The organism is uncultured Dietzia sp., assembly GCF_937873725.1.
Lineage (GTDB): Bacteria > Actinomycetota > Actinomycetes > Mycobacteriales > Mycobacteriaceae > Dietzia.
This window is the reverse complement of record NZ_CALMYY010000063.1, coordinates 1-41,605: the sequence shown is the minus strand read 5'-3', so window position 1 is coordinate 41,605 and position 41,605 is coordinate 1. Positions and strand designations below refer to the sequence as shown.

Genomic DNA, 41,605 nt, shown 5'->3' with positions numbered 1-41,605 from the left:
GGTAGGGCACAGTGGCGGGCAGGAGAAAGTTAACCGAATGTCCGCCATACAGGCCGGGCGGGATCTCAAAAGGCGCCAAGATCACGTAAGCTTGGCCCAAACGCGGACGCCGCCTCCGGCGGTCCGGTGCCTCCCCGGCATCGCGGCCGGCGCCCGCTACTACCTCCCCCTGGCCCGCGCGCTCGCCGCGGAGGGCGTGGACGTGGCGATCACCGAGCTGCGCGGCCAGGGCGAGAGCACCCACCGGATCGGCCGCGGCGGGGTCGCCGGGTACCACGAGAGCGCCGCCGAGGACGTCCCGTTGGCCCTGGACGCCATGCGCCGGGCCCTCGGCGACCGGCGCGTGATCCTGCTCGGCCACAGCATGGGCGCCCAGATCGGCGTCTACCACCTGGCGCGCCGCGACCCGCGCGTCGCAGGGCTGGTCGCGGTGGCAGCCCAGTCGCCGTTCCACCGCGGTTTCCCGCGGCCGGTGGGTCGCAAGCTGCGGTTCGGCTCGGTGGTGCTGCCGGTCGTGGGACGGCTGGCCGGTCACGTCCCGGGTGGGTTCTTCGGCGCCGAGGGCCGGCTCCCGGCCGACCGGGTGCGCGACTGGTCCCGGCTCGCGGCCACCGGCGTCATGCAACCGGCGCGCGCGGACCTGGACTACCTGGCAGGCCTGACCCGCGTCGAGGTCCCCGTGCTGTCGGTGGTGATCGCGCACGACCCACTGGCGCCCGAGAGCGCCGCGCGCGGACTGCTGGCCATGCTCCCCGGTGCCAGGACGAGCCTGGAGGTGGAGCCGGTGCCGCTCGGCCACAACACGTGGGCGCGCACGCCCGCCGCGGTGGTCGCCCGGGTGCTCGCGTGGATGGACCGCGAGGTGCCCGTCAGTCCGTCCCGGGACGACGACGAGGGAGACGACGCCGGAAGAACTCGTAGGTGAGGACCGCCTTCCGGGCCTCCTGCGAGTTGTCGGCCGCGCCGGCGTGGCCACCCTCCGTGTTCTCGTAGTACGCCACCTCGTGGCCGGCGGCCTCCAGGGCGGCCGTCATCTTGCGGGCGTGGCCCGGGTGCACGCGGTCGTCCCGGGTGGAGGTGGTCATGAGGACCGGCGGATAGCGGACCTCCGTGGCCGGGCGGACGTGCTGGTAGGGCGAGTAGTGCCCCAGGAAGTCCTCCCAGTCCGCCGAGTCCGGGTCGCCGTACTCGGCCATCCACGACGCTCCCGCCAGCAGCAGGTGGTACCGCTTCATGTCCAGCAGCGGCACCGCGATCGCCAGCGCCCCGAAGAGCTCCGGGTAGCGGGTGAGCATGACGCCCATGAGCAGCCCGCCGTTGGATCCGCCCGTGGCGCCCAGCTGGTCCCGCGTGGTGACCCCGGTGTCGACGAGCGCGCGGGCGACGGCCGCGAAGTCCTCGAAGGCGCGGGGCCGGTTCTCGCGGACCGCCGCCCGGTGCCAGCCGGGCCCGTACTCGCCGCCGCCGCGGATGCCGGCCACCACGTACACGCCGCCGTCCTCGAGCCACAGCGCGCCGCGCAGGGCGGCGTAGGCGGGCCGCATGGAGACCTCGAACCCGCCGTAGCCGTAGAGGATCGTGGGCCGCGGGCCCGGCCCGCCGGGTCCGCGCATCACGGTGTACGGCACCTCGGTGCCGTCGTCGCTGACCGCCGTGTGCCGGGTGACCTCGATCCCGGTGGCGTCGAAGCGGTGCGGGGTCGAGCCGAGGGTCTGGTTGGAGCCGTCGGCGCGGAGCAGGACCAGGGAGGGCGGGACGACCGGGCCGGAGACGGCGAGCACGGCATCGTCGGGGTGGGGGCGCTCGGCGGCCGGGCCCGCACCGGCGACGCCCGCCCACGCGAGTCGATCGCAGGACAGCACGTCCACCGAGACGTGCTCGGGCAGGCCCCTCACGGGCAGCGGCTCCCACGGACCGTCGGCGGTGTCGGGGATCGCGAACGCCTCGAGGCGCGACTCCGTGTCGTCGAGGATCGTCAACAGGAGCCGGCCCCGACCCCATGTCACGTCCTCGACGGTGGTGGACGGGGTGGGCGCGAACAGGACCGCCGGCTCGGGGAGCCGGCCGGCGTCGGCGTCGACCGCGGCCCACGGGACCACGAGCACCGAGCCGCCCGGGTAGGTCCGCCCCGCGGCGCCGAGGTCGGTCCGGGGGCGCAGCAGCAGCCAGTCGCCGCAGGAGTCCACCCGGCAGTCCTCGGGAACGGGCAGCCTGAACGGGGCGTCGACCGTGGGGTCGGCGCCGAGGGGCCAGGACCACTCCTCGGAGGTGTGGAAGTCGGGCGCCCGGCTGGCGGTGACGCGCCCGGTGACAGGGTCGTGGGAGGCGCCCACGGCGACGTCGTCCGTCCGGCCGGAGAAGAGCTCGGGGGCGTCCACCGGATCGGTGCCCCGGCGCCACAGGCGGACCACGCGGGCGTACCCGGACTCGGTCGCGTCGGAGCCGTCGGGATCCAGGGGGGCGGCCAGCAGGACCGTGTCGCGGTCGACCCAGGACACCGAGCACTTGGCCTCCGCCAACCGGAATCCCCCCTCGGCCCGGGGGACGAAGCGCCGGGAGGCCAGGTCGAACTCGCGGATCTCCACGGCGTCCGCGCCCCCACGGGACAGCCGGATCAGCACGCGGTCGTCCGACGGGCGCCGGACAACGGTGCCCGAGTAGACCCAGTTCACGTCCTCCTCGGCGGCGAGGGCGTCCACGTCCAGGAGCGTCTCCCAGGCCGGGTGGTCCACGGCGGGGGCGCCCTGTGCGAGCACCGACCACGGCACCCGGCGCCACAGCCCGCGGGGATGCTCGGCGTCCCGCCACAGGGTGTAGGCGTGGCGGCCCCGCAGGACGGGCCAGGCGATGCGGTCCGTGGCGTCGAGGATCTCCAGGGCGCGGGCGGTCGCGGCGTCGGCGGCCGGCCCGGACGCGAGGTCCGCCACCGTCCGGTCGCTGCGCTCGCGGACCCATGAGAGGGCCTCGGGGGAGTCCACGGACTCCAGGTGGAGGTGGGGGTCGACGTCGGCGGGGGCTGTCATGCCCTCGATGATGCCGTGATCGACGCGACACGTCCGCAGCGGCACCTCTCACGCTCAGGGTCTTGTTACCGGACCGCGTGGTCAGTATCATCAACCGGGCGTCCGGGTCGGTTGACCCGGCCATTCTCGACTAGGTCGGGGATGCACTCGATAAACGGAGATACACATGGCTTCTCTCGAAGAGATCCTCGCCGGCGGTTCCAGCGAGTCCAGCTCCCTCAGCGGCGGCAGTTCCACCACCACCATCACGGATCAGATCGCCGAGGCGATCGGTGGTCTCGTGACCACCGCCCTCAAGTCGGTCCTGGGCAACCTGTCCTGATCCGCCACTGACGCGGTCGACGTCGCCGCCCCCTCCACGCGGAAGGGGGCGGCGATGCTCATTTCGGGTGCGATTCCCGGGTGCATCCCGTGCCGGAGCCGCCCGTTGCGCATACCCTGTGTGTCGTGGCTGACTCTCATTACGACCTCATCGTCCTCGGCGCGGGCCCCGGTGGCTACGTCGCCGCCATCCGCGCCTCGCAGCTCGGCCTCAAGGTGGCCGTCGTCGAGGAGAAGTACTGGGGCGGAGTCTGCCTCAACGTGGGGTGCATCCCCTCCAAGGCCCTGCTGCGCAACGCCGAGTTGGCCAACACCGTGCTGCGCGACGCCAAGACCTTCGGCATCTCCGGCGACGTCTCCTTCGACTACGGCGTCGCCCACGACCGCAGCCGCAAGGTCTCGGCCCAGATCGTCAAGGGCGTCCACTTCCTCATGAAGAAGAACAAGATCACGGAGATCGACGGGTTCGGCACCTTCACCGACGCCAAGACGATCGAGGTGGGCGGCACGGCGTACACGTTCGACAACTGCATCATCGCGACCGGATCCGTGGTCAAGTCGCTGCCCGGGATCGAGTTGAGCGAGAACGTGGTGAGCTACGAGGAGCAGATCCTCTCCCGCGAGCTGCCGGACTCGGTCGTGATCGTGGGGGCCGGCGCGATCGGCATGGAGTTCGCGTACGTCATGGCCAACTACGGCGTCGAGGTCACGATCGTCGAGTACATGGACCGTCTCCTGCCGAACGAGGACGAGGAGGTCTCCAAGGAGATCGCCAAGCACTACAAGAAGCTCGGGGTGAAGCTCCTCACCGGCCACAAGACCACCGCGATCACCGACAAGGGTGACTCCGTGGAGGTCCGGGTGGAGAAGAACGGTGACGAGGGGTCCACGCAGACCCTCACCGTGGACAAGGTGCTCATGGCCGTGGGATTCGCCCCCCGCGTCGAGGGCTTCGGGCTGGAGAACACGGGCGTCGAGCTCACCGATCGCGGCGCCATCGCGATCGACGACACCATGCGGACCAACGTCCCGGGGATCTACGCGCTCGGCGACGTCACCGCCAAGCTGCAGCTGGCCCACGTGGCCGAGGCCCAGGGCGTGGTGGCCGCCGAGACCATGGCGGGTGCCGAGACCCAGACGCTGGGCGACTACCGGATGATGCCGCGTGCCACCTTCTGCCAGCCCCAGGTGGCGTCGTTCGGGCTGACCGAGGCCCAGGCCCGCGACGAGGGTTACGACGTCAAGGTGGGCAAGTTCCCGTTCTCGGCCAACGGGAAGGCCCAGGGGCTGGGGCACGCCGTCGGGTTCGTCAAGGTCGTGGCGGACGGTACGCACGGCGAACTGCTGGGGGCGCACCTCATCGGCCCGGACGTGTCCGAGCTGCTGCCCGAGCTGACCCTCGCGCAGATGTGGGACCTCACCGCGGAGGACGTGGCCCGCAACGTGCACACGCACCCGACCCTGTCCGAGGCGATGAAGGAGGCCCTCGAGGGCGTCGGCGGCCACATGATCAACCTCTAGCGGGATCGCCCTCCGGGGCCCCGACGCCAGAACGCCCCCGGAGCCGGCTCCGGGGGCGTTCTCGCGTGGTCTCGAGCGGGTTACTTCGCGGCGATGATCTTGTTCATCTGCGCCTCGTAGATCTTGTCGAGAGCGGCGTTCGCGGCGGGCAGGACGGGGTCGGCCGCCGCATCGTTGCCGGTGGCCATGTACTCGATGCTGGAGGTGACGCCGCGGGCGAACCCGTGGATGACGATCGCCCGGCTGATGGTCCTGCTGCCGTCGGGCTGGTTGACCAGGAAGTCGCTGGTCACCCGGAAACCCTCGGCGCCCTCGACGGCCGGGGCGTCGGCGACGGTCATGACCAGCTCCACCTCGGGGTTGCTGGCGCTCTTCGAGGTGGTGCAGGCCTCGTAGAGCGAGCGGTCGAGGAACTCGTCCAGCTTCTTCTTGACCAGCCCGATGCCGAACTGGTGCTGCGTCTCGTCCGTCTCGGACTGCTTGTACAGCACCGCCGCGGTGACACCCTCGGTGAGCGCGAAGTTGGAGACGGTCTCCAGGCGGGAGACCTTGTCGCACGCCGGGTTCTCCATGAGCTGACGGCCCTGATCGGCGATCAGCTTGTCGATCGGCTCCCGGAGGACGTCCGGCCCGATCACCCGCACGACGCCCGATCCCGGGGTCTCGCCCTCGCCCAGGATGAGGTCGTTCACCGGTGCCTGCGGCGTGGACTCGTCGACGGCCGCGCTCGTGGTCTGGCCGGGGTCAGCGGAGGCGTCATCGGATTCCGACGAACAGGCGGTGAGCGAGGCCGCCGTCGCCAGAGCCAGGCCGGCGATGGCCACACGGCGGGGGGTGCGGGTACGGAGTCTCATCTCTCTCCTTCTGGTCATGGTCCCTAACATAATGCCACCGCACACCACGGATCTGCGCATCCCGCCCACCCCGGGGCGTCCCGCGGTCGTGGCCGGTACGCGCGCGCGGAGTGTGAGGTGTCCCATAGGAGGGTGGTCCGGGGCGGCCAGATGCGGTGGGTGAGTCTAGCCTTGGTGCGTCATCGGCAAGACAGAGAACGGCCCGGCGCCCGGAAGCAGGACACGACATGGACCATGACGGTGTGGACGCCGTGCTCTTCGACCTCGACGGGGTGATCACCCCGACGGCGGAGAAGCACATGCAGGCGTGGAACCGGATGTTCTCCGCCTACTTCGCCGACCGCGGGATCGACCCCTACTCGGACGAGGACTACTTCCGCTACATCGACGGCAAGCCCCGTGTGGAGGGCATCGCGTCGATGCTCGCCGCGCGCGGGATCGCCCTGCCGGAGGGGGACGACGACGACCCGGCCGACGCGGACACCATCCACGGGCTGGGAATGCGCAAGAACGTGATCTTCCGTGAGCTGCTCGACGAGGGGATCGAGGCCTACCCGGGGTCGGTGGCCTACCTCGACGCCCTCGACGCCGCCGGCATCGCCTCCTGCGTGGTCTCCAGCTCCAAGAACGCCACCGCGGTCCTCGAGGCCGCGGGGCTGCGGGACCGCTTCGAGGTGGTGGTCGACGGGCTGGTCGCCGCCGCCGAGGGCATCCCCGGCAAGCCCCGGCCCGACACCTACCTGCGGGGCGCCGAGCTGCTCGGGGTGCCCGCGGCCCGGTGCGTGGTGATCGAGGACGCCGTCTCCGGCGTGCAGGCCGGTGCCGCCGGCGGGTTCGCCCGGGTGGTGGGCGTGGACCGCGGGGCCGGGCGCGAGGTCCTGCTCGACGAGGGCGCCGACCTCGTCGTCGTCGATCTCTCCGAGCTCATCCCCGGACCGACGGCGACGGGGTCATGAGCCCCGTCACCCCCGGGCGCGGCCCGGTCCACGACACCGTCGGCGAGTCCGTCCCCGGCAACATCCGCACGACCTACGGCGTCAACCTGCGCAGCCACCTCGAGGTCCCGGAGATCAACCGCTCCACGCACCCCGTGGACCCGTGGCGCTGGGTCGAGACCAGCCCCAAGGCCTCCCCGCTCGGGGTGTCCGAGACGCAGTTCTCCGTGGCCAACGGCTACCTGGGGATGCGCGGCAACCCCGAGGAGGGCCGGGACTCCCGCACCCACGGGACCTACGTTAACGGGTTCCACGAGACGTGGCCCATCCAGCACGCCGAGGACGCGTTCGGGCTCGCCCGCGAGGGGCAGACGATGGTCGACGCCCCCGACACCAAGACGATCCGCGTGTACGTGGACGACGAGCCGCTGCGCGTGACCGCCGCCGACCTCGAGCGCTACGAGCGCAGCATCGACTTCCGCGACGGCATCCTGCGCCGCGAGCTGGTGTGGCGGACGCCCGCCGGCAAGAAGGTCGTCATCCGCACCACCCGCATGGTGTCGATGGTGGAGAAGCACCTCGCGGTGATGACCTACGAGATCGAGCTCCCCGACGAGCCGGCACCCGTGGTGATCTCCTCGCAGGTGCTCAACCGGCAGGACGGCGAGGACGAGTACCACTCCGCCGACGCCGGGACGGCAGAGGGCTTCGACCCCCGCCGGTCGGACGGCCTCGAGCACCGGGTGCTCGAGTCGCAGCACTGCGAGGGCCAGCGCGGCTACCAGGTGCACGGGTATCGCTGCGCCAACTCGGGGATGACCATCGGCGTGGCCGTGGACCACCGCGTCGAGACGGAAGACAACGTGGACATGAACACGGTCGTCGACGAGGACGGATCGCGCGTGATCTACCACGCGCACGTGACTCCGGGTCGCGTGTTCCGGCTCACCAAGATGGCGGCCTACCACACGTCCGCGCAGGTCCCGGCCCACGAGCTGGTGGAACGCTGCGCGCGGACCCTCATGCGGGCCCGCGACCGCGGGGTGCAGGACCTGCACCGCACGCAGCGCGACTGGTACGACCACTTCTGGCACCGCGCCGACGTCGAGGTGGAGGGGCCCGCGGAGACCCAGCAGGCCATCCGCTTCAACCTCTTCCAGCTGGCGCAGGCCTCGGCGCGGGCGGAGACGTGCGGGATCGCCGCCAAGGGCGTCACCGGCAGCGGCTACTCCGGCCACTACTTCTGGGACACCGAGACCTACGTCCTGCCGTTCCTCACCTACACGCTGCCGCAGTTCGCGCGCAACGCCCTGCGGTTCCGCTACTCGATGCTGGACAAGGCCCGCGAGCGCGCCCGCTTCCTGTCCGTGAAGGGCGCGCTCTACCCGTGGCGCACCATCAACGGCGAGGAGGCCTCGGCCTACTACGAGGCCGGCACCGCTCAGTACCACATCAACGCGGACATCGCGCACGCCATGGTCAAGTACGTCTGGGCGACCGACGACCAGGAGTTCATGGTCCGCGAGGGCGTGGACGTGCTGGTGGAGACCGCCCGCATGTGGGTCTCGCTCGGGTTCTTCGCCGTCGACGGCCGGTTCCACATCCACGGGGTGACCGGCCCCGACGAGTACACGACCGTCGTGGACAACAACCTCTTCACCAACGCCATGGCCCGGTTCAACCTGGTGGCCGCGGCGATCGCGTGCAAGCGCATCGCCGAGCTGGGCGACGGTCGGTGGGAGGGGATCTGCCGGCGCCTGAAGATCGACAACAGCGAGATCGCCGAATGGAAACGCGCCGCCAAGAACATGGTGATCACCTACGACGAGGCGCTGGGTGTGCACCCGCAGGACCAGGACTTCCTGGCCAAGGAGGTCTGGGACCAGGATCTGGCCGAGCCCCGGCGGCCGCTGCTGCTGCACTTCCACCCGTTGGTGATCTACCGCCACCAGGTGCTCAAGCAGGCCGACGTGGTGTTGGCGATGTTCCTGCGCGGCGACGAGTTCACCGAGGACCAGAAGCGGGCCAACTTCGAGTACTACGACCCGCTCACCACCGGCGACTCCACGCTCTCGGCCGTGGTCCAGTCGATCATCGCCGCCGAGATCGGCTACTGCGAGGAGGCGTTCGAGCATTTCTCCAAGGCGCTCGTGGTGGACCTGGCGGACGTGCACGGCAACGCCGCGGACGGGATCCACGTGGCCTCCGCCGGTGGTGTCTGGTCGGCGCTGGTCAGCGGGTTCGGCGGCATGCGCGACTACCGGGGGGACATCTCCTTCGACCCGCGGGTGCCGGCCGAGTGGGACGCGCTGACGTTCCGGCTGACCGTCCGCGGCACGCACGTGCGGGTCCGCGTAACGCACGAGGAGATCACGCTGGTCAACCTCAACGGCGCGGACTTCGACTGCACCGTGCAGGGGCAGCCGGTCCTGGTGCCGGCGGGGGAGACGGTGACGTTGGGGTTGGACGAGCGGGCCCGCGCCTGCCGGCCGTGCCTGGAGCGCCCGGCACTGCAGGTCTGATCCGCCGCCGCCGCCGCCGCCGGCTTACGCTGCCCCTTCGGCTTGTGCTGGGCCCGCCGCCCCCGGCTTACGCTGCCCCTTCGGCTTGTGCTGGGGGAATGCACGCCTGGGCCGGGCTTGCGATGGCGGACGGGACCACAGAGGCAGCGTGAGTCGAGGGCGCAGCGCAACCGGGCGGGCGGCCGCCGACGCTGGCCCGGCCGCCGCCGACTCATGCTGCCCCTCTGTCGGCGGTGAGGCGGTAGGCAGCCTCGACCTGCCGCAGGATCTCGTCGCGCTGGAGACGGAAGATCCTGCGGTCCACCACGATCACGATCCAGCCGGCGGCCTGCAACCGATTCCGACGGTGTCGGTCCTTGGACTGCTGGACCGGGTCGTCATGATGGGGCCCGTCGTATTCGACCGCGATCTTCCGATCCGGGTCCGCGAGGTCCAGGCGGTATCCGAGTTCGCGAACCGCGACCTGAGGGATGAAGTCCGTGTAGCCGGCCGCGCGGAGGAACAGCCTCGTCTCGGTCTCTCGCGGTGACTCCGACCGGGGATCCGAGTCGGCCAGGACCCGCCGGGCGCGCGCAACGCCCCACGTGCCGGCGAGCGAGTCGACGGTCTCCTGCATCCGTTCCCGGGTGAAGCCCCTCCGGTACAACTCCTCGAGCGCGAGGACTCCGTCCACGTGGTCGTTGAATCGGGCGAGGTCGAAGGCCGTCCACGCAGGGCTCGTGACCCGAACGCCGCGGACCCTCGTCACCCATCGGTCCGGCACCGTGTATCGCCTGATCCGGAGACCCGCTCGCGCCCGACCGTGAGGGCCGACGCACAGTTCCGGGATCGCCTCGCCGGGTGCGGTGACCCCGTGGAGGGCAGCCGCCGACCACCCGGTGAGCACCGCGCCGGGGTAGAGGCGGAAGTAGGCGACAGACAGGGTCTCGAGGGTGAGCTCGGTGCTGGCGGGGAGCCCCAGTTCGTCGGCGGTCTTGACGAAGTCGCGGTCCCGCCGCCGCCTGGGGGTGGGGGCGATCTCGCGGCTCAGTCGGGCCCGGGGGGGAACGGGGTGACGTACCTGAGGGCCGGTGCGGGTCATGCCCGAGATGATGCCGAGCGTCCATCGTCGTTCGGCCTCCGACCGAGGCCCTCCGGGGCATCCCTGTGGAGGGGTGGGGGCCTGTGGAAATCGCCGGATGCCCCCGTGGCCGCGACGCCGCACCCCGCGGGATGCGCTGGCTCTCTGACCTGCGCTGGCCGAATGGTCCCGTCGGCCAGCGCACCCCCGGGACAGGCGAGCATTCTCGCAGCACAAGCCGGAGGGGCAGCGTAAGTCGGGGCGGGTGCGGGCGGGTGCGGGCGGGTGCGGGCGGGGGTCAGCGCTGTTGGTCGGGCTGGATGCGCAGGGTGTGGATCGACGTGGCCAGCCCGTCGTACTGGGTCACCAGTTGGACCAGGGCGACGAGCTGGGCCGCGGTCAGGTGCGTCGCCAACCCCGCCCACGTGTCGTCGGCGACGTCCCTGGTCCGCACCAGCTCGTCGACCGCGCGCAGCACGGCCCCGAGCCGATCGGTCCACCCCGCGTCGGCGGGGTCGTGGAGGGTGCGGGCGATCTCGTCGTGGTCGAGCCCCACCCGCGCGCCGATCCGCTCGTGGTGGGCCCGCTCGTACGCGCTGCCCCGCAGGTGGGCCACGCGCAGGATCACCAGCTCGGTGGTCCGGCGGTCCAGGACGCCGAAGGGCATCATCATCCCGGAGTAGGCCAGCCAGGCGGGGAACAGCCGGCGGGCGTGGCCGAGGGTGGCGAACAGGTGCACGTCGCGGCTGCCCGTGACGCGGGCGCCGACGCGGTTGACGGCCCACCCCACGGGGCCGAGCTCGCGGAACCCGCCGGGGCGGATGCGGGGTCGGGACGGGCTCCGGCCGGCCGTGGCGGTGGCGCCGTCGGTGGCGCCGGCGGCGGAGATGTCGGTGGCACCGGCGGGATCGCTGGCGCTGCTGTGCGGCTGGCTCATGGCCGTCAGGGTAGGGCAGCGGCGCCCGAGGGGGAGCCGGGTCCGTCGAGGAGGTACGGCGACAGGGCCGAGCGGTGGGCGTCCACCTTGAGCGCCCGGTGCAGCGGCGGGAAGGCCCGCTGCGGACAGGCCGGGCGCTCGCACATCCGGCAGCCCGAGCCGATCTTGGTGGCGGCGTCCGAGTCGTCAAGGTCCAGCCCCTGGGCGTAGACGGTGCGGTGGGCGTGGCGGGCGTCGCAGCCCAGGCCGATCGCGAACGTCTTGCGGGGCTGGCCGAACCGCATGGGCCGGGTGGTGACGGTGCGCGAGACCCACAGGTGCCGGTGCCCGTCGGGCATCTCCGCGACCTGACGCATGATCTTCCCCGGGAAGGAGAAGGTCTCGTAGATGTTCCACAGCGGGCAGGTGCCGCCGGAGGTGGTGAAGTGGAAGCCGGACGCCGACTGGCGTTTGGACATGTTCCCGGCCCGGTCCACGCGGACGAAGCTGAACGGCACCCCCGAGGCACCCGGCCGCTGCAGCGTGGACAGGCGGTGGCACACGGTCTCGTACCCGGTCGCGTGGAACGTCATGAGCCGCTCGACGTCGTACCGGAAGTCCTCCGCGGTGTCGAGGAAGCGCTGGTAGGGCATGAGGACGGCGGCCGCGAAGTAGTTGGCCAGGCCGCGCTGCGCCAGGGTGAGGGCGGCGGGGGAGCTGAAGGCGCCGTCGGCCACGAGCTCGTCGAGCAGGGCCCGGTGCTCGAGGAAGGCCAGCTCCGAGGCCACCCGGAAGGCCTGCTGGCCGCTGGTGAGGTGCGCCGACAGGTCGAGCCGACGGTCCCGGGCCGAGTAGCGGTGCCACAGCCCGTCGGGCAGGTCCACCCGGCGCACCACGCGGACCCCGTGGGTCTCGGCGAGGCGGTTCTCGAGCTCGGCCCGGACGTCACCGCGGTTCATGCGGATGCGCGTGGTGAGTTCCTCGGCGGCCACGTCGAGGGAATCGATGTAGTTCTGGCGCTGGTAGAAGTAGTCGCGCACCTCCTCGTGCGGCATGGCGAGGGCGGAACGGTCCACCTCGGCGGACAGCGCGTTGCGGCTCTCGGTGAGCGCGGCCAGCAGGTCGGCGGAGTTGCGGTACCGCTGGTGGAGGACGGCAAAGGCCCGCGCGAGCGAGGGGTGCGCGCGGACCAGGTCGACCACGTCCGAGGCGGGGATGCCCCCGGACACCTGCGGGTCGGACAGCGCCTCGCTCAGCTCGGCGATGAGGCGGGTGTCGGAGTCCGAGGCGAAGAAGGTGGAGTCGACGCCGTAGACCTCCGAGAGTGTGGTGAGGACACGGGAGGTCACCGGGCGGGTGTCGCGTTCGAGTTGGTTGAGATACGACGACGACAAGCCGAGCGACTGCGCGAAGGCGGCCTGGGTCAGGCCCTTCTCCTCGCGCAGCCGACGCAGTCGCGCACCCATTTGTGAGGCCGTCATCAGCTTTCCCCTCCGGTTGGTGGTCCGCCCCACATTCTTCGCAAAGTTTGCAAGCAAGGCAAGGAAACTCGCCATATTCGCACTACCCGCAGGTAGACGCGGTGCGGTGCGTGTGGCAGTCTTGGGAAGTACAGGATGCCGCGCTCGCAATTGTGCGAAGTCGGCACCGTTCCCGAGACAGAAAAGAGACGCGATGTCGAACGTCGGCAAGGCACGTACCGCTGCAGAGATCCAGCAGGACTGGGACACCAACCCCCGCTGGAAGGGCATCACCCGCAACTACACGGCCGAGCAGGTCGCGGAGCTGCAGGGCACCGTCGTCGAGGAGCACACCCTCGCCCGTCGCGGCGCGGAGATCCTCTGGGACAAGGTCAACAACAAGGACTTCGTCAACTCGCTCGGCGCGCTCACCGGCAACCAGGCCGTGCAGCAGATCCGTGCCGGCCTCGAGGCCGTGTACCTCTCCGGCTGGCAGGTCGCCGGCGACGCCAACCTCTCGGGCCACACCTACCCGGACCAGTCGCTGTACCCGGCCAACTCGGTCCCGACCGTCGTTCGCCGCATCAACAACGCCCTGCTGCGTGCCGACGAGATCGCCCGCATCGAGGGTGACACCTCGGTCGAGAACTGGCTCGCCCCGATCGTCGCGGACGCCGAGGCCGGTTTCGGTGGCGCCCTCAACGCGTACGAGCTGCAGAAGGCCATGATCGCCGCCGGCGCCGCCGGTGTGCACTGGGAGGACCAGCTCGCGTCGGAGAAGAAGTGCGGCCACCTCGGTGGCAAGGTGCTCATCCCGACCAGCCAGCACATCCGCACCCTGACCTCGGCCCGTCTCGCCTCCGACGTCGCGAACGTCCCGTCGGTCATCATCGCGCGCACCGACGCCGAGGCCGCCACGCTCATCACCTCCGATGTCGACGAGCGCGACCGCCCGTTCATCACCGGTGAGCGCACCGCCGAGGGCTTCTACAACGTCCGCAACGGCATCGAGCCCTGCATCGAGCGCGCCAAGGCCTACGCCCCGTACGCCGACCTCATCTGGATGGAGACCGGCACCCCGGATCTCGAGTACGCCAAGAAGTTCGCCGAGTCGGTCAAGTCCGAGTTCCCGGACCAGCTCCTGGCCTACAACTGCTCGCCCTCCTTCAACTGGAAGGCGAACCTGGACGACGCGACGATCGCCAAGTTCCAGAAGGAGCTCGGCGCGATGGGCTTCAAGTTCCAGTTCATCACCCTGGCCGGCTTCCACTCCCTCAACTACGGCATGTTCGACCTGGCCTACGGCTACGCCCGCAACCAGATGTCGGCGTTCGTGGAGCTGCAGGAGCGCGAGTTCAAGGCCGCCGAGGAGCGTGGCTTCACCGCCGTCAAGCACCAGCGCGAGGTCGGCGCCGGCTACTTCGACCGCATCGCCACCACGGTCGACCCCAACACGTCCACCGCGGCGCTGAAGGGCTCCACCGAAGAGGGTCAGTTCCACTGATCCCCTGGTCGGCCTGCGCGTAGGCCGACCGGCACCGTGGCGTGAGCACACCGGGGGCCGCGGCCGTCTTCTTGGAGGCGGCCCGGCCCCCGGTCGTCTCTGGCGCCCCCCGGGCCCCGCGCCCGGCCCGAACCCCATCCGGCCCCGAAGGACGTGTCGCACATGCCCACCACCCGCGAGGCAGCCCGGGACCCGGGGCGGATCACTCGCGTCGGGGTGGTGGGCGCCGGCCAGATGGGGTCCGGGATCGCCGAGGTGTGTGCGCGCGCCCACGTGGACGTCCTGGTGTGGGAATCCACCCGGGAGCTCGCCGCCGCCGGCCGCGCCCGCATCCTCGGCTCGCTCGACCGGGGGGTCTCCTCCGGCAAGATCACCGGTCGCGAACGCGAGCAGGCGTCGCTCCGCCTGCGGTTCACCACCGACCTCGGGGACTTCGCCGACCGCCAGCTGGTGGTCGAGGCGATCGTCGAGGACGAGGCGGCCAAGACGGCCGTGTTCCGCGAACTCGACGAGGTGGTCACCGACCCCGACGCCGTCCTGGCCTCCAACACCTCCTCCATCCCGATCATGAAGCTCGGCACGTGCACCGCGCGGCCGGAGCGCGTGATCGGCATGCATTTCTTCAACCCCGTCCCCGTGCTCCCCCTGGTCGAGCTGGTGAGCACGCTGGAGACCGGCGCGGGCATCCGGGAGCGCGCCGAGAGGTTTGCCGAGCAGGTCCTGGGCAAGCAGGTCGTCCACTCCGCGGACCGCGCGGGCGCGGTGGTCAACGCCCTCCTCGTGCCGTACCTGCTCTCGGCCGTCCGGATGGCCGAGTCCGGATTCGCCACCCCGGAGGACATCGACAAGGCCATGGTGCTCGGCTGCGCCCACCCGATGGGTCCGCTGGCCCTGGCCGACCTCGTGGGGCTGGACACCGTCATGGCGATCGCCGACTCGATGTACACCGAGTTCCGGGAGCCGCTGTACGCCCCGCCCCCGCTCCTCAGGCGCATGGTCGAGGCGGGCCGGCTGGGCAAGAAGACGGGCCACGGTTTCCACCGCTACGACGCGACCCGGGCCCCCGCGCACGCGTCGCGCTGAGACCGTGTCGTCGTCGTCGTCGTTCCCGCCGCCGGCCCCCGGCGCCACGGCGACGCGCCCCCGCCCCGCCGCCGACGCGGCGCACCTCGACCCCGCCCGCGCCTCCAGCGTCCTGGGGTATCCGCGGATCGGCCCGCGCCGCGAGCTCAAGCGCGCGCTGGAGCGGTACTGGCACGGCGACGGCACCCGGTCCGAGCTCCTGGCCACCGGCCGCCGGATCCGGGAGTCGACCTGGCACGAGCTCCGCGCCGGGGGGCTCACGCAGATCCCGGGCAACACCTTCTCCTTCTACGACCACGTCCTGGACGACGCCCTGCTGATGGGCGCGGTCCCGCACCGGTTCCGGGAGCTGGTCGAGGGGCTGGGCCCGCTCGACACGCAGTTCGCGCTGGCCCGCGGCCGGGCGGACGTGTCGCCGCTGGAGCTGGTCGCCCTCCAGGGGACCCCGTACCACTACCGGCAGCCCGAGTTCGAGGCCACCTCCACGCTGGGGCTGCAGCCGGGGGAGTTGCTGGCCGAGATCGCGCGGGGCCGGGAGCTGGGGTTCGAGCTCCGGCCCGTCCTCACCGGCCCGCTGTCGCTGCTGCTGCTCGCCAAGGCCGCCCCCACCGCCGAGCCCGGCTTCCGCCCGATCGCGCTGCTCGACCGACTGCTGGACCAGTACGAGGCGCTGCTCGGGGTGCTCGCGGACGCGGGCGTGACGTGCGTGCAGTTCGACGAGCCGTGCATGACCATGGAGCGCTCGCCCGGGGAGATCGACCGGCTCCGCCACGCCTACGACAGGCTCTCCGCGGTGCGCGACAGGCCCCGGATCCTGGTGACGGGGGAGTACGGGGACCTGGCCGGCGCCCTTCCGGCGCTCGCGGCGACGGGCATCGAGGCGATCGGGCTGGACCTGGTGCACGGGCGGCGGATCGTAGCCGACCTCGCCGCGGTCCCGGGCCTGACCGGTAAGCGCCTCTACGCCGGCGTGGTGGACGGCCAGAACGTGTGGCGCACGGACCCGTTCGCCACGCTCGACTACCTGCGCGAGCTCAAGACCGTGTTCGGCGACCTGGTGGTCTCGACCTCGTGCACGCTGCTCCACGTCCCCTACGACGTCCTGGCGGAGACGGCCCTGCCCGCCGGGCTCGCCGGCACGCTGGCGTTCGCCCGGCAGAAGGTGTCGGAGGTGGCGTCGCTGGCCGTGGCGCTGGTCGACGGTCCGCCGCCGGACTGGCGGCCGGTGCCGGTGCCGCCCGCCGCGCGCCGGGACGACGGGCGCGCCAGGACCGCGGGGGTCCACGACGACGACAGGGTCCGCCTCCCCTACCCCGAGCGGGCCGCCCTGCAGGCCGACAGGCTCGGCCTCCCGACGCTGCCCACCGCGACCCTCGGCTCGTTCCCGCAGACGGTGCAGATCCGGCGCGCTCGCCGTGACCTGGCCGAGGGCAGGATCGACTACGAGCGCTACTGCGAGTACCTGCGGGCGGAGATCGCCTCGGTGATCCGCCTGCAGGAGGACATCGGCCTGGACGTGCTGGTGCACGGCGAGGTCGAGCGCAACGACATGGTCCAGTACTTCGCGGAACTGCTGGACGGGTTCGCCGCCACCCGCCACGGGTGGGTGCAGTCCTACGGTTCCCGCTGCGTGCGGCCCCCGATCCTCCACGGGGACGTGGCGCGGCCCGCGCCCATGACGGTGGAGTGGACGGGGTACGCGCAGACGCTCACCGACCGGCCGGTCAAGGGGATGGTGACGGGCCCGGTGACCATGCTGGCCCGGTCCTTCTGCCGCACGGACCTCTCGCTCCCCGAGGTGGCCACGCAGCTCGCGCTGGTGATCCGGGACGAGGTGGCGGACCTGGAGGCGGCGGGGCTGGCGATCGTCCAGATCGACGAGCCCGCCCTCCGGGAACTGCTGCCCCGGCGCGGCGCCGACCGCACGGCCTACCTCGAGTGGGCGGTGGCCACGTTCCGGCTCGCCTCTGCCGGGGCCCGGCCGGACACCCAGATCCACACCCACCTGAGCTACTCGTCCCTGCGGGAGATGAGGGAGGCGATCGAGGGGCTCGACGCGGACGTCACGGCGATCGTCGCCACGCGGTCGATCGACTGGGTCCTGGACGCGCTCACCGACAACACGCTCACCCGGCAGGTGGCCCCGGGCGTCTACGAGTCGAGGTCGGGATTCGTGCCGGACATCGATCTCCTGCACGAGCGCCTGCTCAAGGGGGTGGCCGCGGTGGGGGTCGACAGGCTCTGGGCGGTGCCGGACGGCGGGCTCAAGACCCGCTACACCTGGCAGTTGGAGCCGGCGCTGCGCAATCTCGTCACCGCGGCCCGACGAATCCGCCGGTCGGTTGCCCGGGACGGGTGAGGTTCTAATAGGATCAGGGGTATTCAAGTCCCGGGCCCTGCGGCGCGGGATCGGTAGTAGACGAAAGAGGACGACATCATGGCCGGTCAGACCCTCGCGCACACTGGTGCCGCCATCGTCGAGGAGTACTACCCGGAGTACGCGACCACGGAGTCGCCGGTGTACCCGCTGTACTCGGATCTGGTCTACATCGGGTCCGCCGTCCTCCTGCTGAGCATGAGCATGCTGGGCCTGCCCATCACCGCGCTCGGCTACTACATGGACGGCATGGGCGTCTCGCTCGGACTGACCGTGGCCGCCATCGTGGCCAACGTCGTGGTCTTCCTGGTGGGGCTCGGACTGTGCATGGCCGGGTTCCGTCGGCACGGCCGCGAGGACGCACACTGACGCTCGACCCGGTCGCCGCGGCGGGCGGTCCCGCGCTCAAGGCGGGGGACCCGGACACCGACGCGGAGCGCAGGTCCGCCCTCCGGCGGATGAAGATGGTCGCGACGGGCTTTCTCGTCGTGGCCGGCCTAGTCTACCTGTTCGCCGAGTACTCGCTGAACAACGGTGCCGGGGCGTGGGCGGGGTACGTCCGCGCGGCCTCGGAGGCCGGGATGGTCGGCGGACTGGCCGACTGGTTTGCGGTCACCGCGCTGTTCCGTCACCCCCTGGGGATCCCGATCCCGCACACCGCCCTCATCCGGAAGAAGAAGGACCAGCTGGGGACCTCGCTGGGCGGGTTCGTGGGCGAGAACTTCCTCGATCCCGCGATGGTGAGCGAGAAGGTCCGGAGCGCGCGCATCCCCGAGCGGGCCGGGCAGTGGCTGCAGGATCCCGGGCACCGCGAGCTGGCGTCCGACCAGGCGGCCAAGGCCATCCGGTCCGTGCTCGCGGTGCTGCGCGACGAGGACGCCGTGGCGATCATCGAGCGCACGATCGTCGCGCGGATCGCCGAGCCCGAGTGGGGCCCCCCGGCCGGTCGGATCCTCGCGGAACTCCTCGACGAGGGGCGGCACCTGCCGCTGCTGGACCTCATGGCCGACCGGGCGCACGAGTGGGTCGAGGCCAACCCGGTCACCATCGACCGCTGGGTCCGCGAGAAGGCCCCCACCTGGGCGCCGCAGTTCGTCAACGAGCTCCTGTCCGACCGCGCCTACCGGGAGCTGCGCGAGTGGACCTGGCAGATCAAGGTGGACAAGCAGCACGCCGTCCGGCTGGCCCTGATCGGGTTCGCCGAGGACTTCGCCCGCGACCTCCAGCACGACCCCTCGACCATGGCCAAGCTCGAGGTGTTCAAGCGCGAGGTCATGAGCCGGGGGGAGGTCAGGCGGGCCGCCGGGTCGGCGTGGGTGGCGGCCAAGCGGATGATCGTCGAGGCGACCGAGGACTCGTCGTCGACCCTCCGGGTCAAGATCGACGACCTGCTGCGCCGCCTGTCCGAGATGCTGGTGGGGGACGAGAAGGTCCGGGCGCGGCTCGACGACTACACGACCCGCACCGCCGCGTACGTGGCCGAGAACTACGCCGGCGAGGTCACCTCGATCATCTCGGAGACCGTCGAGCGGTGGGACGCCGACGAGGCCTCCGACAAGATCGAGTTGCTCGCGGGCAAGGACCTGCAGTTCATCCGCATCAACGGCACGGTCGTCGGCGCCCTCGCCGGGCTGGTCATCCACCTGGTCTCCGAGGCCGTCTTCTGACCCTCCCGGGTGTGACGAGCCGGTGTGACGAACCACACCGGTCCGGGACGCAGATAGCGCTTGCTGCAGCAAGCGCTGGTTGCTAGCGTTGTGTGTAGACGATGAAGGACGGCGAGAGGAGGTGGACTCCATGGCCGAGACACGTGGCCGAGGCAGTGACAAGACGGAGTCCACCGCCACGCACGTGGTCGAACCGACCGCTGCGACTCTCGCGCGGAGGACCAAGCCGACCGGCGAGGTTCCCCGTCATGACGACGGCGCCCTCCCGGGTGACCTCGACAAGCGCCCGTCCGAGTCGCAGGACGTCGGGTCGTTCATCCGCGCACAGCGGGAGGCGGCCGAGGTGTCCATCCGGCAGCTCGCCGAGCGTGCCGGCGTCTCGAACCCGTACCTGAGCCAGATCGAACGCGGGCTGCGCAAGCCGTCCGCCGAGGTCCTGGGTCAGATCGCACGAGGTCTGAGGTTGTCCGCGGAGGTGCTCTACGCCCGAGCGGGGATTCTCGAGCTGAAGCAGGGGAGCCCCGTCAGGGATGCCATCCTGACGTCCCCGGACCTCACCGAGCGGCAGAGGGAGGTGCTCGTGGAGATCTACGAGTCGTTCCGAACCAACAACGCAACGGCAGCCGACCAGGTCGTCGACGTGCCCTGAGCGCGTCCGACGGCGGCCCCCCGGGGCCACGCGACACCACCACTGAACACCCGCAACTGATCAAAGGAGTCGACATGACCGACAAGAAGCCCACCGCCAAGAAGGCCCCCGCCAAGGCCGCCGCCAAGGCGCCGACCAAGGCCCAGGCCGCCAAGAAGGTGTCCAGCTCGGCCAAGACCGCGCCGCGCAAGTCCACCGCCAACGATCCGGTCTTCGAGGGCCCGCTGGGCCAGGCGCTCGCCGCGGTGCGCACCCCGGTGTACGCCTACGTCGGGATCAACGACCTCGCGGTCCAGGCCGTGTCCGGCCTGGTCGCCGACCTCCGCCGCCGTGCGGAGGAGGCCGTGACCGACGCGCAGACCAAGGTGACCGAGCGGGTGACCGACGTGCAGAACCGCGTCACCGAGCGCGTGTCCGACGTGCAGAACCGCGTCACCGAGGTGCCCGACCGGGTCCAGGCCCTGCCGGCCGAGGTCGAGGAGCTGGTCAACCGGTTCCGCCCGGAGGAGCTGCGTAAGGTCGCCGACGCGTACGTCGAGGTGGCCGCCGGCATCTACGGTGGACTCGCCGCGCGTGGCGAGGACGTCGTGGCCCGCCTGCGCGAGGAGAACCCGCAGCTCGAGGCCGGCCTCGCCCGCGTCAACGAGCAGGTCGCCCGCGCCGCCGGCGCCGTCGAGGAGCAGGTCGAGCTCGGCGAGGAGGCGCTCGGTACGGTCGCCCGCCAGACCCGCTCGATCGGCGTCAAGGCAGCCGGCCGCGTGTCCAAGGCCGCCCGCCACGCCGCCGAGGAGGTCGGTGACGCCGCGGACAAGGCCGCCGACACCGTCGAGGACGCCGCGTTCGCCGTCTCGGACGAGGTCCAGAGCGGCGCCGCCAAGGTCGAGGCCCGGACCGCCCCGGCCAAGAAGGCGCCCGCCAAGAAGGCCCCGGCCAAGAAGGCGCCCGCCAAGAAGGCGACCACGCCCGCCGCGAGCCAGGCCGCCAAGCCGGCCGCCCCGGCGTCCAAGCCGGCCGCCGCACCGGCGTCCGCTCCGGCTCCCAAGCCGGTCTCGTCCGACGACAAGTGAGTCGTCCCGGCTGACGCCGGACACCGACCGCCCCCGGTCCGCTCCCACCGAGCGGGCCGGGGGCGGTTCTCGTCGTGGGCGGACCGTCGGACGATCCGCCTACACTGGCACGTGTGATCGATGCGCTCCCCGGGACCTGGGGTCTGGTTCAGTTGGCCGTTCAGGCCGCTCTCGTTCTATGGGCTCTGGTCGGTGTGGTGATGGCCATCCTCCCGCCGGCGTCGGCGTACGCGGTCGAGGGGAAGTGGCCCAAGCCGGCGTGGATCGGCATCTGCCTGCTGGCGGGGGTCCTCTTCGCCCTGCGACCGTTCGGGTTCCTCAGCGTGATCGCGATGGTGGCGGTCGGGGTGTTCTTCGCCGATGTCAGGCCGGCGGTCGGCGGCAGACGCAGGTGAGGCCGGGCAGGCCTGCCGGCCCGGCGTCACGGATCCCCGAGGGGTCGACGGGCCCGATCAGGTGAAGACCACCGTGCGGGCGTCGTGGACCAGCACTCGGTCCTCCAGGTGCCAGCGCAGCCCCCGGGCCAGGACGAGCTTCTCCGCGTCGCGGCCCTGACGCACCATGTCCTGCACGGTGGCGGCGTGGTCCACCCGGATGACGTCCTGCTCGATGATCGGCCCCTCGTCCAGGTCCGCCGTGACGTAGTGGCAGGTCGCCCCGATGAGCTTGACGCCGCGGGTATGCGCCTGGTGGTACGGGCGCGCCCCGACGAAGCTCGGCAGGAAGCTGTGGTGGATGTTGATTGCCCGCCCGGTCCACCGGGTGCACAGCTCGTCGGGCAGGACCTGCATGAAGCGGGCCAGGACGATCGCGTGCGGGTCGATGTCGTCGACGATCCCGGCCACCTCCCCGAACGCCGGGCCCCGTTCGGCCGGATCCGCCGGGAACGGCACGTGGTGGAAGGGGATGCCGTGCGCCTCGGTCATGCCGCGCAGCGTGTCGTGGTTGCCGACCACGGCCCGGATGCGGGCGGGGTAGTCGCCGCTCGCGACCCGACCCATCAGATCGTGCAGGCAGTGGCCGTCCTTGGAGACCAGGATGACGACGTCCTTTGGCTGGCCGGAGTCGGCGATGTGCCAGTCGGTCTCCGGTCCCAGCTCGGCGGCCACGCGCTCGAAGCGGCGGCGGAGCTCGTCGAGTTCCATCCCGATCGACGCGGCGTCCACGGCCTGGCGGGTGAAGAACCACCGCGAGTCCTCGTCCGCGTGGTAGGCCGCCTCCACGATCGTGCCGCCCAGCTCGGCGAGGAACGTGGCGATGCGGGCGACGATGCCGATGCGGTCGGGGCAACCCAGCGTGAGGACGAAGCGGCGTGACATGAGTCGTCATTGTGCCAGCAAGGGGTGTCGGGGAGCCCCGCTAGGCTGGTCGGCATGGACGCCAGCCCCCGGAACACCCTGACCAGAGCCCGCGTCGCGGCGATGATCGACCACACCCTGCTCTCCCCGGACGCCTCGCGTGCGGACGTGCAGGCCTGCATCGAGGAGGCCCGCGAGCTCGGCGTGAAGGCGGTGTGCGTGAGCCCGGCCATGCTGCCGGTCCGCGCCGGCGGCCTCACCGTGGCCACGGTGGCCGGGTTCCCGTCCGGCAAGCATCACCCCCTGGTCAAGGCCATGGAGGGACGGCTCGCGGTGGATCAGGGCGCCCGCGAGGTGGACATGGTCATTGACATCGGGGCGGCGATCGCAGGGCTGGTCGACGAGGTGATGGCCGACGTGCTCACCATGCGCGACGCCGTGCCCCCGCCCGTCGTGATCAAGGTGATCCTCGAGACCGCGGCCCTCCACCGCGCGCTGGGCGAGGAGGCGGGGGACGAGCGGATCGAGGCGCTGTGCCGCGCGGTCGCCGAGGCCGGCGCCGACTTCGTCAAGACCTCCACCGGCTTCCACCCCGCCGGCGGCGCGAGCGTGCGCGCGGTGGCCGCCATGCACCGGGCGGTGGGCGGGCGGCTCGGCATCAAGGCCTCCGGCGGGATCCGCGACGCGGACACCGCAGGCGCGATGATCGCCGCCGGCGCCACCCGGCTGGGGCTGAGCGGAAGCCGCGCGGTGCTGGAGGGCTTCCCGGTCTAGCGGCCCGCCCGCCCTGCCCGCCCTGCCCCTTCGTCCCGCCCGGCCCGCTTGCGCTGCCCCTTCGTCCCGCCCGGCCCGCTTGCGCTGCCCCTTCGTCCCGCCCTGCCCGCCCTGCCCGGCCTGCCCGCGCTGCCCGCCTGCGCTGCCCGGCCTGCCCGCGCTGCCCCTTCGGCCTGCGCGGGCGGAATGTACGCAATCGCCGCGGGTGCGATGCGGGTAGGGACCGGAAGGGCAGCGCAAGCCGAGGGGGCTAGTGGGCCGCCTCCAGGACCACGTCCCGCCCGCTGAGATCCACGGCCCGCCCGCCCGGCCTGCCCGCGCTGCCCGGCCTGCCCGCGCTGCCCGGCCTGCCTGCGCTGCCCCTTCGGCCTGCGCGGGCGGAATGTACGCAATCGCCGGGGGTGCGATGCGGGTAGGGACCGGAGGGGCAGCGCAAGCCGAGGAGGCAGCGCAAGCCGGGGGCCTAGCGGGCCGAGGGGGCAGCGTAAGCCGGAAAGGCAGCGCAAGCCGAAAGGAGGCTAGCGGGCCGCCTCCAGGACCACGTCCCGCCCGCTGAGATCCACGGCCATGCCGCCCGGCACCACGCGAACGCCGGTCAGCTCGATGCCCCGGGGCAGCTCGGCGAGCGCGGAGTCCATCATCGAGATGGTGCCGCCGAGCAGCGACGACGGCAGCTGGAACCCGAGGATCGAGGCCCGCTCGGGCTCCATCTCCAGGTTTCCGCCGACGAGCCGGGGGGTCACCACCGCCTCCGCCAGCCCGCTGATCGAGACCCGCAGCATCCCCGCCGCGGGGTCGGCGACGATCTCCCGGACCTGCACCAGGCCGGCGAGCAGACTGTCCCCGCCGACGGTCTCCTGCTGCGCCGCGGTCGCCATGGCCTGCTCGGAGACGAACGCCGTCCCGGTCAGCGAGTCCACGTAGGTCAGGTCGCCCTCCGACCGGACGCCCTCGGCGGTGATGTCGATCGCCGGGGCCGGGCCCGCCGCGCCGTCCGCGGGGGAGCCGTCGGTGGTGATCCGCACCGAGCCGAGCGACCGGGTGAGGTACGACAGGAGCACCGGCCGGGCGCCCAGCTCGACCTGCGCCGGGGACCCGAGCGAGGCGGTGACCTCCTGCTGGATCTGGTTCCGGATCGAGTTGCGCAACCCGAACTCGAGCCCCACCAGCCCGGCCAGCAGCGCCGCCACCGCGAGGACGGCGATCAGGGCGATCATCGGCCCGCGGCGCCTGCCGCCGGGGCGGACCTGGGCGGGGCTGTCGTGGACGGAACGGTCGTGGGCGGGCAGTTGCTGGGTGTCGTGCGGCTGCATTGGTCCGATTGTCGCCGATCCCGGCCCGGCGTGCAGAACCGCAGGTCACGTCCCCGCGACCGCGGTGCGCCGGGACGTGTGGCCCGGAGGCGGCTCAGTGCCGCGAGACCCAGCGGTTGAGGTGCTCGTACTCGGCCGCGAACAGGTGCGTGAGGTGCGAGATGACCAGTTTCTCCAGCTTGCCGCCGAGGAGCGGGACGGACACCTTGACCTTGCCGGACACCGATTCCAGCGCCAACCCGCCCTCGCTGACCGCCTCCGCGCCGCCGTCGATCAACCCGAGCCCGCCGGCGGCCTCGGCGCGCGCGGTGCCCGAGAACCGTTCGCCGTCGAAGCCGGTGAAGGTGTTGGTGCGCACGATCGTCAGCTGCCCGGGCAGGACCTTGCGGGCCAGGTCCGGGATGTCCTCGTCGGGGATGACCTGCGTGACGGTCACCGAGATCGATTCGCTGGTGACCACAAAGTCGTCGAGCGTGTCCGCGGGGCTGCCGACGGTGCTCAGCCGGTCGTGCCAGAAGGCCTCGTCGGCATACGACGTGAACACGGTCTCGAGCCGGGACTCGATGCGGGCCGAATGGGAGAAGCGGGTCGCCATGACCAGAACACTACTAGGGGTGACTACCCTCGGGCGTGTGCTCCCGCCCTCCTCCGACCGCCGGGTCGACGCCGTGATCCGCGACCTGGCGGATGTCGCCGGCGTCGCCGTGGTCCCCGACGCCCGCCTGGACAGCCTCACCACGCTGCGCATCGGCGGCCGGCCGCGCGCGCTGCTGGAGTGCTCCACGGCCGACGCGGTCACGGCGGCCGTCGCCGCGCTGGACGCGGCGGGGGTGCCGGTGCTCGTGCTGGGCGGCGGCTCCAACCTCGTGGTGGCCGGCGGCGATCTGGACCTGGTGGTGGTGGCCGTGCGCAACCGCGAGGTGGAGTACCGCGGCGCGACGGACGACGGCGCCGCGGCCGGCGGGGAGGCGGACGACGCCGCCGCGGCCGCCGGGGAGGCCGCCCCCCACGGGCGGATCGTCGTCCGGGCCGGCGCCGGGCTGGCCTGGGACGAGCTCGTGGCGGACACCGTCGCCCGCGGATACGGCGGCCTGGAGTGCCTGTCCGGCATCCCGGGCTCGGTGGGCGCGACCCCGGTCCAGAACGTGGGCGCCTACGGGGTCGAGGTGGCGCAGGTCCTGCACCGCGTGCGCTGGTTCGACCGCCACACCGGCGTCGACGAGTGGGTCGCCCCGGGCGCGCTCGGGCTCGCGTACCGGACGTCCGTGCTGAAGAACACCGACCGCGCCGTGGTCCTCGAGGTGGAGTTCCACCTCGACCCCGCCGGCCGCAGCGAGCCCGTCCGCTACGCCGAGCTGGCCGGGCGCCTGGGCGTGGAACCGGGGGAGCGGACCGACGCCGCCGTCGCGCGCGAGACCGTCCTCGAGCTGCGCCGCGGGAAGGGCATGGTGCTGGACGACGACGACGAGGACACCTGGTCCGCCGGGTCCTTCTTCACCAACCCGGTGATCGGCGAGGAGGACCTCCCCACGGTGCGGTCCCGGGTGGCGGACCGCCTCGGGGTGGGGCAGGCCGCGCAGATGCCGGCGTTCCCCGGTGCGAACGGGGTCAAACTCTCGGCGGGATGGCTGATCGAGCGGGCCGGTTTCGGGAAGGGGTACCCCTCGTCGTCGGCGCTCGCCCGCCTGTCCACCAAACACACGCTCGCGCTGACCAACCGGGGCCGCGCCACGGCCGACGACGTGATCGCGCTCGCGCGGGAGGTCCGCGACGGCGTCCGGGAGGCGTTCGGCGTGGACCTGCACCCCGAGCCGGTGTGGGTGGGGTGCAGCATCTGAGCCGGAGCCGGAGCCAGAGCCGGAGCCGGGGCCGGAGCCGTCCGGGCCGCGGTCGTCGCGGGCGGGTGACCCCGGCGACCGCCACGCGCGTCAACCCTGGCACGCTGGAAGCGCACGTGTAGTCCCGTCCCGCCCCGCGCGCCCGCCCGGCGCCGCCGTCCTCCTGGAGATTCGCCCGTGGACCTGTTCGCGTATCCGGTGTCGCTCGTCATGAAGTTCTGGCACTGGGCGCTGAGCTTCGTCGTGGACCCGGACTCGGGCCTGGCCTGGGTGGGCTCGGTGTTGCTGCTGGTGGTGACCGTGCGGCTGCTGCTCATGCGGTCGATGTACCGGCAGCAGTTCTCCATGCGCAAGATGGCGCAGATCGCTCCCAAGATGAAGGAGCTGCAGAACAAGTACAAGGACCGCAAGTCCCCCGAGGACCGCCAGGAGCAGGCCAAGGAGATGCAGGCGCTGTACGCCGACGCCGGGGTCAACCCCGCCGCCGGCTGCCTGCCGCTGCTCGTGCAGATCCCGGTGTTCATCGGCCTGTACCACGTGCTGCTCAACTTCTCGCCTCCCGGCAAGTCGATCGAGGAGGCCTCGCAGATGACCAACGGGGCGTTCCAGCCCCAGCAGGTCGCCTCGTTCCTCAACGCCGAGATCTTCGGCGTCCCGCTGGCCTCGTACATCCGGATGCCGCAGGAGGTCATGGACTCGCTGCACCCGGGGCTGGTGCGCGAGGACATCCTGGTGCTGGCCGTGCCGCTGTTCGTGCTGGCGGGCATCGCCACCTTCATCAACATGTGGAACTCCTTCCGCCGGCAGAAGGCCGCCAAGGTGGCCGAGCAGGAGGCGCTCGCCCGCGTGGACGCCGAGGAGCGCGCGGGCGGCCCGGTCGTCGACGGCGAGGTGGTCGAGATCGACGGCCAGGCCCCCACCCCCGTCGCAGACGCCGGCGACGCGGCCGACGATGACGGCACCCCGGGAGCTCCCGCCAAGGCGGGGGCGGACGCCAAGCCGCAGGACTTCCAGTCGATCGCCGAGTCCATGACCGAGTCGATGAACCAGTCGATGAAGATCATGATGTACCTGTTCCCGTTCTTCCCGATCGTGGGCGCGTACTTCTTCAACTTCCCCATCGCGATCGGCCTGTACTGGCTCACCAACAACATCTGGACCGCGGTGCAGTCGCACTTCTTCATGGAGAGGCTGGACAAGGAGCTCCCCATGAGCAGCCGCGAGGGCCTGCCCCCCAGCGCGTTCATGTAGCCCTCGTCGTCGTCGTCCCGCCCCTGCGCCCCACGGGATGATCGCCGGACCCTTGCCGCCCCCGGGCGGCGGGCGTAGCGTTCACGCTGCACGTCGGCAGGCGCACGGCGCGACCGCGGAGAGATCCCGGTGGCGAGGGGCACCACGCCGAGCACCCGAGTCGAGGAGACCGAAGGACAGTGCTCGACCCCAGGTGAGACCCGGCCCATCCGCCACCTCCCCGGAGCATGCATGTCTTCCCTCGTCCTGTCGGACGTCGCCTACGCGTTCCCCGACCACACCCCCCTCTTCACCGGGCTCGACCTCACCGTGGGCCCCGGCCTCACCGCGCTGATCGGGCGCAACGGCGCCGGCAAGAGCACCCTGCTGCGTCTGGCGGCCGCCGAGCTCCGGCCCTCGGCCGGGTCGATCACCGTCGACGGCGTACCGGCCCGGCCGCCCGCCGTGGCCTACCTGCCGCAGCTGCTCGCCGACGCCCCCGCCGGCCACACCCTCGCCGACGAACTCGGTGTGGGAGCGCGCCTGGCCGCGCTGGAACGGATCGAGGCGGGGGAGGGCGACGACGACGACTTCACCGCGATCGGCGACGACTGGGCGGTGGCCGAGCGGACCGTCGCGCTCCTGGCGGAGCTGGGCCTACCCACGGAGCTGAGCCGGCCGACCGGTGCGCTGTCCGGCGGGGAACGCACCCTCGCGGCGTTGGCGGGTCGGATCCTCGGGCAGCCGCGGGTGCTGCTGTTGGACGAGCCGACCAACAACCTGGATCGACGGGCGCGCGCCCGGCTGTTCGACGCCCTCGACCGGTTCACCGCCGGCGGGGAGCGGGTCGCGCTGGTGGTGAGCCACGACCTGGAGCTGCTGGAGCGCGTCGACACCACCGTCGAACTGCGGGCCGGCAGGTGCCGGGTATTCGGCGGGGCGTATCGCCACTACCGCGAGGTGGTGGACGCCGAGCAGGCCGCCGCGCTGCAGGCGCTGACGGGTGCGCGCAACGACCTGCGCGCCGAGAAGCGGGACAAGGCAGAGGGGGCCGAGAAGGCCAGCCGCCGGGCCGCGCAGGGGCGCCGCGTCCAGGCGGCGGGCGGGATGCCCAAGATCCTCATGGACGCGCGCCGGAAGTCCGCCCAGGAGTCGGCGGGCAGGCTGCGCACGGTCCACCAACAGGGTGTCGACCGGGCCCGCGAGCGGTTGAGCGAGGCCGACGACGCGGTGCGGCACGACGAACTGCTGCGGATCCCGATGCCCGATCCCGGGCTGCCGACGGGCCGGATCGTCCTGGACGCCGTGGACCCGGTCGCCGGCCGGATCCACCTCGCGGGGCCGGCGCGCGTGCGTCTGGCCGGACCCAACGGCAGCGGCAAGACCACGTTGCTGCGGCGGCTGTTCGGCGAGGGTGTGGCCGGTCGTGGAGGCCGTTCGGGCGGTTCGGGCGCGGGCCGGGGCGCCTCGGAGGCGGGCGACCACGACGAGGCCGTCCACGTGCCCTGGGCCCTGCTGCCGCAGGATCTTCGCGTCGAGCACCCGGAGTGGTCGGTCGTCGACGCGATCCGCGCGGTCCGCCCCGAGGCGTCGGCGGAGGAGGCCCACGCCCACGCGGCGCGTTTCCTGTTCACCGGCGACGCCGGGTTCCGTAGGCTCGCGGACCTGTCCGGCGGTGAGCGCCTCCGGGCGGCGCTGGCGGCGCGGCTGTTCGCCCGGCCGGTGCCGCAGTTGCTGGTCCTGGACGAGCCCACCAACAACCTCGACCTCGACGGCGTGCAGGTGCTCGCCGACGCGCTCTCACAGTGGCGGGGGGCTTTGCTCCTGGTCAGCCACGACGACGGCTTCTGCGACCGGGTGGGGGTGGACGACGTGATCACCCTCGACTGACCCCGCTCCGGCGGGGTGGACGCACGCGAACACACCCATCCCCAGAGAGGACCCACCGTGCGCAAGCTCATCTACTACGTGGCTGTGAGCGTCGACGGTGGCATCGCCGACCCCGGCGGCGGCTGTGACGACTTCCTCGTCGAGGGCGACCACATGCCCTGGATCATCGAGCACTATGCCTCACGGTCAATCCGGTCGTCCTCGGCGCGGGCATCCCGCTGGTGGCGCGGGCGGCGGGCGGGTCGCTCTCGCTGGCGCTGACCCGTCGGACGCGTCGGGACTTCGAGAGCGGGGTGAGCTACGTGGAGTTCTCCCTGCCACGCCGCCGAGAAGAGTGTTTCGCGCGTATCCGTCGAGTGGAGGTGCGCGAAACACTCTTCTCGGTGGCCCGGTGGCCCGGTGGCCCGGGGGCGCGGTGGCCCGGGGAGTGGCCCGGTGGCGCGTGGGTCAGACCGCGCCGCCGGCGACCGCGGGCGGGGTGCCGGTGTTGGACGAGGCGTCCGTCTCGCGCGCCATGTACTCCTCGATGCGGAACCAGTCGTCGGCGGCGCGCTCGGCGATCGCCACCAGGGTGCTCATGTTGGCGACCTCCTCGACCTGCTCGCGGAGGAACCACAGCATGAACTGCTCGCCCAGCGGGTCGGACTCGGCGCGCGCGGCCTGGAAGAGGGCCTCGATCTGCCGGGTGACCTGCTGCTCCTGGTCCAGAGCCGTGCGCAGGGCGTCGAGCGGGCCGCCGAAGCTGGCCTGCGGCGCGGGCACCGCCGGGATGGTCACCGGGATGTCGCGGTCGAGCATGTACTGGACCATCATCATGGCGTGGTTCCGCTCGCCCAGGCTGTGCTGGTAGAAGCGGGTGGCCAGCTGGGGCAGATCCTTGGCGTCCGCCCAGACGGCGATCGCGATGTACTGCTGGCTCGCGGCGAACTCGTGGCCCACCTGCGCCGAGAGGAGGTCGTTGAAGGACTGGCTACCGATCTTTGGCATGCGTCGAGGCTAGCGTGCTCAGCGTCGGTGCGCGCGCATCGCGGAATGCTGGTCCCGCGGCTTCACCACGATCGTGTCGAGGTTGACGTGCGACGGCCGGCTCGCCACGAATCCGACGATCTCGGCGATGTCCTGCGCGACCATGGGGGTCAATCCCCGGTAGACCGCGCCGGCCTTGTCGTCGTCGCCCTCGAACCGCACCAGCGAGAACTCGGTCTCCACCATCCCGGGCGCGATCTCGGTGAAGCGCACGGGCTGCCCCAGGTGCTCCCCGCGAAGCGTGCGGTGCAGGACCGCCTGCGCGTGCTTGGCCGAGGTGTAGCCGGAGCCGTTGTCGTAGGACTCGAGCGCCGCGATGGACGTGATGGTCACCACCAGCCCGTCGCCCGTCTCGACCAGCACCGGCATCAGGCCCCTCACCAGACGTAGAGTGCCGAGCACGTTGGTCTCCCACATCCAGCGCCACTGGTCCTCGTCGGCGTCCATGACGGTGGAGGTGCCCTTGGCCCCGCCGGCGTTGTTGACCAGCACGTGCAGGCGGGGGACGGCCGCGCAGAACGCCGCGCACGACTCGGCGTCCGTCACGTCCAGGGGGAGCGCGGTGCCGCCGATCTCGCGCGCCAGGGCCTGGAGCCGGTCCAGCCGCCGGGCGCCCACCACCACGTGGAAGCCCAGCCGTGCCAGCTCCCGCGCGGTGGCCTCGCCGATCCCGGAGGACGCGCCGGTCACCACCGCGATGCGGGTGTCGTGGGGGAGGGCGGCCAGCCGCTCGCGGGCGGCGGAATGCTCGGTGCTCATGCCGTTGAGATTAGGCGCGGCGGCGGCGGGGGGCGATTCGACGGCCGTGCGGTGGCGAGGCGGCCGGCGCGGGGGGACGCCGACGATCCACGACGACGACGAGGTCAGCGACCCCGTCCGGTGACCATCCCCACCAGTCCGCGCACCGCGCCGCGGGCCATGTCGGCCGTGGAGAAGTAGTCCTGCCATCCGCAGATCAGGCCATCCCGGACCTCGAGGCGCCCGCACACCCAGAAGCCGCAGCGGAACGGTCCGACGCCCAGGTAGTCGGTGCGTTCGGTGAGCACGATGGTGGGGGCCGCGGGGTCGGTCGGATCGGCCGGGGCGCCCACGGCCAGGTGGTGGATGTCCACGTCGAAGCTGATGTTGCGGTTCATCGCCGAGATGGCGCCGACCACCGCGCGCTTGCCCCGGACGGTCGGGAGGCCGATGTTGGCCCACCAGACGTCGTCGGCGAGCAGGGCCGCGGCGGTGCCGGTGGATCCCGCCACGAGTGCGTCGAAGAAGGTGCGGACAACGACGTCGGCGTCGGTCCGGGTGCTGGTGACTGCCATCCGCCCACGGTAGCCCTCGCGGGCTCGTTCCGGGGGACGGATCCGCCCGCCCGGGCCGCCCGCCCCGACTCGCCCGCCCCGACTCGCGCTGCCGGAATGCGCGGAATCCCCCGACATGCGCTGGGCGTCCGGACCACACGGGCAGCGCATCCCCGGCCAGACAGGGGTGCCGCCGCCCCGCGGGCCTCCCCGCCATCGCGGTGCTGGCACGATGACCGGCATGACCACTGAAGGCGCCCCCGCCCCCGCCCCCGCCGTCTGCTCCGCCGTCTCCTCCGACGGCACGACCCTCGCCTACCGCGTCCTCGGCGATCCCGCCGCGCGGCCCCTGGTCCTGGTGCACGGCTGGGCACAGTCCAGCGCCTGCTGGGGATCCGAGCTGCTGGGCGAACTCGCGGAGCGGTTCCGCGTGGTGGCGGTGGACCTGCGCGGCCACGGGCACTCGGGCGTCGCGGAGGCCGGCTACGACTCGTCCGCGCAGTGGGCCGACGACCTCGAGGCGGTGCTCGACGCGGCCGGGATCGGCGAGGGCTCCGGCGCGATCCTGCTGGGCTGGTCGTACGGCGGCATCGTGGTCTCGGACTACCTGGCCGCGCGCGGGGAGGGCAGGGTCGCCGGCCTGGTCCTCTGCGGGGCGGTCACCTCGATCTCGCGGTCGGCGGGCGGCGCGGTCGGGCCGGCCATGATGGCGGTCGCGGACGGCGGGGTCGACGACGACCCGGCCCGGGCGATCGCCGCGCTATCGGGCTTCGGCTCGGCGATGATGCGCTCGGGCGACGGGGCGAGCCGCCAGCGGATCTTCGGCCTGTCGCTGGCCACGCCCCCCGCGGTCCGCGGCAAGATGCTCGCGCGCCGCGTGGACAACGACCAGACCCTGCGCGGATTGTCGATCCCGGCCCTGGTGATCCACGGCGAGCATGACGGGGTGGTGCTGCCCTCGGCCGGGCAGGCGAACGCCGGGATGATCCCCGGCGCCCGCTTCGTTGGCTTCCCTGAATCCGCGCACGCGCCGTTCGTGGAGGAGATGCCGCGCTTCCTGGCACACCTCGAGGAGTTCGCCGCGTCGCTGTAGCCGCCTGCCGCGATGTGCACGGTCTCGTCGTCGGGGGCACAATCGGTCAGGTGACCGTCACCGACCTGACCACCGGCGTCGACGCCCCGCTCCCGCGGCGCATCGCCGTGCTGTCCTTCCACACCTCGCCGCTGGCCCAGCCCGGCACCGGGGACGCCGGCGGGCTCAACGTGTACGTCCTGCAGTCCGCGCGCCGGCTGGCCCGCCGCGGGGTGGAGGTCGAGATCTTCACCCGTGCCACCCACTCCTCGCAGCCCCCGGTCGAGGAGGCCGGCGACGGCGTCCTGGTCCGCAACATCGTGGCCGGGCCGTTCGAGGGGCTGCGCAAGGAGGACCTGCCCACGCAGCTCTGCCCGTTCGTGGCCGGAGTGATGCGGGCGGAGGCCGGTCACGCGCCCGGCCACTACGACCTCATCCACTCCCACTACTGGCTGTCGGGCCAGGCCGGGCTGGTGGCGTCCGAGCACTGGGGCGTGCCGCTGGTGCACACCGCGCACACCCTGGCGGCGGTGAAGAACGCGGTCCTCGCGGAGGGCGACACCCCCGAGCCCGAGTGTCGGCGGATCGGGGAGCAGCAGATCGTGGACGCGGCCGACCGGCTCGTCGTCAACACCACCGGCGAGCGCGACGAGCTGGTGGGCTACTACGACGCCGATCCGGCCGACATCGACGTGGTCCCGCCGGGCGCCGACCTCGAGCAGTACACCCCCGGCACGCAGCGCGGCACCGAGCGGGCCCGCCGGGCGCTGGGGCTGGCGCAACGCACGGAGGTGATCGCGTTCATCGGCCGGATCCAGCCGCTCAAGGCCCCGGACGTGATCGTGCGGGCGCTGGCCGAGATCGTCCGCGCCCAGCCGCACCGCGACGTGCGACTGCTGGTGGTGGGCGGGCCCAGCGGGTCCGGGCTGGACCGGCCGCGCTCGCTCATGGACCTCGCCGCGGAGCTGGGGGTGGCCGACCGCGTGAGCTTCCTCGCCCCGCGCCCGCCGTCGGAGCTGGTGGACGTCTACCGCGCCGCCGACATCGTGGCCGTGCCCTCGCACTCCGAGTCCTTCGGGCTGGTCGCGCTCGAGGCCCAGGCGTGCGGCACGCCCGTCGTGGCCGCCGCCGTGGGCGGGTTGCCCACGGCCGTCGACGACGGCCGCACCGGGCTCACCGTGGACGGGCACGACCCGCGGGTGTGGGCGCGGACGTTGGTGGGACTGCTCGACGACGACGAGCGCCGCCTGTCGATGTCGCGGGCCGCCCCGGTCCACGCCTCCGCGTTCTCCTGGGACTCGACGGCCGACGGGCTGCTCGACTCGTATGCGGGCACGATGGCCGCCTACCGCGCCCGGCGTGCCGAGGCCACCGCGTCCTGACCGCACCCATCCGAGAGGCCCCGCCACGACGAATCCCCGTCGGACGCAGACAGGCGGACGACCACCGCGCACGCCGACCACCGCGCACGCCGACCCACCGCCACGACCGCCGAAGGAGTCCGAGGATGACCGACGAGACCAGGAACGACCCCGCGGACGGGCCCACCGTCGACCGCATCACCGCGTTCCTCCGGACGCGCGAGATCGAGTCGACCCTGGCCGACGGCCGGACCTTCGTGGTGCAACTGCCGGGGGAGAAGCGGCTCAAGACCGCCTGCCACCTCACGGTGAACCGCGAGAGCGTGCGCATCGAGGCGTTCGTGTGCCGCCAGCCCGACGAGGACCACGAGAAGGTCTACAAGTACCTGCTGCGGCGCAACCGTCGGCTGTACCAGGTGGCGTACACGCTGGACAACAACGGGGACATCTACCTGGTGGGCCGGATGCCGCTGGTCGCGGTGACCGACGAGGAGCTCGACCGGGTGCTCGGCCAGGTGCTCGAGGCCGCGGACCACGACTTCAACATCCTCCTGGAGACCGGCTTCCACACGTCGATCCGCCGCGAGTGGGAGTGGCGCGTCTCGCGGGGCGAGCCGCTGCGCAACCTCGACGCGTTCCGCCACCTCACCGAGGACCTCCCCCAGCCCGAGTGACGGTGCCCGCCTCGCCCGCCGCACCCCGCGCGCGCGCCGGGCCCGGCCCGGTCAGGGGTTGATCTCCTCCGCCACCTTCTTGCGCAGCACCTTGCCCATGGGGTTGGTGGGCAGCTCGTCCAGCTCCACGAACTCGCGCGGGACCTTGTACCCGGTCAGCGAGCCCTTGCAGTGCGCGCGCAGGGCGTCGGCGTCGAGCGAGGCGCCGGGCTCGAGGACGACGGCGGCCACGACCTGCTCCGACCCGTCCATGCCCCGGCGGCCCACCACCGCGCAGTCGGCCACGCCCGGGGCCTTGCGCAGGACCGCCTCGACCTCGGACGGGTACACGTTGAACCCGCCGGTGACGATCATCTCCTTGATCCGGTCCACCACGTGGAGGAAGCCGTCGGGGTCCTGCACCACCACGTCGCCGGTGCGGATCCAGCCGTCGTGGAAGGTGTCGGCGGTCGCGTCGTCGTTGCGCCAGTAGCCCGGGAACACCTGCGGCCCCTTGACCAGAAGCTCACCGGGCTCGCCGGTCGGAACGTCCACCGAGGGATCGTCCTTGTCGGCCACGCGGATGTCGGTGTCGGGGAAGGGGATGCCGATGCTGCCGGCCCGCCTCGCCGTCGACATGGGGTTGCCGATGGTGATGGGCGAGGTCTCGGTCATCCCGTACCCCTCCACCAACAGGCCGCCGGTGGCGGACTCCCACCTCTCGATGAGCTCGGCGGGAAGGCTCATCGCACCGGACAGGGAGTGCCTGATGCCGCGCAGCGGGATCCCGCGCTTCTCGGCCTCCTCGAGGATCTTGGTGTAGATCGGCGGGACGGCGGGGATGAAGGTCGGCAGATCCTTCTTGAGGATCGGCATGATGAGGTCCATGTCGGGCGTCGGCACCAGCTGGAGCCGCGCCCCCTCGGCGATCCCGAACACCACGCACAGCGTCACGCCGTAGGCGTGGAACATCGGCAGCGAGGCGAGGAACTTCTCCTGGCCCGGCGTGAGCTCGGGCACCCAGGCGCGACCCATCTTGGCGTTGGACACCAGGTTGGCGTGGGTGAGCACGGCGCCCTTGGGGGTCCCGGTGGTGCCGGAGGTGTAGAGGATCAGCGCGGGATCGTCGGCGGCGGGCCGCGCGTACGAGAAGTCCAGTTCCGCGCCCTTCTCGAAGTCGGCCCAGTCCAGGGTGCTGGCGGCGGGCCGGGAGAGCTTGTTCCGGGAGGCGCGCAGCGCGGGCAGGGGTAGGTAGGTGAGCGCGAGGCGCTTGACGGCGGGGAACTCGTCGAGCAGGTCGACGGCGATGATGTGCTCGATCGCGGTGCCGGACCGGCCGGCGAGGTCCTGCACCACCGGCGCCACGACGTTCCACGTCACGACGACCTTCGCGCCGTGGTCGGTGAAGGGGCCCTCGAGCTCGTCGGCGGTGTAGAGCGGATTGTGCTCCACCACGATCGCGCCGATGCGCAGCGCCGCGTAGAACACGACGATCCCCTGCGGGCAGTTCGGCAACAGCACGGCGACGCGGTCTCCGCGGCTGACCCCGAGGCGGCGCAGGCCCTCGGCGGCGCGGCGGACCCGGCTCCCGAGCTCGGCGTACGTGGTGAGGCGGCCGAAGAACTCGGTCGCGGGGCGGGACGAGTAGGTGCTGACCGCGTGGTCGAACTGATCGATGAGCGTGGTGGTGCCGTAGTCGAGATTCTGCGTGGTGCCCGGCGTGTAGTGGGCGGTCCACGGCCGATCAGGGAAATCGGGGGTGGTGCCGGCGGGTGTGGTCATGTCTGCACCGTAGTCCTCCGGCGTCGGGTCATAATGGTCTTATGGCATTCGGAACCCTCGTCCTCCTGCGTCACGGGCAGTCCCAGTGGAACGCATCCAACCAGTTCACGGGGTGGGTCGACGTCGACCTCACCGATCTCGGTCGAGAGGAGGCTGTCCGCGGCGGAAAGCTGCTCGCCGAGGAGGGCATCCTCCCCGACGTGCTGTACACCTCGCTGCTGCGTCGCGCGATCACCACGGCCAACATCGCGCTCGACGCGTGCGACCGCCACTGGATCCCGGTGGTGCGGAACTGGAAGCTCAACGAGCGCCACTACGGCAAGCTCCAGGGCCTCGACAAGGCGCAGATCAAGGACGAGTTCGGAGACGAGCAGTTCATGCTGTGGCGCCGGAGCTACGACACGCCGCCGCCGGCGATCGACTCCGGGAACGAGTACTCCCAGTCGGGCGACGTCCGCTACTCGGACCTGCCCGCGGTGCCGCTGACGGAGTGCCTCAAGGACGTGGTGGACCGGTTCATCCCGTACTACGCGGCCGAGATCGCGCCGAAGCTCGCCGAGGGTAAGACGGTGATGGTGGCCGCGCACGGCAACTCCCTGCGGGCACTGGTCAAGCACCTCGACGGCATCTCCGACTCCGACATCGCCGGGCTGAACATCCCCACCGGCATCCCGCTGATCTACCGCTTCGACGAGTCGGGTCTGGTCGCCAATCCCGGTGGGACGTACCTCGATCCCGAGGCCGCGGCCGCCGGCGCCGCGGCCGTCGCCAACCAGGGCGCGAAATAGCAGGTGTCGCACCGGTGAACACCGCCTGAACCCCCGTCCGCCTGCGCATTTACCGCAGGTGGACGGGGGTTCTCGGTTGTGGGAGCCGATCCGCCACACCGTAGGATCGGGCCTGTGCAGGTCAGTCTCGGGATCGCTCTCGCGATCGTCGCCGCAGTGGTCGGCTTCGTCGTGGGCGGCGTCATCGTCCCCCGGCTGCACGCACGCCGCGAGAAGCGGATCGCCGAGCAGCAGGGGCCGAGTCGGCTGGAGGTCCTCCGCGAGGTCTACTACCAGGCGCCGTACGCCCTCGCCGTGGTGGACCGGCACCAGGACGTAGTCCTCTACAACCGTCGAGCCGCCGAGCTGGGGATCGTGGACGACCGTCTCCTCGTGGAGCCGGTATGGCAGGCCGCGCGGGCCACGTTCAACGGGGGCGAGCCCGCGGCGTTCGACCTTCCCCCCAAGATGGCGGCTGGTCGTCGACGCACCCCGTCGGTGAGCGGGCGCAGCGAGATCCTCGGTGGCCACGGCGCGAAGTTCGTCGTGGTCTTTGCCGACGACGACTCCGAGCACCGCCGCATGGAGGCCGCCCGCCGCGACTTCGTCGCCAACGTCTCCCACGAGCTCAAGACCCCGGTCGGGGCGATGGCGGTACTGGCCGAGGCGCTCATCGAGTCCAAGGACGACCCGGAGACCGTCGAGTACTTCGGCGGACGGGTGCTGAGCGAGGCGCATCGGCTCGGAAGGATGGTCTCCGAGCTCATCGAGCTGTCCCGGTTGCAGGGCGCCGAGCGGATCCGCGATCTGCAGCCGGTGGACGTCGACGACCTGGTGGACGAGGCCATCCGCCGGTCCGCGTCCGCGGCGGAGGCGGCCGGGATCGAGCTGATCACGGACTCCCCGTCGGGGCTCGAGGTCACGGGCGACCGGACGCTGCTCGTCACCGCACTGACCAACCTCATCTCCAACGCCGTCAACTACTCGCCGGAGCGCACGCCCGTCTCGATCACCCGCGCCCTCGACGGGGACACCGTGATGTTGCGGGTCACCGACCGGGGGATCGGCATCGCCCCCGAGCAGCAGGGCCGCGTCTTCGAACGGTTCTTCCGCGTGGACAAGGCCCGCTCCCGCGCGACCGGCGGGACCGGTCTGGGGCTGGCGATCGTCAAACACGTCGCCCAGAACCACAACGGTGCGGTCACGCTGTGGAGTCGACCCGGGACCGGGTCGACCTTCACCCTCGAACTCCCGGCCCATGTCGAGCCGGATGGCGACGGGGCCCCGCCCCTCGCCGAGCACGACCAACAAGGAGAGGACCAGGTGCCGTGACCAGGGTGCTGATCGTGGAGGACGAGGCGTCGCTGGCGGACCCGCTGGCATTTCTCCTGCGCAAGGAGGGGTTCGAGGTCACCATCGCGGGCGACGGGCCCACCGCGTTGGAGAGCTTCGACGCGGAGGGCGCGGACATCGTGCTGCTGGACCTCATGCTCCCGGGCATGTCCGGCACCGACGTGTGCAAGCGTCTGCGGGTGACCTCGAGCGTGCCGGTGATCATGGTGACCGCGCGCGACAGCGAGATCGACAAGGTGGTCGGCCTGGAGCTGGGCGCCGACGACTACGTGACCAAGCCCTACTCGGCCCGCGAGCTCATCGCCCGCATCCGGGCGGTCCTGCGGCGCGGCGCGGAGGCCGACTCGGACCATCCCGACGAGATCGGGGTCCTGGAGTCGGGCCCGGTGCGGATGGACATCGAGCGGCACACGGTGACCGTCCGGGGCTCGCTGGCCACGCTGCCGCTCAAGGAGTTCGACCTGCTCGAGTACCTGTTGCGCAACTCGGGTCGGGTGCTCACGCGGGGGCAACTGATCGACCGCGTGTGGGGCTCGGACTACGTGGGCGACACCAAGACCCTGGACGTGCACGTCAAGCGACTGCGGTCCAAGATCGAGGAGGACCCGGGCAAGCCCGTCCACCTGGTGACCGTCCGCGGGCTGGGCTACAAGTTCGAGGGCTGACCCGCCCGCTCACCCCCGAATCCGCACTCCCCGAATCCGCACTCCCCGAATCCGCACCCCCCGAATCAGCACCCCCAGAATCCGCTACTCACCTGCGACATCTGCTAGCCGCTTCCGGGCAGCGAATCGTGCAGGGGAGTAGCGGATTCGGGGGGTGCGGGTGGGCGGGGGGTGCGGGTGGGCAGGGTGGGCGGGCTGGGCGGATTCGGGTGGGCGGGGTGCGGGGCGGGGGCGTCAGCGTCGGGCGGCCTCGGTGGCCGGGTGGACGGCCACGATCCCCAGCTGGCCGCGGCGCCGGCACGCCGCCGCGAGGACCTCGTAGTTCTGCGGCCCCAGGAGCTCGATCAGCTCGTCGCGCAGCGAGACGTACACCGGGTCGGCCCCGACGTGGGCCTCCGGTGAGCCGGTGCAGTACCAGTCCAGGTCCAGCCCGCCGGGGCCCCAGCCGCGGCGGTCGTACTCGCCGATGCGGGTGTGGAGGACCTCCACCTCGTCGGCCCGCGTCTCCCATTCCTGCGTGCGTCGGATGGGGAGCTGCCAGCACACGTCGGGCTTGGCCTCGGGCAGGGTCCGCCCCGTCCGCGCGGCCATGTGGTGCAGCGCGCAGCCGGACCCGGCCGGCCATCCGGGATCGTTGAAGAACACGCACCTGCCGGCGTGGCGGCGGGTGCGCAGGGCGGGCTCGGGCTCGCCGTCCTCCCCGGTGAGCTCGTCGGACTCCAGCCACGGCTCGAGATCGCCGCCCTCGGAAGCTGCGGACTCCAGCGCGGCCCCACGGTGTTGCCAGTCCCTCGGCCCCAGGAGGGCGACGTTCCCCCTCAGGCGCTCGCGGTCCTCGTCGTCGCACAGGAACGCGCCGTGGGTGCAGCACCCCGAGTCGGGCTGGTCGGCCTCGATGCCGTGGCAGGCGGGCGTTCCGAACACGCAGGTCCACGAGGACAGCAGCCAGGTCATGTCCACGGAGACGAGGTGTTCCGCATTGGTGGGGTCCGGGAACGAGTACCACTCGCGGGGGAAGTCGAGGGGGACTTCCGCGAGGGGCGCGCCCGGGGTGCTGGTGCGTTTGGTGGCGGTCACAACCTGCGACCGTAGACCGTTTAGGGTGGGCGTGTGAGATTAGGTGTCCTGGACGTCGGGAGCAACACGGTCCATTTCGTCGTGGTGGACGCCCATCGTGGCGGCCACCCGACGCCGATGAACGACTCCCGGACCCGACTGCGCCTGATCGAGTACCTCGACGAGGACAACAACATCTCCAAGACCGGCGTCGCCCGGTTGATCGACGCGGTCAACGAGGCCGCCGAGCTCGCGCGCGCCACCAGGTGCGGCGAGGTCATGGCGCTGGCCACCTCCGCCGTGCGGGACGCCGCCAACTCCGACGCGGTCCTGGCCAGGGTCGAGAAGGAGACGGGCATCGAGTTGCGCGTGCTCAGCGGGGAGGACGAGGCGCGGATGACCTTCCTCGCCACCCGCCGGTGGTTCGGCTGGAGCGCGGGCCGGATTGTCAACCTCGACATCGGTGGCGGCTCGCTGGAGCTCACCAGCGGGGAGGACGAGCTGCCCGAACACGCCTACAGCCTGCAGTTGGGCGCCGGGCGACTGACCCGCGACTGGTTCAAGACCGATCCGCCCGAGCGGAAGCGCATCAACCAGCTGCGCGACTACATCGACGCCGAGCTCGAGGGTCCCGCCAAGGATCTGCGGGCGGCGGGCGTCCCGGACCTCGCCTGCGCCACCTCCAAGACGTTCCGCACGCTGGCCAGGCTCACCGGGGCGGCCCCGTCGTCGGAGGGGCCGCGGGTCGAACGCGTCCTCACGGCGTCGGGTCTGCGGCAGGTGATCGCGTTTATCTCTCGCATGACGGCCTCGGACAGGGCAGAGTTGGAGGGGATCAGCTCCGACCGGTCGCATCAGGTGGTGGCGGGAGCGCTGGTGGCGGAGGCGTCCATGAGGGCATTGGGACTGGAAAGTGTGAAAATCTGTCCGTGGGCTCTGCGCGAGGGGCTCATCTTGAAGCGTCTCGACCGGGACGCGGGCGGCGACGGGAAGGGGAGCTGAGATGGCCGAGGATCCAGACGGTCAGCAGATCACCGTGGCGGAGCTGCTCAAGCGCATGGGCGCGGAGCAGCCGGGCACGGCCGCGTCCACGGGGCGCCGACACCGGCGGTCCGACGACGGCGGGGTGAGCGTCTCGGAGCTCACCGGCGAGATCCCGCGCATCACCGAGGACACGGTCGTGAGCAGCCGCGCCGCCCGTCGCAGGGCCCGCGAGGCCGAGGAGGCCACCGCCGGCGCCGAGGGCTCTACGCCTGCGGCGGCGCCGGGAGCGGCG

Annotated in this window: 38 protein-coding genes and 1 pseudogene; 26 read left to right on the top strand and 13 right to left on the bottom strand. The window is 72.0% G+C overall.

The window, feature by feature from the left end:
- The first annotated feature begins 91 nt into the window (after window positions 1-91).
- Window positions 92-925 carry an alpha/beta fold hydrolase gene (locus tag Q0444_RS05825; protein ID WP_299022084.1) on the top strand — a complete coding sequence of 278 codons (834 nt, stop codon included), beginning with the start codon at window positions 92-94 and terminating at the stop codon, window positions 923-925.
- Here Q0444_RS05825 and Q0444_RS05820 read toward each other — a convergent pair.
- A complete protein-coding gene (locus tag Q0444_RS05820; protein ID WP_299022081.1) occupies window positions 870-3,023 on the bottom strand; it encodes a prolyl oligopeptidase family protein in 2,154 nt (717 codons plus the stop codon). The two genes, Q0444_RS05825 and Q0444_RS05820, sit on opposite strands and share 56 nt — an antisense overlap.
- Window positions 3,024-3,189: 166 nt before the next feature.
- On the opposite strand from Q0444_RS05820, the gene Q0444_RS05815 reads away from it, so the two are divergent.
- Together Q0444_RS05815 and lpdA are read left to right on the top strand one after the other, a co-directional pair.
- A complete protein-coding gene (locus Q0444_RS05815) occupies window positions 3,190-3,345 on the top strand; it encodes a hypothetical protein (protein WP_291080382.1) in 156 nt (51 codons plus the stop codon).
- Between the two features lie 125 nt (window positions 3,346-3,470).
- A complete protein-coding gene (lpdA, locus tag Q0444_RS05810; RefSeq protein WP_291080384.1) occupies window positions 3,471-4,865 on the top strand; it encodes a dihydrolipoyl dehydrogenase in 1,395 nt (464 codons plus the stop codon).
- 80 nt (window positions 4,866-4,945) lie between these two features.
- On the opposite strand, the gene Q0444_RS05805 is transcribed toward lpdA, so the two are convergent.
- Window positions 4,946-5,719: a hypothetical protein gene (locus Q0444_RS05805; RefSeq protein WP_291080386.1), complete on the bottom strand. Its 774-nt coding sequence runs from the start codon at window positions 5,717-5,719 to the stop codon at window positions 4,946-4,948.
- Between the two features lie 227 nt (window positions 5,720-5,946).
- Between Q0444_RS05805 and Q0444_RS05800 the strand changes: the two genes are divergently transcribed.
- Both Q0444_RS05800 and Q0444_RS05795 read left to right on the top strand, forming a co-directional pair.
- Window positions 5,947-6,675: an HAD family phosphatase gene (locus tag Q0444_RS05800; RefSeq protein ID WP_291080388.1), complete on the top strand. Its 729-nt coding sequence runs from the start codon at window positions 5,947-5,949 to the stop codon at window positions 6,673-6,675.
- Window positions 6,672-9,176 carry a glycoside hydrolase family 65 protein gene (locus tag Q0444_RS05795; RefSeq protein WP_291080389.1) on the top strand — a complete coding sequence of 835 codons (2,505 nt, stop codon included), beginning with the start codon at window positions 6,672-6,674 and terminating at the stop codon, window positions 9,174-9,176. The genes Q0444_RS05800 and Q0444_RS05795 overlap by 4 nt, the downstream gene beginning before the upstream one ends.
- A gap of 211 nt (window positions 9,177-9,387) precedes the next feature.
- Here Q0444_RS05795 and Q0444_RS05790 read toward each other — a convergent pair whose 3' ends face one another.
- From Q0444_RS05790 to ramB, 3 genes are all read right to left on the bottom strand, one after another.
- On the bottom strand, window positions 9,388-10,257 hold the full coding sequence (locus tag Q0444_RS05790) for a type IV toxin-antitoxin system AbiEi family antitoxin (RefSeq protein ID WP_299022074.1): 870 nt from the start codon (window positions 10,255-10,257) through the stop codon (window positions 9,388-9,390).
- A gap of 277 nt (window positions 10,258-10,534) precedes the next feature.
- Window positions 10,535-11,173 carry a carboxymuconolactone decarboxylase family protein gene (locus tag Q0444_RS05785; RefSeq protein ID WP_299022072.1) on the bottom strand — a complete coding sequence of 213 codons (639 nt, stop codon included), beginning with the start codon at window positions 11,171-11,173 and terminating at the stop codon, window positions 10,535-10,537.
- A 5-nt stretch (window positions 11,174-11,178) separates the two neighbouring features.
- A complete protein-coding gene (gene ramB / locus Q0444_RS05780) occupies window positions 11,179-12,633 on the bottom strand; it encodes an acetate metabolism transcriptional regulator RamB (RefSeq protein ID WP_291079844.1) in 1,455 nt (484 codons plus the stop codon).
- Between the two features lie 193 nt (window positions 12,634-12,826).
- Here ramB and aceA point away from each other — a divergent pair, with 193 nt between their 5' ends.
- The 8 genes from aceA to Q0444_RS05740 all read left to right on the top strand — a co-directional run bounded on the left by aceA (window position 12,827) and on the right by Q0444_RS05740 (window position 21,354).
- On the top strand, window positions 12,827-14,116 hold the full coding sequence (gene aceA / locus Q0444_RS05775) for an isocitrate lyase (protein WP_291079846.1): 1,290 nt from the start codon (window positions 12,827-12,829) through the stop codon (window positions 14,114-14,116).
- Window positions 14,117-14,278: 162 nt separating this feature from the next.
- Window positions 14,279-15,199, top strand: a complete 921-nt coding sequence (locus Q0444_RS05770) for a 3-hydroxybutyryl-CoA dehydrogenase (RefSeq protein WP_291079848.1) — start codon at window positions 14,279-14,281, stop codon at window positions 15,197-15,199.
- Between the two features lie 112 nt (window positions 15,200-15,311).
- A complete protein-coding gene (metE, locus tag Q0444_RS05765) occupies window positions 15,312-17,558 on the top strand; it encodes a 5-methyltetrahydropteroyltriglutamate--homocysteine S-methyltransferase (protein WP_299022089.1) in 2,247 nt (748 codons plus the stop codon).
- Window positions 17,559-17,636: 78 nt separating this feature from the next.
- Window positions 17,637-17,945: a hypothetical protein gene (locus Q0444_RS05760; RefSeq protein WP_291079850.1), complete on the top strand. Its 309-nt coding sequence runs from the start codon at window positions 17,637-17,639 to the stop codon at window positions 17,943-17,945.
- 89 nt (window positions 17,946-18,034) lie between these two features.
- Complete coding sequence (locus Q0444_RS05755; RefSeq protein WP_299022068.1) at window positions 18,035-19,243, top strand: DUF445 domain-containing protein; 1,209 nt, start codon at window positions 18,035-18,037, stop codon at window positions 19,241-19,243.
- Between the two features lie 130 nt (window positions 19,244-19,373).
- A complete protein-coding gene (locus Q0444_RS05750) occupies window positions 19,374-19,892 on the top strand; it encodes a helix-turn-helix domain-containing protein (RefSeq protein ID WP_299022066.1) in 519 nt (172 codons plus the stop codon).
- A gap of 74 nt (window positions 19,893-19,966) precedes the next feature.
- On the top strand, window positions 19,967-20,959 hold the full coding sequence (locus Q0444_RS05745; RefSeq protein WP_291080846.1) for a hypothetical protein: 993 nt from the start codon (window positions 19,967-19,969) through the stop codon (window positions 20,957-20,959).
- A gap of 113 nt (window positions 20,960-21,072) precedes the next feature.
- Entirely contained in the window at window positions 21,073-21,354 is a 282-nt protein-coding gene (locus Q0444_RS05740) for a DUF2516 family protein (protein WP_291080848.1), read from the top strand.
- Window positions 21,355-21,411: 57 nt separating this feature from the next.
- Here the strand turns inward: Q0444_RS05740 and purU are convergent, their stop codons facing one another.
- Complete coding sequence (purU, locus tag Q0444_RS05735; RefSeq protein WP_291080850.1) at window positions 21,412-22,278, bottom strand: formyltetrahydrofolate deformylase; 867 nt, start codon at window positions 22,276-22,278, stop codon at window positions 21,412-21,414.
- Window positions 22,279-22,332: 54 nt separating this feature from the next.
- Here purU and deoC point away from each other — a divergent pair, with 54 nt between their 5' ends.
- Window positions 22,333-23,031: a deoxyribose-phosphate aldolase gene (gene deoC / locus Q0444_RS05730; RefSeq protein ID WP_299022062.1), complete on the top strand. Its 699-nt coding sequence runs from the start codon at window positions 22,333-22,335 to the stop codon at window positions 23,029-23,031.
- A gap of 518 nt (window positions 23,032-23,549) precedes the next feature.
- Here deoC and Q0444_RS05725 read toward each other — a convergent pair.
- The gene (locus tag Q0444_RS05725) at window positions 23,550-24,344 is read right to left on the bottom strand and encodes a DUF2993 domain-containing protein (protein WP_299022058.1); all 795 of its coding nucleotides are present in this window, start codon (window positions 24,342-24,344) and stop codon (window positions 23,550-23,552) included.
- Between the two features lie 94 nt (window positions 24,345-24,438).
- Window positions 24,439-24,939, bottom strand: coding sequence for a DUF2505 domain-containing protein (locus Q0444_RS05720; protein WP_299022055.1), 501 nt, complete (start codon window positions 24,937-24,939; stop codon window positions 24,439-24,441).
- A gap of 76 nt (window positions 24,940-25,015) precedes the next feature.
- Here Q0444_RS05720 and Q0444_RS05715 point away from each other — a divergent pair, with 76 nt between their 5' ends.
- From Q0444_RS05715 to Q0444_RS15095, 4 genes are all read left to right on the top strand, one after another.
- Window positions 25,016-26,182 carry a UDP-N-acetylmuramate dehydrogenase gene (locus Q0444_RS05715; RefSeq protein ID WP_299022086.1) on the top strand — a complete coding sequence of 389 codons (1,167 nt, stop codon included), beginning with the start codon at window positions 25,016-25,018 and terminating at the stop codon, window positions 26,180-26,182.
- 177 nt (window positions 26,183-26,359) lie between these two features.
- Window positions 26,360-27,433, top strand: a complete 1,074-nt coding sequence (gene yidC / locus Q0444_RS05710; protein ID WP_299022053.1) for a membrane protein insertase YidC — start codon at window positions 26,360-26,362, stop codon at window positions 27,431-27,433.
- A gap of 231 nt (window positions 27,434-27,664) precedes the next feature.
- On the top strand, window positions 27,665-29,302 hold the full coding sequence (locus Q0444_RS05705; RefSeq protein ID WP_299022049.1) for an ATP-binding cassette domain-containing protein: 1,638 nt from the start codon (window positions 27,665-27,667) through the stop codon (window positions 29,300-29,302).
- A 57-nt stretch (window positions 29,303-29,359) separates the two neighbouring features.
- On the top strand, window positions 29,360-29,563 hold the full coding sequence (locus tag Q0444_RS15095; RefSeq protein ID WP_367179744.1) for a hypothetical protein: 204 nt from the start codon (window positions 29,360-29,362) through the stop codon (window positions 29,561-29,563).
- Window positions 29,564-29,749: 186 nt separating this feature from the next.
- On the opposite strand, the gene Q0444_RS05695 is transcribed toward Q0444_RS15095, so the two are convergent.
- The 3 genes from Q0444_RS05695 to Q0444_RS05685 form a co-directional block, all read right to left on the bottom strand.
- On the bottom strand, window positions 29,750-30,289 hold the full coding sequence (locus Q0444_RS05695) for a ferritin (RefSeq protein WP_291085519.1): 540 nt from the start codon (window positions 30,287-30,289) through the stop codon (window positions 29,750-29,752).
- A gap of 18 nt (window positions 30,290-30,307) precedes the next feature.
- Entirely contained in the window at window positions 30,308-31,087 is a 780-nt protein-coding gene (locus Q0444_RS05690; RefSeq protein WP_291085521.1) for an SDR family NAD(P)-dependent oxidoreductase, read from the bottom strand.
- A 104-nt stretch (window positions 31,088-31,191) separates the two neighbouring features.
- Window positions 31,192-31,641, bottom strand: a complete 450-nt coding sequence (locus tag Q0444_RS05685) for a limonene-1,2-epoxide hydrolase family protein (RefSeq protein ID WP_291085524.1) — start codon at window positions 31,639-31,641, stop codon at window positions 31,192-31,194.
- A 220-nt stretch (window positions 31,642-31,861) separates the two neighbouring features.
- Between Q0444_RS05685 and Q0444_RS05680 the strand changes: the two genes are divergently transcribed.
- The 3 genes from Q0444_RS05680 (at window position 31,862) to Q0444_RS05670 (ending at window position 34,727) form a co-directional block, all read left to right on the top strand.
- Window positions 31,862-32,713 (top strand): alpha/beta fold hydrolase, encoded by an 852-nt coding sequence (locus Q0444_RS05680; RefSeq protein ID WP_299022045.1) that lies wholly within the window; start codon window positions 31,862-31,864, stop codon window positions 32,711-32,713.
- Window positions 32,714-32,763: 50 nt separating this feature from the next.
- Window positions 32,764-34,074 (top strand): D-inositol-3-phosphate glycosyltransferase, encoded by a 1,311-nt coding sequence (mshA, locus tag Q0444_RS05675; protein ID WP_299022042.1) that lies wholly within the window; start codon window positions 32,764-32,766, stop codon window positions 34,072-34,074.
- Window positions 34,075-34,199: 125 nt separating this feature from the next.
- Window positions 34,200-34,727, top strand: a complete 528-nt coding sequence (locus Q0444_RS05670) for a YbjN domain-containing protein (RefSeq protein ID WP_291085533.1) — start codon at window positions 34,200-34,202, stop codon at window positions 34,725-34,727.
- 51 nt (window positions 34,728-34,778) lie between these two features.
- On the opposite strand, the gene Q0444_RS05665 is transcribed toward Q0444_RS05670, so the two are convergent.
- On the bottom strand, window positions 34,779-36,488 hold the full coding sequence (locus Q0444_RS05665; protein ID WP_291085536.1) for a long-chain-fatty-acid--CoA ligase: 1,710 nt from the start codon (window positions 36,486-36,488) through the stop codon (window positions 34,779-34,781).
- 41 nt (window positions 36,489-36,529) lie between these two features.
- Between Q0444_RS05665 and Q0444_RS05660 the strand changes: the two genes are divergently transcribed.
- From Q0444_RS05660 to Q0444_RS05650, 3 genes are all read left to right on the top strand, one after another.
- Window positions 36,530-37,276 carry a phosphoglyceromutase gene (locus Q0444_RS05660; protein WP_291085539.1) on the top strand — a complete coding sequence of 249 codons (747 nt, stop codon included), beginning with the start codon at window positions 36,530-36,532 and terminating at the stop codon, window positions 37,274-37,276.
- Window positions 37,277-37,390: 114 nt separating this feature from the next.
- Window positions 37,391-38,587, top strand: coding sequence for a cell wall metabolism sensor histidine kinase WalK (locus Q0444_RS05655; protein ID WP_291085542.1), 1,197 nt, complete (start codon window positions 37,391-37,393; stop codon window positions 38,585-38,587).
- Window positions 38,584-39,273: a response regulator transcription factor gene (locus tag Q0444_RS05650; protein ID WP_299022033.1), complete on the top strand. Its 690-nt coding sequence runs from the start codon at window positions 38,584-38,586 to the stop codon at window positions 39,271-39,273. Before Q0444_RS05655 ends, Q0444_RS05650 begins: the two co-directional genes overlap by 4 nt.
- Before the next feature lie 234 nt (window positions 39,274-39,507).
- Here Q0444_RS05650 and Q0444_RS05645 read toward each other — a convergent pair whose 3' ends face one another.
- Window positions 39,508-40,350: a hypothetical protein gene (locus Q0444_RS05645; protein WP_299022030.1), complete on the bottom strand. Its 843-nt coding sequence runs from the start codon at window positions 40,348-40,350 to the stop codon at window positions 39,508-39,510.
- 33 nt (window positions 40,351-40,383) lie between these two features.
- Between Q0444_RS05645 and Q0444_RS05640 the strand changes: the two genes are divergently transcribed.
- Together Q0444_RS05640 and Q0444_RS05635 are read left to right on the top strand one after the other, a co-directional pair.
- Window positions 40,384-41,331 (top strand): Ppx/GppA phosphatase family protein, encoded by a 948-nt coding sequence (locus Q0444_RS05640; RefSeq protein ID WP_291081584.1) that lies wholly within the window; start codon window positions 40,384-40,386, stop codon window positions 41,329-41,331.
- A gap of 1 nt (window position 41,332) precedes the next feature.
- A pseudogene (locus tag Q0444_RS05635) lies at window positions 41,333-41,605 on the top strand (hypothetical protein); the annotation flags it as partial.

Excerpts from the sequence above, each read along its gene's own strand:
- aceA (WP_291079846.1), top strand. The coding sequence starts at position 12,827 with ATGTCGAACGTCGGCAAGGCACGTACCGCTGCAGAGATCCAGCAGGAC.
- Q0444_RS05770 (WP_291079848.1), top strand. The coding sequence starts at position 14,279 with ATGCCCACCACCCGCGAGGCAGCCCGGGACCCGGGGCGGATCACTCGC.
- Q0444_RS05725 (WP_299022058.1), bottom strand. The coding sequence starts at position 24,344 with ATGCAGCCGCACGACACCCAGCAACTGCCCGCCCACGACCGTTCCGTC.
- Q0444_RS05750 (WP_299022066.1), top strand. The coding sequence starts at position 19,374 with ATGGCCGAGACACGTGGCCGAGGCAGTGACAAGACGGAGTCCACCGCC.
- Q0444_RS05815 (WP_291080382.1), top strand. The coding sequence starts at position 3,190 with ATGGCTTCTCTCGAAGAGATCCTCGCCGGCGGTTCCAGCGAGTCCAGC.
- Q0444_RS05660 (WP_291085539.1), top strand. The coding sequence starts at position 36,530 with ATGGCATTCGGAACCCTCGTCCTCCTGCGTCACGGGCAGTCCCAGTGG.
- deoC (WP_299022062.1), top strand. The coding sequence starts at position 22,333 with ATGGACGCCAGCCCCCGGAACACCCTGACCAGAGCCCGCGTCGCGGCG.
- Q0444_RS05760 (WP_291079850.1), top strand. The coding sequence starts at position 17,637 with ATGGCCGGTCAGACCCTCGCGCACACTGGTGCCGCCATCGTCGAGGAG.
- Q0444_RS05755 (WP_299022068.1), top strand. The coding sequence starts at position 18,035 with ATGAAGATGGTCGCGACGGGCTTTCTCGTCGTGGCCGGCCTAGTCTAC.
- Q0444_RS05690 (WP_291085521.1), bottom strand. The coding sequence starts at position 31,087 with ATGAGCACCGAGCATTCCGCCGCCCGCGAGCGGCTGGCCGCCCTCCCC.
- Q0444_RS05705 (WP_299022049.1), top strand. The coding sequence starts at position 27,665 with ATGTCTTCCCTCGTCCTGTCGGACGTCGCCTACGCGTTCCCCGACCAC.
- Q0444_RS05665 (WP_291085536.1), bottom strand. The coding sequence starts at position 36,488 with ATGACCACACCCGCCGGCACCACCCCCGATTTCCCTGATCGGCCGTGG.
- Q0444_RS05820 (WP_299022081.1), bottom strand. The coding sequence starts at position 3,023 with ATGACAGCCCCCGCCGACGTCGACCCCCACCTCCACCTGGAGTCCGTG.
- Q0444_RS05680 (WP_299022045.1), top strand. The coding sequence starts at position 31,862 with ATGACCACTGAAGGCGCCCCCGCCCCCGCCCCCGCCGTCTGCTCCGCC.
- Q0444_RS05720 (WP_299022055.1), bottom strand. The coding sequence starts at position 24,939 with ATGGCGACCCGCTTCTCCCATTCGGCCCGCATCGAGTCCCGGCTCGAG.
- Q0444_RS05695 (WP_291085519.1), bottom strand. The coding sequence starts at position 30,289 with ATGCCAAAGATCGGTAGCCAGTCCTTCAACGACCTCCTCTCGGCGCAG.
- Q0444_RS05790 (WP_299022074.1), bottom strand. The coding sequence starts at position 10,257 with ATGACCCGCACCGGCCCTCAGGTACGTCACCCCGTTCCCCCCCGGGCC.
- purU (WP_291080850.1), bottom strand. The coding sequence starts at position 22,278 with ATGTCACGCCGCTTCGTCCTCACGCTGGGTTGCCCCGACCGCATCGGC.
- Q0444_RS05800 (WP_291080388.1), top strand. The coding sequence starts at position 5,947 with ATGGACCATGACGGTGTGGACGCCGTGCTCTTCGACCTCGACGGGGTG.
- Q0444_RS05795 (WP_291080389.1), top strand. The coding sequence starts at position 6,672 with ATGAGCCCCGTCACCCCCGGGCGCGGCCCGGTCCACGACACCGTCGGC.
- ramB (WP_291079844.1), bottom strand. The coding sequence starts at position 12,633 with ATGACGGCCTCACAAATGGGTGCGCGACTGCGTCGGCTGCGCGAGGAG.
- Q0444_RS05685 (WP_291085524.1), bottom strand. The coding sequence starts at position 31,641 with ATGGCAGTCACCAGCACCCGGACCGACGCCGACGTCGTTGTCCGCACC.
- Q0444_RS05670 (WP_291085533.1), top strand. The coding sequence starts at position 34,200 with ATGACCGACGAGACCAGGAACGACCCCGCGGACGGGCCCACCGTCGAC.
- Q0444_RS05745 (WP_291080846.1), top strand. The coding sequence starts at position 19,967 with ATGACCGACAAGAAGCCCACCGCCAAGAAGGCCCCCGCCAAGGCCGCC.
- Q0444_RS05805 (WP_291080386.1), bottom strand. The coding sequence starts at position 5,719 with ATGAGACTCCGTACCCGCACCCCCCGCCGTGTGGCCATCGCCGGCCTG.
- Q0444_RS05785 (WP_299022072.1), bottom strand. The coding sequence starts at position 11,173 with ATGAGCCAGCCGCACAGCAGCGCCAGCGATCCCGCCGGTGCCACCGAC.